39 protein-coding genes, 1 tRNA gene, 1 other RNA gene and 1 pseudogene are annotated in these 49,994 nt (G+C 73.1%); 12 read left to right on the forward strand and 30 right to left on the reverse strand.

Annotation, left to right across the window (positions count from 1 at the left end; translation table 11 throughout):
• The first annotated feature begins 265 nt into the window (after window positions 1–265).
• A complete protein-coding gene (locus MNZ39_RS10015; protein WP_242337944.1) occupies window positions 266–1,846 on the forward strand; it encodes a hypothetical protein in 1,581 nt (526 codons plus the stop codon).
• Window positions 1,847–1,941: 95 nt separating this feature from the next.
• Window positions 1,942–2,571, forward strand: coding sequence for an ABATE domain-containing protein (locus MNZ39_RS10020; RefSeq protein ID WP_242337946.1), 630 nt, complete (start codon window positions 1,942–1,944; stop codon window positions 2,569–2,571).
• A 7-nt stretch (window positions 2,572–2,578) separates the two neighbouring features.
• On the opposite strand, the gene MNZ39_RS10025 is transcribed toward MNZ39_RS10020, so the two are convergent.
• Complete coding sequence (locus tag MNZ39_RS10025) at window positions 2,579–3,679, reverse strand: toll/interleukin-1 receptor domain-containing protein (protein WP_242337948.1); 1,101 nt, start codon at window positions 3,677–3,679, stop codon at window positions 2,579–2,581.
• Window positions 3,680–3,914: 235 nt separating this feature from the next.
• Here MNZ39_RS10025 and MNZ39_RS24915 point away from each other — a divergent pair, with 235 nt between their 5' ends.
• Window positions 3,915–4,082 carry a helix-turn-helix domain-containing protein gene (locus MNZ39_RS24915; protein ID WP_200860884.1) on the forward strand — a complete coding sequence of 56 codons (168 nt, stop codon included), beginning with the start codon at window positions 3,915–3,917 and terminating at the stop codon, window positions 4,080–4,082.
• A 46-nt stretch (window positions 4,083–4,128) separates the two neighbouring features.
• Here MNZ39_RS24915 and MNZ39_RS10035 read toward each other — a convergent pair whose 3' ends face one another.
• The 3 genes from MNZ39_RS10035 to MNZ39_RS10045 form a co-directional block, all read right to left on the reverse strand.
• Window positions 4,129–4,713, reverse strand: coding sequence for a hypothetical protein (locus MNZ39_RS10035; RefSeq protein WP_242337950.1), 585 nt, complete (start codon window positions 4,711–4,713; stop codon window positions 4,129–4,131).
• Between the two features lie 88 nt (window positions 4,714–4,801).
• Complete coding sequence (locus MNZ39_RS10040; RefSeq protein WP_242337952.1) at window positions 4,802–5,701, reverse strand: nucleotidyl transferase AbiEii/AbiGii toxin family protein; 900 nt, start codon at window positions 5,699–5,701, stop codon at window positions 4,802–4,804.
• A complete protein-coding gene (locus MNZ39_RS10045; RefSeq protein WP_242337954.1) occupies window positions 5,698–6,276 on the reverse strand; it encodes a type IV toxin-antitoxin system AbiEi family antitoxin domain-containing protein in 579 nt (192 codons plus the stop codon). The genes MNZ39_RS10040 and MNZ39_RS10045 overlap by 4 nt, the downstream gene beginning before the upstream one ends.
• 185 nt (window positions 6,277–6,461) lie before the next feature.
• Between MNZ39_RS10045 and MNZ39_RS10050 the strand changes: the two genes are divergently transcribed.
• Genes MNZ39_RS10050 through MNZ39_RS10065 form a run of 4 tightly spaced genes read left to right on the forward strand, consistent with a single transcriptional unit; the run spans window position 6,462 to window position 14,801 of the window.
• Window positions 6,462–8,000, forward strand: coding sequence for a DUF2397 family protein (locus MNZ39_RS10050; protein ID WP_242337956.1), 1,539 nt, complete (start codon window positions 6,462–6,464; stop codon window positions 7,998–8,000).
• On the forward strand, window positions 7,997–9,304 hold the full coding sequence (locus MNZ39_RS10055; RefSeq protein WP_242337958.1) for a DUF2398 family protein: 1,308 nt from the start codon (window positions 7,997–7,999) through the stop codon (window positions 9,302–9,304). Before MNZ39_RS10050 ends, MNZ39_RS10055 begins: the two co-directional genes overlap by 4 nt.
• Before the next feature lie 14 nt (window positions 9,305–9,318).
• Window positions 9,319–13,464 carry an SbcC/MukB-like Walker B domain-containing protein gene (locus MNZ39_RS10060; protein WP_242337960.1) on the forward strand — a complete coding sequence of 1,382 codons (4,146 nt, stop codon included), beginning with the start codon at window positions 9,319–9,321 and terminating at the stop codon, window positions 13,462–13,464.
• Window positions 13,461–14,801, forward strand: coding sequence for a DUF2399 domain-containing protein (locus MNZ39_RS10065; protein WP_242337963.1), 1,341 nt, complete (start codon window positions 13,461–13,463; stop codon window positions 14,799–14,801). Before MNZ39_RS10060 ends, MNZ39_RS10065 begins: the two co-directional genes overlap by 4 nt.
• Before the next feature lie 593 nt (window positions 14,802–15,394).
• Here MNZ39_RS10065 and MNZ39_RS10070 read toward each other — a convergent pair.
• From MNZ39_RS10070 to MNZ39_RS10080, 3 genes are all read right to left on the reverse strand, one after another.
• Window positions 15,395–15,814: a hypothetical protein gene (locus MNZ39_RS10070; protein WP_242337965.1), complete on the reverse strand. Its 420-nt coding sequence runs from the start codon at window positions 15,812–15,814 to the stop codon at window positions 15,395–15,397.
• Window positions 15,815–15,968: 154 nt separating this feature from the next.
• A tRNA-Pro gene (locus MNZ39_RS10075) sits at window positions 15,969–16,042 on the reverse strand.
• Window positions 16,043–16,260: 218 nt separating this feature from the next.
• The gene (locus MNZ39_RS10080) at window positions 16,261–16,755 is read right to left on the reverse strand and encodes a flavin reductase family protein (protein ID WP_242337967.1); all 495 of its coding nucleotides are present in this window, start codon (window positions 16,753–16,755) and stop codon (window positions 16,261–16,263) included.
• 474 nt (window positions 16,756–17,229) lie between these two features.
• On the opposite strand from MNZ39_RS10080, the gene MNZ39_RS10085 reads away from it, so the two are divergent.
• On the forward strand, window positions 17,230–17,826 hold the full coding sequence (locus MNZ39_RS10085; protein WP_242337969.1) for a sensor histidine kinase KdpD: 597 nt from the start codon (window positions 17,230–17,232) through the stop codon (window positions 17,824–17,826).
• 128 nt (window positions 17,827–17,954) lie between these two features.
• Here MNZ39_RS10085 and MNZ39_RS10090 read toward each other — a convergent pair whose 3' ends face one another.
• The 5 genes from MNZ39_RS10090 to MNZ39_RS10110 all read right to left on the reverse strand — a co-directional run bounded on the left by MNZ39_RS10090 (window position 17,955) and on the right by MNZ39_RS10110 (window position 21,629).
• Window positions 17,955–18,512 (reverse strand): hydrolase, encoded by a 558-nt coding sequence (locus tag MNZ39_RS10090; protein ID WP_242337971.1) that lies wholly within the window; start codon window positions 18,510–18,512, stop codon window positions 17,955–17,957.
• Between the two features lie 178 nt (window positions 18,513–18,690).
• On the reverse strand, window positions 18,691–20,340 hold the full coding sequence (locus tag MNZ39_RS10095) for a thiamine pyrophosphate-binding protein (protein WP_242337972.1): 1,650 nt from the start codon (window positions 20,338–20,340) through the stop codon (window positions 18,691–18,693).
• A gap of 93 nt (window positions 20,341–20,433) precedes the next feature.
• Window positions 20,434–20,769, reverse strand: a complete 336-nt coding sequence (locus tag MNZ39_RS10100; protein WP_308197060.1) for a YfhL family 4Fe-4S dicluster ferredoxin — start codon at window positions 20,767–20,769, stop codon at window positions 20,434–20,436.
• A 150-nt stretch (window positions 20,770–20,919) separates the two neighbouring features.
• Window positions 20,920–21,108, reverse strand: a complete 189-nt coding sequence (locus MNZ39_RS10105) for a YfhL family 4Fe-4S dicluster ferredoxin (protein ID WP_242337976.1) — start codon at window positions 21,106–21,108, stop codon at window positions 20,920–20,922.
• A gap of 140 nt (window positions 21,109–21,248) precedes the next feature.
• Window positions 21,249–21,629 (reverse strand): hypothetical protein, encoded by a 381-nt coding sequence (locus MNZ39_RS10110; protein WP_242337977.1) that lies wholly within the window; start codon window positions 21,627–21,629, stop codon window positions 21,249–21,251.
• Between the two features lie 68 nt (window positions 21,630–21,697).
• On the opposite strand from MNZ39_RS10110, the pseudogene MNZ39_RS10115 reads away from it, so the two are divergent.
• Window positions 21,698–22,300 (forward strand): annotated as a pseudogene (locus MNZ39_RS10115) (SAM-dependent methyltransferase); the annotation flags it as partial.
• A 359-nt stretch (window positions 22,301–22,659) separates the two neighbouring features.
• Here the strand turns inward: MNZ39_RS10115 and tyrS are convergent.
• The 4 genes from tyrS to ssrS form a co-directional block, all read right to left on the reverse strand.
• A complete protein-coding gene (tyrS, locus tag MNZ39_RS10120) occupies window positions 22,660–23,910 on the reverse strand; it encodes a tyrosine--tRNA ligase (protein WP_242337981.1) in 1,251 nt (416 codons plus the stop codon).
• A gap of 3 nt (window positions 23,911–23,913) precedes the next feature.
• Complete coding sequence (locus tag MNZ39_RS10125; protein ID WP_242338020.1) at window positions 23,914–24,708, reverse strand: TIGR00282 family metallophosphoesterase; 795 nt, start codon at window positions 24,706–24,708, stop codon at window positions 23,914–23,916.
• Window positions 24,709–24,743: 35 nt separating this feature from the next.
• On the reverse strand, window positions 24,744–25,364 hold the full coding sequence (locus MNZ39_RS10130; RefSeq protein WP_242337983.1) for a 5-formyltetrahydrofolate cyclo-ligase: 621 nt from the start codon (window positions 25,362–25,364) through the stop codon (window positions 24,744–24,746).
• 5 nt (window positions 25,365–25,369) lie between these two features.
• Window positions 25,370–25,563, reverse strand: a non-coding RNA gene (ssrS, locus tag MNZ39_RS10135) — 6S RNA.
• Window positions 25,564–25,756: 193 nt separating this feature from the next.
• On the opposite strand from ssrS, the gene MNZ39_RS10140 reads away from it, so the two are divergent.
• Complete coding sequence (locus MNZ39_RS10140) at window positions 25,757–26,668, forward strand: serine/threonine-protein kinase (protein WP_242337985.1); 912 nt, start codon at window positions 25,757–25,759, stop codon at window positions 26,666–26,668.
• 72 nt (window positions 26,669–26,740) lie between these two features.
• Here MNZ39_RS10140 and MNZ39_RS10145 read toward each other — a convergent pair whose 3' ends face one another.
• From MNZ39_RS10145 to glgX, 9 genes are all read right to left on the reverse strand, one after another.
• Window positions 26,741–27,883 carry a cysteine desulfurase family protein gene (locus MNZ39_RS10145; RefSeq protein WP_242337987.1) on the reverse strand — a complete coding sequence of 381 codons (1,143 nt, stop codon included), beginning with the start codon at window positions 27,881–27,883 and terminating at the stop codon, window positions 26,741–26,743.
• Complete coding sequence (locus MNZ39_RS10150) at window positions 27,880–29,007, reverse strand: bifunctional oligoribonuclease/PAP phosphatase NrnA (protein ID WP_242337989.1); 1,128 nt, start codon at window positions 29,005–29,007, stop codon at window positions 27,880–27,882. Before MNZ39_RS10150 ends, MNZ39_RS10145 begins: the two co-directional genes overlap by 4 nt.
• The gene (locus MNZ39_RS10155) at window positions 29,004–29,834 is read right to left on the reverse strand and encodes a deoxyribonuclease IV (protein ID WP_242337991.1); all 831 of its coding nucleotides are present in this window, start codon (window positions 29,832–29,834) and stop codon (window positions 29,004–29,006) included. The genes MNZ39_RS10150 and MNZ39_RS10155 overlap by 4 nt, the downstream gene beginning before the upstream one ends.
• Before the next feature lie 232 nt (window positions 29,835–30,066).
• Complete coding sequence (locus MNZ39_RS10160) at window positions 30,067–30,828, reverse strand: Fic family protein (protein ID WP_242337994.1); 762 nt, start codon at window positions 30,826–30,828, stop codon at window positions 30,067–30,069.
• 419 nt (window positions 30,829–31,247) lie between these two features.
• The gene (locus MNZ39_RS10165; protein ID WP_242337996.1) at window positions 31,248–32,162 is read right to left on the reverse strand and encodes a branched-chain amino acid transaminase; all 915 of its coding nucleotides are present in this window, start codon (window positions 32,160–32,162) and stop codon (window positions 31,248–31,250) included.
• Between the two features lie 98 nt (window positions 32,163–32,260).
• Window positions 32,261–33,688, reverse strand: a complete 1,428-nt coding sequence (locus tag MNZ39_RS10170; RefSeq protein WP_242337998.1) for a patatin-like phospholipase family protein — start codon at window positions 33,686–33,688, stop codon at window positions 32,261–32,263.
• 68 nt (window positions 33,689–33,756) lie between these two features.
• Window positions 33,757–36,813, reverse strand: a complete 3,057-nt coding sequence (gene glnE, locus MNZ39_RS10175) for a bifunctional [glutamate--ammonia ligase]-adenylyl-L-tyrosine phosphorylase/[glutamate--ammonia-ligase] adenylyltransferase (RefSeq protein ID WP_242338000.1) — start codon at window positions 36,811–36,813, stop codon at window positions 33,757–33,759.
• Complete coding sequence (locus tag MNZ39_RS10180) at window positions 36,810–38,234, reverse strand: sigma-54 dependent transcriptional regulator (RefSeq protein WP_242338002.1); 1,425 nt, start codon at window positions 38,232–38,234, stop codon at window positions 36,810–36,812. The genes glnE and MNZ39_RS10180 overlap by 4 nt, the downstream gene beginning before the upstream one ends.
• A gap of 78 nt (window positions 38,235–38,312) precedes the next feature.
• The gene (glgX, locus tag MNZ39_RS10185) at window positions 38,313–40,448 is read right to left on the reverse strand and encodes a glycogen debranching protein GlgX (protein WP_242338004.1); all 2,136 of its coding nucleotides are present in this window, start codon (window positions 40,446–40,448) and stop codon (window positions 38,313–38,315) included.
• Window positions 40,449–40,691: 243 nt separating this feature from the next.
• Between glgX and MNZ39_RS10190 the strand changes: the two genes are divergently transcribed.
• Together MNZ39_RS10190 and MNZ39_RS10195 are read left to right on the forward strand one after the other, a co-directional pair.
• Complete coding sequence (locus MNZ39_RS10190) at window positions 40,692–41,807, forward strand: glycosyltransferase family 4 protein (protein WP_242338006.1); 1,116 nt, start codon at window positions 40,692–40,694, stop codon at window positions 41,805–41,807.
• A 339-nt stretch (window positions 41,808–42,146) separates the two neighbouring features.
• Entirely contained in the window at window positions 42,147–43,046 is a 900-nt protein-coding gene (locus tag MNZ39_RS10195) for an RNA polymerase factor sigma-32 (protein WP_242338008.1), read from the forward strand.
• 70 nt (window positions 43,047–43,116) lie between these two features.
• Here MNZ39_RS10195 and MNZ39_RS10200 read toward each other — a convergent pair whose 3' ends face one another.
• The 5 genes from MNZ39_RS10200 to MNZ39_RS10220 all read right to left on the reverse strand — a co-directional run bounded on the left by MNZ39_RS10200 (window position 43,117) and on the right by MNZ39_RS10220 (window position 49,686).
• Complete coding sequence (locus tag MNZ39_RS10200; protein WP_242338010.1) at window positions 43,117–43,881, reverse strand: SDR family oxidoreductase; 765 nt, start codon at window positions 43,879–43,881, stop codon at window positions 43,117–43,119.
• Window positions 43,882–44,029: 148 nt separating this feature from the next.
• On the reverse strand, window positions 44,030–45,556 hold the full coding sequence (locus MNZ39_RS10205) for a PAS domain-containing sensor histidine kinase (protein ID WP_242338012.1): 1,527 nt from the start codon (window positions 45,554–45,556) through the stop codon (window positions 44,030–44,032).
• On the reverse strand, window positions 45,553–46,206 hold the full coding sequence (locus MNZ39_RS10210; RefSeq protein WP_242338014.1) for a hypothetical protein: 654 nt from the start codon (window positions 46,204–46,206) through the stop codon (window positions 45,553–45,555). Before MNZ39_RS10210 ends, MNZ39_RS10205 begins: the two co-directional genes overlap by 4 nt.
• Before the next feature lie 29 nt (window positions 46,207–46,235).
• Window positions 46,236–47,660 (reverse strand): BamA/TamA family outer membrane protein, encoded by a 1,425-nt coding sequence (locus MNZ39_RS10215; RefSeq protein WP_242338016.1) that lies wholly within the window; start codon window positions 47,658–47,660, stop codon window positions 46,236–46,238.
• An 85-nt stretch (window positions 47,661–47,745) separates the two neighbouring features.
• A complete protein-coding gene (locus tag MNZ39_RS10220) occupies window positions 47,746–49,686 on the reverse strand; it encodes a serine/threonine-protein kinase (protein WP_242338018.1) in 1,941 nt (646 codons plus the stop codon).
• Window positions 49,687–49,994: the final 308 nt, after the last annotated feature.

Raw genomic sequence — 49,994 nt, forward strand, 5'->3', positions numbered from 1 at the left:
TGGACCGACCGTCGCTATCTGGACCTGTCGATGCTGAAGTCGAAGGACGTCGCCGCCGCCAAGGCGGCGTGATTCAGCCGAGGAGCTTCACGCGGAGTTCCATTCACACAGAAGACGGGACTTGACCCGCGGCAATGGGGCTGTGGTTCTGCGCGGTTGCGTGCTCGCGGTGCGCGCCGTGGTGCGTCTCGCGACTCTACAAAGGTGAGCAGGTGGGGCGCGACCACGATGCCGGGGCGCGCGATCCTGCGGTATAGACCTTCGAGTGAATCTCAACACCGCGTTGCTCAAGGTGCAGCTTCGCGCTGAGCGGGGCGAGCCCTCCGTCCTCGTCAAGACGTTCGTGGACGTCGGGCACCTGTTCGCGCTCCTGTCCACCGGCGATCATCAGGTCCTCTACGGGAGGCGCGGTACGGGGAAGACGCACGCGCTCAAGTTCCTGGCCGAGCGGGTTCGCGTCCGCGGGCAGATCGCCGTCTACGTCGACATGCGGACCATCGGCTCGTCCGGCGGCCTGTACGGCGACACGGCGACGCCGCTCGCAGAGCGCGCAACGCGGCTCCTCATGGACACGTTCGGCGCGATCCACGACGCGCTCGTGGACATCGCGCTCAGCGACTCGGTGTACACCGATCTGCTCCCTCGCCTGGACGCGCTCGCGGACGTCGCGACCGACGTGCGCGTCACGGGCGGCTCCGTCGAACGGGAACTCGCCGAGAGCGCCACGCTCTCGGAGAAGGCGGCGACGTCCATGTCGCTCGGGTACCCGGTCGCGTTCAAGGGGGAGGACACGGCGGCGACCGAGGAGACGCGCAAGAGGGAGGTGCGCCGGGTCGAGAAGGGCCAGGAGACGCACCGCGTCCACTTCGGAGCGGCGTCGAAGCAGCTCGCGAGCCTGGTCGCAGCGCTCCCGGCCGGCCGCCTTTGGCTGATCTTGGACGAATGGAGCGTCGTTCCGCTGGACCTGCAACCGTTCCTGGCCGACTTCCTCAAGCGCTGCGTGCTCCCCGTCTCGGGGGCGACCCTGAAGATCGGCGCCATCGAGCACCGCTCCCGGTTTCGGGCGCCGAGCGCCGTGCCCGGCGACTACATCGGCCTGGAACTCGGGGCCGACACCTCCGCCAACTTGGATCTCGACGACTTCATGGTGGCGAACAGCGACCCGGACCGCGCGAAGGCGTTTTTCCGGGACCTCCTCTTCCGGCACGTCGAGGCGGTCTTCGCCGCGGAGGGGGAGACGCACCCCGCGCTCTTCAACGCGGAGACGCTCGTCGCCGCCGCGTTCACGCAGCACAACGCCTTCGACGACTGGGTGCGCGCCGCCGAGGGCGTCCCGCGCGACGCGGTGAACATCCTCTCGCAGGCGGCGCAGAAGGCGGCCGCCGAGGAGCGCCTCTCGGTGCAGCACATCCGGCACGCTGCTCTACAGTGGTACCAGCGCGACAAGTTCCCCGCCGCCACGGCGAACACGGAGGCGGCCGAGTTGCTGAACTGGATCGTGGATCAGGTGATCGGGGGGCGCCGCGCGCGCGCGTTCCTGCTCAAGCAGGGCGAGAGCCACCCGCTCATCGACATCCTGTACGACTCGCGCGTCCTCCATGTCGTCCGGCGCGGCGTGAGCGGCGGCGACGTTGCCGGGGTGCGCTTCAACGTCTACGCGCTGGACTTCGGCTGCTACGTGCACCTGTTCAACACGAAGAAGGCGCCCTCCGGCCTGTTCGCCACCGAGGACGAGGCCGGGAAGGAGGTGTACGCGGAGGTTCCGCAGGACGACTACCGCTCGATCCGACGCGCCATCCTCGACCTCAGTCGGTTCGAGAGGCACCTCCAAACCCGTGGGGCGTAGGTGCGCGCGTCTCTCGAAGACTATGCCTAAGGACCGCAGCGGCCGGCGCGCCCCACCTGCCAAGAGCTAGGCGCGACCTCCCGAGCGTTAACGCCATGCCGCAGGCCCGTATCGAGAAGCGCCTGGCCGCCTTTCGCGAGCTGCTCTCGTTCCTCGACTCCGCCTCCCTGCCCGCGCCCAGCGGCGCGTTGCACCACCTCGCTAACGACACCTTCCGCCGGCTGAGGAGCCAGATTCGCGCCGTCCTCGCCGTCGCCACGGCGGACGGGATCGACGGCGATGACGTCGCGGTGATCGCGCGCCCGTTGCTGGAAGCCGGGATCACCGTCGGGTGGGTCGGCAAGGACGAGATGAAGGTGGCCCAGTTCCGCCAGCACATGCGGGACCAGGCACTCGTGTTCATGCGGGAGTTCGTGGACGCCCTGAACGGTGGCCCGCTCACCACCTCCCCGAAATACCCTCGGTTCCCCACGTTGCGGAGGCGCGCGAAGGAGGCCGGGCACTTCTACGCGAACGCCTACGCGATGGGCTATCCGAGCATGAGCGCCGCGACGCACGGCCTCGCGGGCGAGTTGATGAGGTCCATGGAGCCAGGGCTCATCGCAACCAGTAACGCGCTGGAGCACGCGGCGGTCGGCGCCGCGCTCATCCTGATCTGGGTCGGCGCGGTGTTCGGGAGGGAGAACCTCAGGAACGTGGCCGCGCGTCTCGTTAACGAACAGTGAATCACGACTATTTATGGGTCACGACCGCATCTGCCTCGTCGTGCCAGGCGTCCGGGGAGTCGACGTCTCGGCCCAGCTCCTGGGCGATCTCGCGGACGAGCTGGAGCACTTTCGCGCGGTCATCGGTCCTCAGAGCGTTAACGTTGCGGTTCCAAGGTCCAGGTAGGCGGTCGTAGCCTTCGCCAGGGCCCAAGACCGGGATCGTCCTCCCCCCGGCCATCCACCGCGCGCCCAGCTCGAACAGTACGTAGCTCGACTCGGTGGACAACGACGTGACGAGCCCGATGAAGACCGGGGCGCCCTTGACCTCCGCGCGGATACGGTCGTGCGTCTGCGCGCCACCCTCCAGCGTGCAGCCTGCGACGCTCGTACACAGGATATCCGCCTTGTTCAGCGGCGGCTTGACAGCCATGGTCAGGAGCCGGACCAGCTTCGACGCTAGGCCCGCATCCTTCGAGCTGTGACTGATAAAGACGAGGCGGGCCGTTGGCGTAGTCGCGGCAGCGCGGGCGCACGGTTCCGATCCGGCAACCGAGTCGGTTGCAGGCGTTGCGGACGGCGCCGGACTAGCTGGCGCGGACCGGGGGACCACCGTGCTCGCGCCCTTGTTGAACTGACGCACGGTGTCCAGCGCAACCTCTATCTGTTCGGCGCGCTGGAGAGGTGGCAGGCCCCGCGGCTCGTCGTAGATCCGGATGTTCTGGGACAAGCGCTCCATCTTCTTGGCGGTGTCCCGAATCCTGCCTGAGACGGAGAGCGATCTCTTCGAGAAGGGAACCCCCGCTACCACCTTGGCGCTTTTGATCGTGCGATGGAGGTCCTCGGCGACGTCGACGGCGACGCGGTCGTCAGTGAAGCTGGCACGGAGCATATCGGTGACGCGAACTGCCCACTGCTCGACGGCCTCGATCGCGTGCTCCAAGGGCAAGCCGTTCGGGGAATCTTGAATCGTGGTCGTGAGCTGTTCGGCCTCGCTGGCGAGGCTACGCAGGCGGGCAGCGACGAGGGACCGATGGGTTTTCAGCAGCAGCGGGCTTGGCAACGTGTCGCCTCCCGAAACGCACCCACGAAACGCACCACGGAGCCCGGAAAGGAAAGAGCCCGTCACCTCAAATCCTCTGGGGTGACGGGCTCTTAGGCTGTCGGGGCGACTGGATTTGAACCAGCGACCACTTGCACCCCAAGCGACCATGGGCCGAGAGGACAGGGTGGCACCGGGTGGCAGCGCCTCGCAACCACTCGATATCCTTCATGGCCGCGCCGGGCCCGGATCCCACGGCGTGGCACCGATCGCACCCCGTGGCACGGTAAACGGTGCGCCGGCGGTGCGCGACGCTCAGTCCGTGTCGGCTCTCCTCACCGTCGCCGAGGTCGCCCGGCGCCTCTCCGTCTGCCGCGCGACCGTGTACCGGCTGTGCCGGGAGGGACGGCTCCGGCACGTCCGCGTCTCGAATGCCATCCGGGTGCCCGAGCCGTCGCTTGCGGAGTACCTGCGCCGCGGCGGGGAGTGAACCGCGGGGCTCGCTGACGAGGGGGGAGCGGAGCCGGGCCCGGGGTCTACTCGTCGTACTCCGGGAGTTCCGGGCGCCGGTGCTCGAGGTTCGTGAAGTAGATCGGCTCGGTCCCGACCTTCTGGAACTGCAAGTAGCGCAGCGCCCGCTCGAGGCGGACGTCGGGCATTTCCTGGACGCCACGGAAGTAGACGGCACCGAAGCACCCGGAGGAGTGGTGCCGGATGACGTGCTCCATGAGCTCGACCGCCATCGCGTACGTGTCCTGGGCCGGCGCGACCTCGATCGCGTCGATGTAGAGCAGCGAGCTGCCGAAGCCGGGCTCGCCGAGCGTCGGTCGGAGCTCCTCCTTGAGCATTCCAGCGTCGTCGAGCAGCACGAAGCCGAGGTGGCCGAGGTCCGCATCCACGTCGTCGGCGAAGACGAGCGGGTTCTCACCGCCGTTGACCAGGACGTCGTACCGCAGCAGTTGCCACCGCACGTGGGCGACCGCCTCGGCCGTGTCGGGACGCTCCTCTGGCCACTCGTCTTCCCCCACCAGGAACACGTGCGCATCGAAGAACTGTCGGAACTGGTCCGCCAGGTCCTCGGTCCGGAGCGGCCGTGGATGAAGCGTGGGCCAGACCATCATGTGGTGCGGATCGAACGCGACTCGACGGCGGGTCGTCTTGCGCGGGCCTTCGGAGTGGTCGACATCGCTTCGCGCTCCGCACTCGTCTCTAGGTGAAGTCCCATGTCCACGAGCCGGGATCCCAGCTTCCGTGTGCGTCGGAGCCGAGCACCGGGTCGAGGAACCCCCGGGCCGCCGCTACGACGTCGTCGAGCGTGGTCCAGGGGAGCGCATCTTCCTCGGCGATCGCCGCGTACGGCTCTTTCCAGTCCGTCGGCGGATCGGGGAGGCGCGACGGCGCAGGGTGCGTGGCGCGGAACCCGAAGGTCTGCTCCAGCGCAGCTCGGACCCGCCGCGCGTCCCGCGGACCGATCTGCCCGAGCAGCGCTAGGTCCGGCAGGTCCTTCACGCGCGTGCTCGGTGTCGCCCGTGGAAGCGTGTAGGCGTGGAGCTTCTCCGCGACGTGCGTCTCGACTGGATACACCCGCAGCTCGGGGGCGGCGATGCCGGCGAACGCCAGCAGGTCGCCGCCGGTGATCAACTCCGGCTCGCCGAGAATGGGATCGCCGAACGCGACGTCGACGCCGAAGGGCTGACCGTAGAGCATGCCGGCGAGACGGCACTCCGCCCGGAACCGCTGGCCTTCGTACTGGACGCCGGGGCCGGCGATGTCGGGGTGGCGGGCGTCCACCCTGACCTCGAAGGACATGAAGTCGCCGAGGTCGAGCCTGCCCGCCTCCTGGAGGCGCGCGAGCAAGCCATCGGGCGATCCGACCAGGCGGAGGTCGATATCGCGGGTGGTCCGCGCCCGCTCGAGGCGCAGCTCGAGAACGAGGCCGCCCTTGAGGATGGCCGCGTCGCCGAGGACGCGCACCAAGCGCGCGAGGTACCTATCGAACACGAGCAGTTGCCGCCGCCGCGCGATGCCGCCCGGCTCGGCGACGTTCCGTAGCCTCTGGTCGAGGGCCGCCTTGAACGCCGCCGGCGTCGCGTACGCGCGGGGCTTCATCCTGGCACCTCACGCAGCCCGGCGGCCTGCGAGACCTCCGCGAGCCGATCCGGCGAGACGAGCCCCCGGGACGCCGCCTGCTGGAAGGCCTGGGCGAGCAGCTCCGGGGAGAGGTGTGCCATCGCACAGTCGAGGAGGGTTCGGCCCGGCTCGGTCACGGGGACGGCGCCGAACCACGCTCGTTCTTCGGCGCGAACCGTAGCGGGGTGAAGCACCACTCCACGGGGAATCTTGAGGCGTCTCCCCCGCCAGTCCGCCGGAACCGTGAGATGGAGGCGCTTCGGGAGGACGTCGGAGAGCCCGTGCAGCGAGAGCGCCGTCTCGTGCGAGAAGACCCCGGCCTGCTTCGACCAGAGCCAGACCTCGGCCAGCTCCTCGTGATCGCCGGCCGGATAGTGAACGAGCCGGTAGATCCCGCGGCGGACTCGCCTGACGCGGCCGAACTCGACGTACCGTTTGAGGAGCTGGTGGTAGTAGCCCGCCTCGGCGGCCTGTTCGGTCGTGAAGAGGCCGTCCTGACCCGAAGCTGTCGCGAACAGCTTGTCCCAGCTCGGCTTTTGGGCTGAACGCGCCACCGCGCGAATCTAAACGTTACGTTGCCTTTTCTGCAAGCGCGCGGCTGTGCGCGGGTGCCGATCCGCTGCGGGGGGGACTCGCAGTCGAGCCTCAGCCACTCCGTGTCCGTCCCGTTTGCTACGGTGAAAACGGGGGGTGTTCTGCGCCGCTTGCGAGGATGGCGGCGTGGTGCTCCCTCGCACGCATGGCGATCCGGGACGACACGACAACCGAGTCGCTCGTCGCGTCGGTCACCGACGCGCGGACGGCGCTGGTCTACCTCGTCGTCCGCGAGTCCGATCAGTACGTCGCGATCATGGATGCGCTCGAGTCGTCGATCACCGACCTCACCCCGCGCGAGGTCGGCTCCCGGGTTCGGGCGGCGACGGGCCTCGCGATCGAGGACGCGCTAGTGGAAGCTCGCCTCGACAAGCTCCGGGACTGGGGAGCGGTGTCGGCCCGGACCGACGCCTCCCGGATCCTGAGGCACGCGGACCTGCTCGCCCGGAACTGGCGCTACACGGCGACGCCCGTCGGACGCCAGGTCCAGCGGTTCTACCGGAAGGTCCTCGCCGGTACGCCGACCGTTCGCGAGATCCCGCTCTCGAGCCTCGCGCGCGTCGTCGAGACAGCCGAGGCGCTCGTCGCATCCACCCAGCTCGGCTCGGACACGGCGGGGCTCGTCGGGCAGCTCTTCGTCAACCACGACGACCTCGACTCGGCGCTCGTCGGCGCCGAGGACAACCTTGCCGCCCTCGTCGACCGGTTCGACCTGGACGAGGAGTCGACGGCCGAGCTCAAGTCGCTCCTGGTCGGGTACGCAACGCACGTGGCCGTCGAGCTGGGACGCGGCTCGGCGCGCGCGCACCGCGCGCTCGTCGCGCTGCGCGGCGGGTTCACCGAGCTCGCCGCTGCGGCGGTCCGTGCTTCGGATGCGCGTGCGCTGATCGAGCGCGGTGCGATCGGAGCGTCGCGCGGTGGCACCGTCGAGGACTGGAACGCGCTCCTCGCGTGGTTCGATCCCGACTCCGGACGCTCGGAGCGTTTCGCCCTGAGGCTCGTGCGCGCCCTGCCGGGCATGCACGTCAACCTGCGCCGGCTCCACACGTCGTCGGGAACCGCGACGAACCGCAGCCGCGCGCTCGCTCTGGCGCGTGCCTGTGCGCACCCGACGCTGGGCACGGCAGTTCTCCTCGCCGCGCTCGGCGACCACCCGTGGCGAAAGCTGTATGCCGAGTCGCCGGACGCCGATCTCCCTCGCGTGCGCTCGTGGCGCGACAGCGCGCGGGTCGACGTGCCAGAGCTCCTCCGGCTCACCGGGCGCGCCGGGGCTCGCGGGCGCGCGCCCGCCGCTCGCGACGACGCTGCCGCGCGGAGCGCGGTGGCCCAGGCACGCGCGAAACGAATGGCCGAGCACGCCGCGGCCATCGAGGAAGTGCTGATCGCGGGGGCGGGAGCGTCGCTCTCCGAGCGGGCGGCTCGGGTCGCGCTGGCGGCGCTCACCGCCGCCGCGAGGGCGAGGAGCGAGGGCGGGCGCCGGGTCGCGGTCCACGACGGGCTCGGATGCACGCTCTTCCATACCGGCGCCGGCCTGGGGTGTGTCGTCGCACCGACGTGGCGCGTCCTCACGCCGGGACGCGTTCCGGTGTTTCATCGTCCGGCCGAGACCGCCCGCGCGCCCGAGGTGGCCGTGCACCACGAAGACGACCAGCCCCGGATCGTGCTCGCGGGCGGTGCGACATGAGCGAAGCAGATCGCATCGAGGCGGCGGCGGGAGCGAACGTCGGACCTGATGACGAGCCGCGCTCGAGCGAGCACTCCCGGCGCCGGCGGTGGGCGCCGGAGGCCAGCACCGAGACGGCCGCGGTGCTTCGGCTGCTCGCCGTGCGGCCCTGGCTCGTGTCGGGACGCGACGACGAAGGGATCGCGGCCGTCCGACGGAACCTCCCGGCCGTCCGCGACGCGCTTTCGCGGCTCGGGTGGGTTCTCGTCGTCGAGCGCGACCTCGTGCGCTTGCGCAAGTCGCCGCCGGCGCGCCTCGGAGCGTGGGCGGCGGATGGTCCGACGCCGCTCCAGGCGTCCTGGTTCTTCCTGCTCGTCGCCGGTGCCGAGTCCGTCGCGCCGCGCGTCGGACTCGCGCAGCTCGTGGCCGCCGCGCGCGCCGCAGCGGCCGAAGCCGGCCTTCCAGTGACGCACGACATCGCGGAGCGTCGAGCGATCGTGCGCGCCCTGCGCATGCTCGACGAACGCGCCGTCGTCGTGCAGGTGGACGGTGAGCTCGACGGCTTCATCGAGGACGAGGACGCGCCCGTGCTGCTCGCCGTCCATCACGCGCGGCTCGCGCACGTCATCGCGAACTTCGGCCCCGGAGGTCCCGCGGAGGACCCCGCCGCGTGGCTCGAGCGAGTTGAGCGCGAGCCGGACCCCGCCCGCAGGATGCGCAGGCGGCTCGTCGACGACGCCGTCGTGCACGTCGTCGATCTTGACCCCGCCGAGTCGGACTGGCTGTCACGGCGCGTGCGCGGCGACGACGGCGCGCCGCTCGCGATGGCATTCGGCCTCAGGGTGGAACGGCGGGCCGAGGGCGCGGCGTTCGTGGTTCCCGAGGAGGCATTCCGGTACCTCCACGAGCTCGGGCCCGTGGCGTTCCCCGCCCCCGGAACCGTGCCTCACGCGGCCCTCCTGCTCTCCCAGGTCGCCTCGCTGAAGGGGGCGCTCGGCTCGACGACGGAAGGGCCGGGACCGGGCTGGAGAGGGCTCCGCGAGGACGACGTCGTCGAGGAGCTCCGGCGGCTCGCGGGGTCGCGCGCCGACGGTCGCGGTGGCTGGCGGCGCGAGCTGGCGGACGCTCCGCGGCGGCTCGCGGAAGCGGTGCAGGGTCTCCTCTCGGCCCTCGACCTCGTCCGCCTGAGCGCGAACGGCGGAGCCGGCACGTGGTGGTGGTTCTCGCCGGCGACCGCGCGGTGGTCCGCGCCACCGGACCCGAAGGCGCGCAAGCGCGCGGAGGCGCTCGCGTTCGACTTTGATACCGATGGGAGCTCGGAATGAACGCTGCGCCGCAGATGCCGGACGTTACCGCGTCGAAGCGGCAGGCGGGCGCGCCGGACAGGTTCGGACGCCGATGGCGTCTCGTCGGCGCTGGCCTGAGCAACGTCTGGCGGTTCGGAGATCTCGAGCTGCCCGCCGCGAGCGGGCGGCTCCTGCTCCGCGGTCCGAACGGCACCGGGAAGACGACCGCGCTCGAGGCGCTCTGGCCGTACCTGCTCGACCTGAACGCGACGCGGCTCGCGGCAGGCAAGGCGCGGCCGACGAGCCTCTCGTCGCTCATGCGAGAGGGGGCGGCCGGCAAGCGCCGCTTCGGGTACGCATGGCTGACGCTCTGCGGTCCCGGGGACGAGGGGGTCTGGTCGTACGGCGTGAGGCTCCAGTTCTCCGAAGGCGGATCGCCGCCCGTCCGCGTCGTCCCGTTCGCGGTCCCGGGCCGCCCGCTTCACGACCTCGCTCTCTACGTCGAGGGGAGGACGCCGCTCACGGCGGACCAGTTCGAGCACGAGGTCATCCGCTGCCGCGGGCAGGTCTTCGCGGACGAGGACGCGTACGTGGCGCACCTCGCCGCCCGGCTGTTCGCCGCGGCAGACACCGAGCCCGTGATCACCCTCGCGACACGGCTACGGCAGGTACGCAACCCGACGTTGCTCGGGGAGGTGTCACCGCAGGCCGCGGCGGACGCCCTCCGCGAGTCGCTGCCCGGCGTGGCGGACGAAGTCGTCGCCGCGACCGCCGAAGCGCTGGCCGAGTCGGAGTCGACACGGCAGGCGTTCGCGAAGGACCGGGAGGCGTCGGAGCTGCTCGGCGAGTTCTGTGCGGCGTGGTGCGCGCACGCGGCGGAGGTCGTCACGGGCGCGCACTCCGCGGCGCTCGAGGCCGCGAAGAAGGTGCGCGCGTGTCAGGGGCAGCTCAAGACGCGCGGCACCGAACAGGAGAAGGCGCACGCCGAGCTCGAGACGGCCGCGTCGGCCGTCCGGCGCCTCGAAGGTGCCGTGGCGGACGCAGAGGCTGAGGTCCGAGCGCTCGAGGCCCACCAGGCGTACCAGGATGCGGGGCGGCTCGCCGACCTCAGGACCACGCTCGACGTCCGCGCTCGGGCGAGCGACGCCGCGGCGAGAGCGATGCAGGGAGCGGCGCGGGCCGCCGTGTCGCGAGGCGAGTCGCTCCGCCGCGAGCTCGACAACCTCATCGAGGACGTGAACGAGTGCGTCGCCGACGCGGTCGAGGGGGGGAGCACGCGCCGGCCGCCGATTCTGTCCTGGACCGACGCTCCGCGGCCGGTGCTTCGCGCGGGTGCGGTGACGGCGGACGCGGGTCCCGAGCTCGTGATCCACGGTACTCCGGATCTCCTGAGAACCACAGCCGCCTCCTGGAACGAGACCGCCGACGCCCGCGCGCGAGAGTCGGACGCGGCGGCGCTCGCGCTCGCCGACCGCAGGACGGCGCAAGTGGCCGAGGCGGCGGCCGTGGAAGCGGAGCGCGCCGCGCATGAGGCGGCGGCGACCGCGGACGCGGCCGTCGCAAGGGCGGAACGCGCCGACGCAGCGGCGCGCGAGGAGAGCGCGGCGCTCCTGACCGCGGTCGCGGCGTGGACGCAGGCGAACTCGCGCCTCGCGATGCCGGATGGCATCGCTGGCGGCGGGGAGCGGCCGGAGGAGGCGCAGGACGAGGGATGGTCGCCGTCGGACGTCGACGAGCTCGCGACCGCGGAGCCGGGACAGGTGCTCGCGACCTGCGAAGGATGGCAGAGGGAGGCGCAGCAACGCGCCGAGGCAATGGCTGCCGAGCTCCGCAGCCGTTCGCAGGCGGAGGCCGGCGCGGCGCGCGACCTTCGCCGCGACGCGGCGGCGCTCCGCGCCGAGGCGCGCGAGCTTCGGCAGGGTCGGCTGCTGCCGCTTCCGAGGCCGGAGTGGGCGGGCGCCGGTGATGACGAGGTCGCCCTCGGCTCGGCGCTCGAGTGGCAGCCCACGTTCGGCGACGAGCGGGAGCGAGCGCTCCTCGAGGAGGTCTTCGCTTCCGCGGGGCTCCTCGGCGCGACGCTGAGTCCCGGCGGCGCCTCCTCGCCGGCGTGGCGGGTCGACGCCCTTGGGCGCGAGGTCGCCCCGAGCCTCGCGGACGTCGTCGCCGTGGATCCGGAGCACCCCCTCTCCGGCGCTGCGGCCGCCGTCCTCGCGCGCATCGCGCTCGCGCCCACTGCCGACGTGCCCTCGTGCGACGACGCGGGCTTGACCGTCGGAAGGGACGGCACCTTCCGCGCGGGTGTCCTCCATGGGCGTGTTCCAGGGGCGGCCGATCCGGCGAAGCTGGCTTCATCCAGACATGTCGGCGCGCGCGGGCGGAGGGCGGCCGCGCTCCGGAAGGCGGAGGAGCTTGACGCGCAGGCGGTCGAGATCGAGCGACACGCCGCCGAGCGGGAGGGGCGCTCGGCTCAGCTCCGAGCGGAGGCGGACGGGATCTCAATCGCCTCCCGGAGGTTTCCGCCGACCGCCCAGCTCCGCGCTGCCGAGTCGAGGCGGGCGGCGCTCGTGAGCGCCGCGCGCGAGGCGCAGGACCACGCGAGCGAGGCTCGGACCCGCGGCGACGAAGCCCATGCGAATGCGCGCCAAGAGCTCGCGGCGTGGGTCGAGCGGACTCGCGCCGTCGGGCTCCCGGCCGAGCTGCCCCGCCTCGAGCGGATGCGCGATGGAGGAGCCGCGTCGGCAAGTCGCCTGCGACTCGGCGCGACGCGCCTCGCGAAGCTGGCGGACCGGCTCGCCGGCGTCATCGTTCGGCGGCCCGTCGGGGAGGTGGAGGACCTCCAGCGATTCGAGGCCGTCGCGTGCGAGGCGTTTAGAGAGGCCGCAGACACGAGAAAGGCCGTCGAGGTTCTCGAGCAGACCGCGGGCGCCGCGATCGCGGACGTTCTCGCGCGGCACGAGGCCGCGCAGAAGCGGCTCGCACCGCTGCGGCTCGAGCTCGACCCGGCGCGCAAGACTCAGCTCGAGGCCGTGCAGCGAGAGACCGCGGCGTGGCACGCGCTCGACGAAGCGGGGCGCAAGCTGCGCGACGCGGAGCCCGGGGCGGCGGAGGCGCTCGGCGCCCTGCGTGCGCTGCTCGAGGTTCCCGGCGTCGCGGACGCGGTCCTCGATGGCGAGCCGCCCGGGAACGACGAGTCGCTTCTCCGACAGGTGGAGTCCAAGCTTCGGGACCGCCGGACGATCACGAAGAAGACGCTCCGCGAGCGCGCCGACACGGTTCGAGCTGGGCTCGCGGGGACGTGGTCGCTCGATCCGGGCGAGGACCACGGCGAGCTGCTCACGTGGGTCCTCACGCATCGCGACGAATCGTACACTCCGACGCAGGCGGCCGTGCACGCCGCGACCCTGCGCCGCCGCGCCGAGCAGGCCCTCCAGGCGTCGGAGGAGAGGGCGCTCCGGGAGTTCGTCCTTGGTCGCCTTCCGGGAGCGATCGGCACGGCCTGGACACGGCTCCACGACTGGGTGTCCGAGGTGAACCGGAAGATGCGCTCCGCGTCGGCGTCGTCGGGCGTCGGCGTGCAGGTTCGGGTGCCGCGGCGCGGCGGCGACGATCTCTCGGCCGCGTCGAAAACCGTGCTCGAGCTCGCCTGTGAGGTGTCCGACGCGGAGCGCACGCCCGACCAGCAGCGGTGCCTCGGGGAGGCGCTGCAGGCGCTCCTCGCGGCGGCGCCGGGCGAGTCGATGCAGCAGCGCGTCGCCTCGGCCGTGGACGTCCGGGAGTGGGTGGACCTCGAGTACGAGATCACCCGGCCCGGCGGCAAGTCGCAGCGCTGGAACTCGAAGACCGGTCTGTCCGGAGGTGAGCGCCGCCTCGTCGTGCTCGCCCCCATGCTGGCGGCCATCGCGGCGGCGTACGATCGGTTCGGACCGCAGGCGCTGCGCATCGTCCCGCTCGACGAGGTTCCGGCGGAAGTCGACGAGCGCGGACGCGAAGGCCTGGCGCGGTACATCGCCGCGCTCGACCTCGATCTCGTCTGTACGAGCTACCTGTGGGACGGGTGTCCCGGGGCGTGGGACGGGATCGATGCGCACGACCTGGAAGCGGGACCGGACGGCACGGTCGTCGCCTTCCCGATGCTCGTGCGCGGACTCGCCGCGATCCCGGACCCGGGACAGACGTCCGCGCCGGAGCGGCGGTCATGAAGGGCTGCGAGCTGTGCGGCGGCGCGTGCGTCGGTGCCGACCTCGGGCCGCTGCTGGACCCGCGCCTCGCGTGGCTCTGGGAGCAGGTCGCGGCGGCGGCGGATCGCCGTGGCGACCCGGCGCTCGCGTCTGGGATCCTGGACGTCCGCGCGCCGACTGAGCCGGACCCGCGCGCCGCCGCCGGCGGCCTCCTTGGAGGACGCGGGCTCAAGGCCGGTCAGTCGCGGCGAGTGGACCTGTCGGATCTCGCTGACAGGCTGCGCGTGCGCGGCCCGCTCCTCACCCCCGGTGCCGTCGCCGCGCACGCGATGGGGCGCGCGCTCGCCACGCGGGCGAGGGCGGAAGCGGACCGGACCGACGGCGAGCGACGCCTCCACGAGGCGTTCGTGGAGACGCTGTCGGCGAAGTCGCCGCGCGTCGCGGGTGGCCTTGACCGCGAGGTCGTCTGGGCGGCGCTGCGGCGCAACGGCTGGGTCGCGCGGCTCCTCTCCGCGGGAGACGCGTCCTCGCTGCTCCAGCGCGTGAACGGCGTGTTGGCGGCCCTCCCTCCGGACACGGCTTGCGTCGATCGCCGCAGGCTCGCGTCCGACGTGACCGGAGATCCTCACGGGCTCGACGGTGGGACCCCGTTGGCTGGCCTGACGCTTGCGATCCTGGCGGCGAACGGAACCATACGGCCACGGCAGCGCCCGCGCTCGGCGTGGGCCGAGGTCGGCGTCGAGTGCGACGACGTAACGGGTGGTCTTGTCGCCGTTGGGATGATCCCGGTGGGCTGGAACGTACCCGCTGGTGCGGCGATCACACTCTCGCCGCGTGTTCTGAGTCGATGCGAGTGGCCGCGAGCGGGGGAGGGCGAGCGATGGGTCTTCGTTACCGAGAACCCGTCCGTCTCTGCGGCGGCTGCGGATCTGGCGGACGACTGTGACGTCCGGCTTCTCTGTACGGACGGTACTCCGTCGCGACGTGAGATCGATGCCATCGCTCGACTCGCGGCTGCCGGGTGGCGCGTCGCCGTGCGAGCGGACTTCGACGAGGCAGGCCTCGGACACGTCGCGGCGGTGCTCGCGGCGATTCCCGCGGCGACGCCATGGAGGATGGCGGCCGGGGACTATCTCTCAAGCGTTCCGGCGGACGTCGCCGCTGGTACCAGGCTCGATGTTGATCGCTTGCCCGAGGCGCCGTGGGACGCACGCCTCACCGAGACGATGCGCGCGACAGGCGCGGCAGCGTACGAGGAGGCGCTCCTTCCATTATTGATGCAAGACCTCCGCGTCGGAGCGCCACCGGCGATGGACGGCGCCGAAGCTCCGGCGATAACGGCGGCGCCGACTCCGTAGTCAAGGCGTCAGCTGTAGCCGACACGTGGACGGCGCCTCGGGTTCCGACGACGCCGCGCGATATTGCGATGGACGCCTTCTGCTGCTTACGAAGTTCATTGCCGCTGCGGATACCTGCGACTTTGAGGCGGATCGCTGGGCGGAAGTGTTGGGTGAGCCAAGCCGCGTCGCGACGCGACGAACACGAGGAATGCGCCGATCAGAATCACACCGGCGCCCGATGACCGGATGCTGTTCAGGCTCATTCGTGAGGATGCGACCCGGTACGACCAAGCCGCGACTGCATTTCTCGGCTGCCCCATCAGCCGGAGCCCGGTCAGCTGGATCCAGGGGGCGAACCAAGCGATGCAGACGCCGGCGGCGATCAGGATCGCACCACTCGTCAGGACCGCGAACGAAATGCCTGCCCCCCATGCTCCCTCCGACGGGCGTCTCATCACGCCGCGCACGGCTGGTTCAGAAAAGCGCGCTTCCTGGTGAGCGTCAACACGACGTCGCACGGGGCGAGCGCTGCGCAAGAAGTTCAGCCCGAAACGCGAGGCGATACGGGAGCGTGTCGTCGTAGGCTTGGGCGTCGGTTCCGAGCGCGTCCGCTACTGCCTGTCGTCGTATCGCTGCCATCCCGCGGGGAGCTGCGACGCCCGCGCGATGAACAGGGGGATTCGCTCCTTGCGGCACACCGCCTTGATGTCGTCGATGAGCTTCTTCTCCTGCTCGGAGTAGGCGTCCGGGTGCGTCGTCACGATCCAGACGCCGTTCGCCTGGACGCTCGTGTCCTGCTTTCGGGTGAAAGCGAGAAGCTCGGACGGCGATTGAAGCACCGGCTGGGCGGGCTCCGGCTTGAGGTACTCAGCGTAATCGACGACCAGACCCCACTTTCTGCCGCCCAGGTCGGCGACGCGCCGGGGCAGCATGTGAACCGAGATGCCCCGGGCGCGCTCGGGAGCGTCAGCCCAGGCTGGGGACGTTGCCGCTGCGATGAGGAACAGGAGGGCGGTTGTCAGCGCGCGCATCTTTCGAAGATACACGAACGAAGCCCACACGATTCGTGAAACGGGAGCCGAGCGCCGAGGACGCGCCGCGGAAAAACGCACCACGAAGCGCACAGGACGCCCGAAAAAAACAGAGCCCGCCACCGGAAACCGACCGGTGACGGGCTCTTGGAAGTCGGGGCGACTGGATTTGAACCAGCGACCACTTGCACCCCAAGCAAGTGCGCTACCAGGCTGCGCTACGCCCCGGGAACTGCGGGGAGCGGATACGTAGCACCGCGACCCGAGGCGGTCAACGGGGGAACGGTGCCGTTCGGCGGGCCGGCCGCTCCGCCCCGGAGCCCGGACGACGAGGCGGGGCGCCGGGGCGGCCGGGGAGTCCGCGTCCGCGGGGAATCAGGCCTTCCGAGCACCCGCGCCGAGCGCTGCGCGGCCGTTGGCGGGGGCCCGACCGCCGGCTGCGCGGCTCAGGGGCGCGCCTTCCCGTACTGCACGCCGTCCGTGGTGAGGAGCGCCGGGCCCTCGGCGAGCACGCGCGCGTCCACGACGCGGCCGATGCAGAGCAGGTGATCGCCCACCTCCAGCGTCCGCACCAGCTCGCAGTCGAGCCAGGCGAGCGCGTCGTCGAAGAGCGCCGCTCCGGTGACGCCCTCGTGCGTGCGCACCGCGTCGAGCTTGTCCTCGCCCGTGAAGCTCTGCCGCGCGAAGTGGCCGGCCATGCGCCGCTGGTCGGCCTTGAGGATGTTGAGCGCGAAGTTCTTCGTCGAAACGAGGAAGTCGATCGAGTAGTGCTGCCGGTCCAACGCGATGAGGACGTGCGGCGGGTCGAACGACACGGGGCACGCCCACGACACGCTGAGCGCGTTCTCCGCGCCTCCGCGGCCGACGGTGACGACGCTCACCGGCAACGGGAAGCGCTTCAGGACCTCCTCGAAAGGCATCGTCTCGGCGCGCGTGGGCATGGGGGTCTCTCCGGCGCGAATCCTGCTCCGGGATCGAGGACGGCGCCTTCCTCCCCTCGGGGCGGGCCCCGAGCGCGGGGCGGGGACGGAGAGTGGCGACAGGGGAGCGGGAGCGTCGCGCCCGGGCGCAGGCATTGACGGCGAGCACGGACCGTGAACCTGGCCGGCGGAGAAAGCCGGCGACGGGTCGCGCCGCGAAGCGGTCCGCCGCCGAGCGATCCACCCCGCGGCGCGCTCGACGGGGGGCGTGAGACGCGCCTGCTGGCCGCACGATGGGCAGACTTTCCACTCGCGGTCGATCTCCGCACGCGTCCCCGCGCCCTCGTATCGGCGACGGAGCACGAGCGATCGCTCGGCTCCTCGGCCGCCGAGAGCAAGACGAGGCGAGGAAGGGGGCAGGAATTTCCGGACATCCGGCGCCCGTTCCATACACACCAGTCGGCAATTCACGCCCAACGGCGCAGCGAGGAAAACGTGTCGATCGAGACGAACCACATGGATCAGCTGCCTTCCAGGGAGGCTCCCCGGGAGCCGATCGAGCGTCCTGCCGCCCGGACACCGGGCGAGGAAGGGGAGTTCCCGCTCGAGTGGACGCCCACCAGCCTGGCCGAGCTCTGCCCCGCCGCGCTGGCGGAGGTCCGGGCCCTGGCCGACGACGTCGACTACTCCCCGGATCCGGATCGGGAGGGGTCGGGCGAATGGGACGCGAGGCGCGTCGCCTACGCGATCACGATCCTCCTCGAGGACGCCATCAAGCGCTCCGCCGGCGCCGGGCCGGTGTCTCTGCGCTGGCGGGAGTACGAGGACGAGGTGGTCTTCCGCGTCCAGTTCCCGCGGCCGCTCGCGCGCGGCGACCGCTTCGTCACCTACTTCGAGGAAGGCGTCCGCCCCGACGGGGCCGACGACACCGTCGGTACGCTCCGCCTCGTCGTCGCGCGGAAGATCGTGCTGCAGCATCGCGGGCGGCTCGCGCGCGTGCGCACCCGCGCCGGTACCTGCTACGTCGCGACGCTGCCGCGCTCCCCAGCGCGCGCGGTGCGCGCCGAGGAAGACGCCCTCGAGCTCGAGTAGGCGGTCGGAACCGCTCCGCCTGCCGCGCCCCGGCAGGCAGGAGCCCAGGGACTCCCGCCGCCGACGCCGACTCCGTCCCGCTCGCCCGCCGAACGGCTCGGCGCGAGCGGGCAGGTCGTCGGCCTCCGCTACTTCACGAGCGGCGCCACCTTCCGGAACTCGGGGGTCGCGGCCTCGTGCAGGAGGTCGAAGATGGCGGTCTCCGCGGTGGTCACGATGGCGCCGACCTCGCGGCAGAGCTCGAGGCCCACGCGGCGGTGCTCCTCGGTCCGGCTCGACACCGCGTCCGCGCAGACGTGGACCTCGTAGCCCATCGCCACGAGATCGCGCGTCGTCTGGAACACGCAGACGTGCGTCTCCATCCCCACGACGATGACCTGCCGCCGCCCGGTCTGCTCGAGCGCGGCGGCGAAGCCGGGGTCGGCGCCGCAGGAGAAGCGGGTCTTCTCGAGGGGCGGGGAGGGGAGGAGCTCGCGGAGCTCCGGGATCGTCCGGCCGAGCCCCTTCGGATACTGCTCGGTCGCGAGGATCGGCAGCCCGAGCTCCTTCGCCGCGCCGATCGTGGCGCGCGCGTACTTCACGAGCCGCTCGAGCGTCTCCTCCGGCATCGCCGGCGTGAGCCGCTCCTGCACGTCCACCACCAGCACCGCCGCCGTGGTGCGATCCAGCTTCACCTTGCGTCCCATCGCGTCACCTCCAGTTCGAACGGGGGTCGCGCCCCCGCCCCGCCGACGGCTGGCCGCCGTCGTCGGGGGCCCACCCTGCTCGCCGGGTCCCGTGCGCCGACGCGATCGGCTTCGCCGATTCCGCGTCGGCGCCCCGGCGGCTCGCCACGCTCGCCTCTTCGCGATCCTGATCGGTCGCTCAGATCGCGTACCCCGCCGCCCCGCTCGCCGCCGCCGCCTCCGGGTCGATCGCCACGTCCACGCAGTAGACCGTCCCCGACGCGAACGCGCGCTCGAGGGCGGGCTCGAGGTCGGCCGGGTCCTCGACGTGCTCGCCCTTGCCGCCGAACGCCTCGACGACTCGATCGTAGCGGGTGGGCGCGAGCTTCGTCGCGACCGCGTGGTCGTCGCCGTAGAGGCCGCGCTGCGGGACGAGGATCTGCCCCCACGCGGCGTCGTTCCCGACGACCACCACCATCGGCAGCCCGAACCTCACCGCGGTCTCGAAGTCGAAGCCGTTCAGGCCGAACGCGCCGTCGCCCTGGACGACGCACACCGGCCGCTCGGGCGCGAGCAGCTTCGCGGCGATCGCGAACGGCGCGCCGACGCCGAGGCAGCCGAGCGGGCCCGGGTCGAGCCAGCGCCCGGGCTTGCGAACCTTCAGCACCTTGGCCGCGACCGCCACCACGTTGCCGCCGTCGCCCACGAACGTCACGTCGCCCGCGCGCGAGGCCACCCGGTCGAGCGCCTTCGCCAGGCGAAAGTGGTGGATGGGCCGCTGGTCGCTCTCCTCGAACGCGCGCTGCTTCTCCGCGCGGGCCGTCTCCTTCTCGCGCAGGAACGCTCGCCACTCCGCCGCCGCCGGCGTGAGCTTCCCCGCCTCGAGCGCCTCGAGCACGCTCCGCGCGTCGCCGACGATCCCCACCTCCACCGGCCGGTTCCGGCCGATCTCCCCGCCCTCGACGTCCACCTGCACGACGCGCGCGCCGGGCGCGAAGGTGGGCTCGGTGCCGTAGCCGAGGCGGAAGTCGAGCGGCGTGCCCACCACGACGACCACGTCCGCCTGCGCGAGCGCCTCCTTGCGAGAGAGCTGGAACGCCGACGGGTGGTCCGGCGGGAGGCAGCCGCGGCCCATGCCGTTCAGGTAGACCGGGATCCCGCTCCGCGTGGCGAGCCGCGCGAGCGCGTCCACGCCGTCGTCCCACCAGACCGACGACCCGCCGAGCAGCACCGGCCGCTCGGCGCGGGCGAGGAGCGCCAGCGCGGCGTCGAGCTTGCGCGGATCGCCGGGCATGCGCGCGTCGGTGCGGTACAGGGTCTGCGCCTCGGCGAGCGCCTCGTCGGCGCCGTTCGAGAGCACGTCCCAGGGGAGCTCCAGGAACACGGGGCCCGGCCGGCCGGCGCGCGCCACGCGGAACGCCTTCGCGAGGAAGCTCGGCACGAGGTCCGCGGAGGGGACGCGGTCCGCCCACTTGGTGATGCCGGCGAAGAGCTGGACCTGCGGCATCTCCTGCAGCGAGCCGCGCCCCTGGTTGAACGTCGGCGCGGCGCCGCCGAGGAGCACGAGCGGCACGTTCGCCGCCCAGGCGTTCGCGACGCCGGTGACCGCGTCGGTGACGCCCGGGCCGGCGGTGACGATGGCCACGCCCACGCCGCGCGTGAGCCGCGCCCAGGCGTCGGCGGCGTGCGCGGCGGCCTGCTCGTGGCGGGTGTCCACGAGCCGGATGCCCTCGTCCACGCAGCCCGCGTAGATGGGCGCGACGTGCAGGCCCGAGAGCGTGAAGGCGGTCGAGACGCCCTCCTTGCGCAGCATGCGGGCGACGAGCCGACCACCGGTGAGCGTCTCCATCGGGCCTCCTCCGGGGGATTCCCCCGGGACGACGACGCCCCGCACGCAGCGAGGCGAGCGGGGCGTGCGGGACTCCGGGCCGACCAGGCCGGGCTACTTGCGGAAGCGCGACAGCGCCGAGGTGAGCTCGGCGAGCGGCGGGAACTGCTTGTCCGGGTGGACGGTCGCGAGGCGCGCGTAGAGCTGCTCCTCGGTCTCGGCCTTCTCCTCGTCCGGAATGCAGCAGTCCACCGGGCAGACCGCCGCGCAGGCCTCCTCGCCGTGGAAGCCGACGCACTCGGTGCAGAGGCTCGGATCGATGACGTAGATGTCGTCGCCCTGGGTGATCGCGCCGTTCGGGCACTCGGGCTCGCACGCGCCGCAGTTGATGCACTCGTCCGTGATCTTCGTCGCCATGCTCTGCTCCTGGTGCGGCGCGCGGGCCGCGATTCGCCGGGAAGCTCGCCGCCCGGCGCGCGCCAGGATACTCCAAGCGCCCCGAGCGTCCTGGCGCCCCGCCCGGGCCGTCCAGCCAAAAGCGAAGCGCCGGCGCGTCCCCAGGGGACGGGCCGGCGCGGGGTCACCGCCGTCTAGCTCCGCTTACGCGGCGACGCAGCAGTCGACCGGGCAGACCGCGGCACACGCCGGGGCGTCGTTCTGGCCCTTGCACTCCGTGCACTTCGCAGCCTCGATGATGTAGAGGTCATCGCCCTGCGTGATGGCGGTGTTCGGGCACTCGGGCTCGCACGCGCCGCAGTTGATGCACTCTTCCGTGATCTTCAGGGCCATCTCTTCGATCCTCTCGTTTCGCCGTTGGCAGGGCGGTGGGTTGCAGAGGCTTTATGCCCGCGCGCCTTCGTCGAGTCAAGCGTGGGCCCGCGAATTTCCTGGGGAAAATCCAGACCTTTCCAATCGACATTTGCCGTCGGTCAGGACCGATTCGGTCCCCGTTCCGCGTTCGCGCGGACGTGCCGGCGGTCCTCCTCGACCTCCGCGGCGAGCCCCGAGAGCACGCGCCCGGCGCCCAGGAGGAGCGCGGCGCCGGCGATCGCGAGGGTTCCGAGGAGCCGGTCGCGGCGGGCCGCGGCGAGCGCCAGGGCGAGGTCGCGGCGGCGGTCGAAGGCGAGCCGCTGGCGCTCGGCGTGCTCCCCCCGCAGCGTCTGGACGAAGGAGGCGCCCTCTGCCTGCCCGGCGACGCGCGCGGACTGGAGCTCCGCCTCGAGGCCGCGCACGCGGAGGGAGGAGCGGACGGTGGCGGCGAGCCCGGTGAGGGCGACGGCGCAGAGCAGGGCGGTCTTGGTCCGGGACATGTCGGCTTGACTGCTCTGCGAGAGCGCGCAGGATACCCGCCGCCGCCCCGGGGCGGCAAATCGAGCACATGGCCAAGCCCTACGATCCGAAGGATTTTTACTACCGCAAGGCGAAGAAGGAAGGGCTGCGCGCGCGCTCCGCCTTCAAGATCGACGAGATCCTCCGGCGCCACCGCCTCCTGAGGAAGGGCCAGGCGGTCCTCGACCTCGGCGCGGCGCCCGGCGGGTTCCTCCAGATCCTGGCCGACGAGGTGGGCGAGACCGGCGTCGCGGTGGGCGTGGATCTCGAGCCCATCCGCCGACTCGGCAAGGTCTGGGTGAAGACCGCCATCGTGGACCTGCTCTCGCCCGGCGCGCTCGACGCGATCCGCTCCCTCCACGCCGGCCCCTTCCAGCTCGTCACGAGCGACATGGCGCCGAAGACCATCGGCGTGAAGATCACCGACGAGGCCCGGTCGCTCGAGCTCGTGCGGATGGCGCTCTCGGTCGCGGAGCGGACGCTCGCGCCCGGCGGCGCGTTCGTCGCGAAGGTCTTCATGGGCGGCGAGTTCCCCGCGCTCAAGAAGGAGCTGCAGGCGCGGTTCGACGAGGTGCACGTCATCCGCCCCGAGGCGGTGCGCGAGTCGAGCTACGAGGTGTACGTGCTCGGCAAGGGGCTCCGGCGCTCCGCAGGAGCGAGGACCGTCGAGACCGCGTCCGCGACCCCGACCCCGACCCCGACCCCGACCGCGGCCCCGACCCCGACCCCGACCCCGACCCCGACCCCGACCCCGACCCCGACCCCGACCCCGACCCCGACCCCGACCCCGACCCCGACCGCGGCCCCGACCTCTACACCGCCCCGGACCCCGCGCGCCGCCGCGAAGCCGAAGCCGTCCGTTAAGCAGCGCCCGAAGGCGACCCCCAAGCCGCGCCCGAAGCGACCCGCGGCGCCCGCCGCGAAGTCCCGCGCGAAGAAGACGAAGGCCCGCGCGCGTTGAGCCGTGCGCGATCGCTCGCGCGCTGAACGCCGCCGCCCCCGCCCGCTCGTCTAGGCGAGCTTCAGCCGGACGAAGCGGCGCTTGCCGACCTTCACGAGCCACTCGCCCGCGCCGAGCGTGGCCTTGTCGTCCGACACGCGCTCGCCGTTCACCGACACGCCGCCCTGGGCGATGAGCCGGCGCGCCTCGCTCCCGGAGGCGACCACCTTCGCGTCCGCGAGCAGCCGCGCGAGCGGGAGGCTCGGCTGGCCGTCGAGCGCCACCGCTCGCTCCTCCACCTCGTCCGGCACCTCGCGCCGCGCGTGCACCTGCGCGAAGTGCGCCTCCGCCCGCCGCGCCGCCTCCGCGTCGTGGAAGCGGGTGACGATCTCCTTCGCGAGCGCGATCTTGGCGTCCTTCGGGTGCCCGGCCCGGAGCGCCGCGATCTCGGTGCTCGTGCGGTCGGAGAGGAGCTCGTAGTAGCGCCACATGAGGTCGTCGGTGACGCTCATGAGCTTGCCGAACTGCTCCTCCGGCGCCTCGGCCACGCCCACGTAGTTGCCGAGCGACTTGGACATCTTGCTGCCGACGATGCGGCCGGAGTCCGCGTCGAGCTTCGCGTCGAGCCCCTCGAGGATCGGGCCGGTGAGCACCACCTGCGGCGCGAGCTTGTAGTCCGGCATGATGGCGCGGCCGACGAGCAGGTTGAAGAGCTGGTCGGACGAGCCGAGCTCGACGTCCGCCGCGAGCGCGACCGAGTCGTACGCCTGCGCGAGCGGGTAGAGGAACTCGTGCACGCTGATGGGGACGTTGCCCGTGTAGCGCTTCTTGAAGTCGTCGCGCTCGAGCATGCGCGCGACGGTGTAGCGCGACGCGAGGCGGATGACGTCGGCGAAGCCCATCTTGCCGAGCCACTCGGAGTTGTAGCGGACCTCGGTCACGGCGGGATCGAGGATCCGGAAGACCTGCTTCTTGTAGGTCTCGGCGTTCTCCGCGAGCTGCTCGGGCGTGAGCGGCGGCCGCGTGCTGTTGCGGCCGGTCGGATCGCCGATGAGCCCGGTGAAGTCGCCGATGAGGAAGATGACCGTGTGGCCGAACTGCTGGAAGCGGCGCATCCGGGAGAGGAGCACCGTGTGGCCGAGGTGCAGGTCGGGTGCGGTCGGGTCGAACCCCGCCTTCACCCGCAGCGGCACGCCGGTGTCGTAGGCCTTCTGGAGCCGCGCGCGGAGGTCCTTCTCGAGGTGCAGGTCCACCGACGCCCGGGTGACCTCCTGGAACTGCTCGTCCGGCGTCGCGCTCCTGAGCTTCGCTTTCGGGTCCATCGCCTAGGTCTCCTCGAGCCTCTCCTGCACGCGCGCGATCGCGCGCGCGCGGCCGGTCTCTTCGTCGATGTCCACGATGGCGCCCTGGAGCCACACCTCGCGCTTCGCGGGCTCGAACGGCACGGGGCGCGCCGTGAGGAAGCGCTCGACCACGAGCTCCTTCTTCACGCCGATGACCGAGTCCCACGGCCCGCACATGCCGACGTCCGTGACGAAGGCGGTGCCGCCGGCGAGGACGCGCGCGTCGGCGGTCTGCACGTGCGTGTGCGTGCCGAGCACCGCCGACACCCTGCCGTCGAGGAAGTGGCCCATCGCGTTCTTCTCGCTCGTCGCCTCGCAGTGCATGTCGACGAGGATCGCCTTCACGCCCTCGGCCCGCAGCGCGGCGATCTGCTCCTCGGCGACCCGGAACGGATCCTCGAGCGAGCGCATGAACACGCGGCCCTCGAGGTTCACGACGCCCAGCCGTCGGCCGTCGGGCGTGCGCGCGACGCCGCGGCCCCGGCCCGGCGTGCCCGGCGGGTAGTTCGCGGGGCGGAGCAGGCGGGCGTCCGGGCGCTCGAGGTACGGCACGATCTCGCGCTTGGACCAGATGTGATTGCCGCTCGTGAGGAGGTCCACCTCGGCGGCGAGGAGCTCCTCGGCGGTGTCGGGCGTGACCCCGATGCCCGACGCCGAGTTCTCCGCGTTCGCGATGACGAGGTCGATCCCCTCCCGCGCGATGAGGCGTGGGACGAGCCGCTGCACGGCCTGGCGGCCGGGCTTTCCGAAGACGTCTCCGAGGAAGAGGACCTTCAAGGTCTTCGAGGTGTCGCAAGCGGGAGGGGCCCGCGTCAACGGGATTCTCGGCGGAACAGGAGCGTGCGCGCCTCGGTGACGAGCGCGTCGAGGCGCGCGTCGTGCGCCTCGAACGGCAGCGCGGGCACGACCTGGAGCTCGAAGCCGAGGCCGATGCGCGCCGCGCGCGGCATCGCCTCGAGGGTGGCGTCGTAGTAGCCGCCACCTCGGCCGAGCCGGTGGCCGTCGGCCGAGAACGCGACGCCGGGCAGCAGGACCGCGTCCACCGCGTCGCGCGGGACCTCGGGCGCGTCGGCGGGCGGCTCCAGCGCACCGAGGGGCCCGCACGCGAGCGCGTCCGGAGCGCAGCGCCCGAAGGCGAGGCGGCGATCGCCGGCCACGACGCGAGGGAAGACGAGCAAGGCGCCGCGGGCGAGCGCGCGGGCGGCGATGACGGCCGTGTCGACCTCGGCGCCCAGCGCGGAGTACACGGCGAGCGTGCGCGCCGAGCGGAAGGCGGGGACCTCGTCGAGGCGCGCTGCGATGGCGCGGGACTTCTCGAGGCGCTCGGCGGCGGGGAGGGCGCGGCGGGCGGCGACGAGAGCCGCGCGGAGGGCGCGCTTCTCCTCGCTCGCCTCGATCTCTCGCGTCCCGCTCAGCGCCGCCTCCGCGGGCAAAAAAAAGAGCCCCCGCGTAGAGCCGTGTGGCCCGGTTGCTTGGACCTGTATTTCACAGGTGGGGCACCCGGTGCACCAGCGTCCGTAGGCTTCTCCCTCGCTGCTTGGGAGCTTGCTCATGGACGAGGGCGGGCGCTCCGCTTTGGCACAAAGTCGGCCCAAACGACGCGGGGCCCAAGCACGAGCTCGGCAGGGGCAGATCTAGATCAAGAAAAAAGAGCTAACACCGCGGAACACGCAGCGTTTTTACAAATCAGATCGTAGGCGGCCGCGGCGGGACTGTCAAGCGGCGACGTCAGCCTCCACGGGTAGAATCCCCCCGTGCGGGCACCCCTTCGTACGCTCGGTAGCGCCACCCCCGGCGCCGCGTCGCTCGCCGGCGGAGGCCGCGCGTGAGCGGCCTGCCGGAGATCGCGGGCTACACGCTCGAGGCGCTCGTCGGCCGGGGCGGCATGGCCGAGGTCTTCCGCGCGATCGCCCTGCGAGGCCCGCACGCCGGACGCACGGTGGCGCTGAAGCGGCTCCTCCCCGAGCTGGCGCGCGATCCGGAGCAGGTCGCGCTCCTCGCCGAGGAGGCCGCGGTCACGCGCCGGCTCCGCCACCCCGCCATCGTGGAGGTCCTCGAGACCGGCGTCGCCGGGGGCTCGCCGTTCATCGCCATGGAGTACGTGGACGGGCGAAACCTCCGCGACGTGCTCGGCCGCTGCGCGGCGCGGCGGATCCTCCTCCCCGTCGACTTCGGCTGCTACGTGGGGCACGTCGTCGCCGGCGCGCTCGCCCACGCGCACGAGGGCCTCGACGAGCAGGGCGCTCCGCTGGGGGTCATCCACTGCGACGTCTCCCCGTCGAACGTGTTCGTCTCGCGCCTCGGCGCGGTGAAGCTCGGGGACTTCGGCGTCGCGCGCGCCGCCGGGACGAGCGGACGCACGTCCGGCGCGATGGGGAAGGTGCACTACCTCGCCCCGGAGCTCATCCGCGGCGAGGCGCCCGCGCCGCGCACCGACGTGTTCGCGCTCGGCGCGGTGATCTTCGAGCTGCTCACGAACGAGCGGGCTTTCCCGGGGCGGGACGTGAACGAGGTCGGCCAGCGGATCCTCGCGGGCCGGCTGCGCGCGCCGTCGGAGGTGCGGCCGGAGCTGCCCTTCGAGCTCGACGCCCTCGTGCTGCGCTGCCTCGCCCCCGATCCCGCCGAGCGCTGGCGGAGCGCGGCCGAGGTCGCCGGCGAGCTCGCCCTCCGCTACGACAAGGCGATCGGGACGGACCTCGCCATCGCCGCGGTGGTGCGGGGGTTGTTCGGCGCCTGACGCGACACCTCGGGCCCGGCCCCTACGGCGCGTCGCTCGCCCGGGCCCGCAGGCAGCTTCGGAGCGAGCGCGTCAGGCCGCCGGGATCGCCGCGCGGACGCGCTCGACGAGCGGAGGGACCGTGCGCAGCGCGGCGTCCACGTCCGCGGCGGTGGTCGTCCAGCCCAGCGAGAAGCGGATCGTGCTCCGCGCCTCCGCCTCCGAGAGCCCGAGCGCGAGGAGCACGCCCGACGGCGTGGTCGAGCCCGAGTGACAGGCCGAGCCGGCGCTCGCGCACAGGCCGTCCACGTCCATCGCCATGAGGAGCGCCTCGGCGTCGCAGCCCTGGAACGTCACCGAGGCGGTGCCCGGCAGCCGCGGCGCGTCCGCCCCGTTCACGCGCGCGCGCGGCACGGCGGTGAGCAGCCCCGCCTCGAGGCGGTCGCGGAGCGTTCCGATCCGGGCGGCCTCCTCCTCGCGCGCCGCGCAGGCGGCCTCGATGGCCGCGCCGAGGCCGGCGATGCCGGGGAGGTTCTCGGTCCCGGGGCGGCGGCCGCGCTCCTGCTCGCCGCCGGAGAGCGGCGCGAGCGGCAGGCCGGGGGTCACCCACAGCGCGCCCGCCCCGCGCGGCCCGCCGAACTTCTGGCCGGTGAGCGCCACGAGATCCGCGCCGAGCGTCCGCACGTCGAGCGGGATCTTGCCGATCGCCTGGACCGCGTCGCAGAAGAAGAGCACCTTCGCCTCGCGCGCCGCGTGGGCGAGGCCCGGGACGGGGAGGAGGACGCCGGTCTCGTTGTTCGCGCGCATCGCGCAGGCGAGGGCCACGTCCGGGCCGAGCGCCGCGCGGAACCGCTCAGGGTCGACGAGCCCGCGGCGGTCCACCGGCACGACCGTGAGCGGCGTGCCGGTCCGCTCCAGCGCGCGGGCGAGCGAGAGCACGCAGGGGTGCTCGACCGCGGTGACGACGAGCCGGCGGCGTCCGGCGGGCGCGCGAGCGAGCACGCCGCGGATGGCGAGGGCGGCGGACTCGGTCGCGCCGCTCGTGAAGACGAGGTCGGCGGGCGCCGCCCCGAGGGCGGCCGCCACCTGGCCGCGGGCGCGGTCGAGGACGTCGCGGGCGGCGCGGCCGGCGGCGTGCACCGAGCTCGGGTTCCCGAACACCTCGAGCGCCGCGCGCACCGCCGCGATCGCCTCGGGGCGCATGGGGGTGATGGCGTTGTGGTCGAGGTAGGTCAAACCAGGTTGCGGACCTTCCGCGCGCTCACCCCGAAAGCGTCGAGGAAGCTCCGGACGACGTCCTCGCGGAGGCGCTTCTTCGCCGCGCCGGAGAGGCCCTTCATCGGCAGCCGCGCGCCGGCCATGGTCCCGTGGCCGCCCGCCGAGCCGCCCTTCGCCTCGATGACCTCGCGGATGAGCCGGCCCGCGTTCATGCGCCGGTCGCCCGTCCGCACCGAGAAGTAGAGCTGGTCCTCGTACTCCGCGAAGGCGAGCGACCAGCGCATGCCCTCGAGGTACATGAACCGCTCGGCGATCTCCGCGACCATGTCGGGCGTGTAGATCTCGCCGAGGTCGCAGATCACGACCTCGTCCTCGTAGACGTGCGCCTTCTCGATCGCCACGTGGTAGAGGCGGAAGTAGTCCTCGGGGAGCCGGGGGTGCTCGATCTCGCCGAGCGCCTCCTTGTCCACCATCGGGAAGAGCCAGAGGTAGGCGTCGACGTCGATGTCGGTGGTCTGCCGGCCGAGGTCGCGCGTGTCCGCCTTGATCCCGTAGAAGAGGGCCGTCGCGACGGGCGCCGGCATCTCGAGCCCGCTCGCGCGGAAGTACTCCGCGAGCACGGTGGAGGTCGCGCCGAGCGGGCCGCCGACGTCGGCGATGGGGGCGAGGTGCGAGTCGGGCCGCTCCGGGTGGTGGTCGATGACGACGTCGGGGAAGTGGCGCGCCGGCAGCGAGTGGTTTCCCTGCTCCGGCTGGGTGTCGACCATGCAGATGAGGTCGTACTCGTCGAACACGACGCGCGAGACCGGCACGACCGGGAGCTTCAGCACGCGGACGAGGGCGCGGTTCTCCGCGCGGCCGACGATGCCCCCGTAGGCGACGATCGCCTCGACCCCGGCGAGCTTGTCGAGGAGGTGGGCGAGCGCGACGCCGGCCGCGATGGAGTCGGGATCCGGGTTGTCGTGCGTGAGGATCAGCGCGCGCTTGTGCGAGCGGGCGTACTCGATGAGGCGGTCGAGCTTCGCCCTCGTGCTCGCCACGTGGCGCGGGTAGAGCGCCATCCGGGCGGAGCGCACGGGCGGCCGCGCACGTGATCGAGTCGGATCTTCGTTCGGTTGGCGCATGGGATGGGGAGACTTCATCGGCGACGGACGAGGCCGCGGAGGACCTCGATGTTCTCCTTCCAGCGAGACTCGGTCTCCACGAACCCGGGCAGCTCCGCGAACCGGGCGTCGTTGACGAGGAGGCGGAACGGAGCGAGCCCCATCGCCCCCTCCCCGATGTGCTCGTGCCGATCGACCCGGCACCCGAGCGGCTTCTTCGAGTCGTTCAGGTGGAACGCTCGCACGTGCGCGAGGCCGACCACCCGGTCGAGCTCCTCGAACGTCTGCGCGTAGCCGGCCTCGGTCGTGAGGTCGTAGCCCGCCGCGAAGAGGTGGCAGGTGTCCACGCAGACGCCGACGCGCCTGCGCGGTGCGGCGGGGATCGCTGCGCGGATTGCGGCGAGGTGCTCGAACCGCCAGCCCAGGCTGGTCCCCTGGCCGGCGGTGGTCTCGACGAGCAGGCGCGTCTTCCCCGGGACCGCGTCGAGCGCGCGCTCGATGGCCTCCGCGACGAGCTTCAACCCCTCGGTCTCCACGCCGTGGCTGCCGGGGTGGAAGATGAGGTGCGGGATCCCGAGCTGGGCGCAGCGGCCGAGCTCGTCGGCCAGGCCGCTCCAGCTCTTGTTCCGGATCTCGGCGTCCTGCGCCGCGCAGTTGATGAGGTACGAGGAGTGGGCGGCGGTGGGGAGCTTCGTCCGCCTGGCCTCGCCCTTGAAACGGGCGACCTCGTCGTCCTCGAGCGGCTTCGCCGCCCAGCCCCGCGCGTTGCGCGTGAAGATCTGCAGGCAGGCCGCGCCGTCCGCTTCGGCGCGGGAGAAGGCGGTCGACACTCCGCCTGCGATGCCTTCGTGGGCTCCGAGGAACATTGGGCGCGCATCTATACAATAGGCGGGCGTGGCCTCGCCATGCTCGCCCCGATCGTCCCGACCGGGACGAAAAGCTCAAACGATGCGCACCCTTGGCCGCACTGCGGGCGCCTGTCCCAGGGCAGGCCCGCCGCGCCGATCTCCTCCGAGCTCCTCCCGAGAGTGAAACGATACACCCGGTCGGGGGACTCCCCGACCGGGCGCAGAACTGCCGGAACGAGGTCCGGAGCGGCTAGCGGGCAGCCTTCTTGGCCCGCACGTTCGCCGCGAAGAACTTCTCGGCCTGCTCGAGCGCGTTGTCGAGCGCCTCCACGGTGAGGTCCCGCAGCACCGTCTCCGCGAAGCGCAGCGAGTCGTAGTACCGCTGCCGATCGGTGGAGTGGACGATGAGCAGGAGCGGGTAGCCGGCGTGCAGGAACAGGAGGTTCGCGAGCAGCCGGGCGATGCGGCCGGACTGGTCGGTGTACGGGAACACCTGCATGAAGCCGTGCTGCAGCCGCGCGACCTGCTGGATCGGGTGCAGGTGACGGAACTCCGCCGTCTCCGTCGCCTCGAGGACCTTCTCGAGACCGGCCGGGATCTTGGCCGGCTGCGCGATCTCGTGGAAGTACGCCCGGTGAAGGGGCATGTCCTTCCGGAAGTCGGGCGGCGTCTTCTCCGGCCCGCCGCACAGCGTCTCGTAGAGCCGCTTCACGAGCGCGACGGTGAGCTTGGGCCGCTTGGCCTTCGCCTCCTCGCGGACGAGGTCGAGGGCGGTCTTGTGGTTCCGCAGCGCCGAGAGGGCGGTGACGAACGTCGCGTCCGCGAGCGGCTGGTTGGCGAGCGCGGCCGCGAGCTCCTGGGGCGTGTAGACGACGCCCTCGAGCGCGTTCTCGTGGTACAGCCACGACAGCTCGTACTTCTGGAGGAAATCCGCGCCGACCTCGGGTGCGCTCTGCATCCGGTCGCCGAGATCCTCCATGCGATCGTCGATGTCGACGTATCGGGTCCGCATTTTTTCGTGCTCCTCGAGCCCCGGCGGTCTTCGCGGGAGCCTTGCCCGGTGACCAGCCTCAAGTGCATGTATTGTGGGGTGATTTTCAGGTCATCCTGACCGGAAGCCGCGCGCAATCTAGCCGAAGGCTTCGCCCATCGTCAACCCAACATCGACCTCGGCGGTTGGAACGGGCTCTCGGCCGGTTTTGTTCCGCGCGCTCGCACGGCCGCCCGGACCACGTCGGGCCGAGCAGAGAGAACGTTCATATTTCGACTGGTTACGTGGAGGAGCCGGGCGTCCCGATGTGATGACCCTCTTGGGGCAGCCTGCGCCTCCCGCGGGCGCGCTGGTCCCAGAAAGGGAGACGCCGCCGGCGGGAGCGCGGCGGCGTCGGAGCGGGCTCGTCTTGCGACGATGGCGCCCTGCGAGGCGGAGGGTCAGTACGCCGTGAGCCACTCCCGGTAGCGCGGCTCCTCGCCCCGCACGGCCCGGAAGAAGGTCTCCTGGACCTTCTTCACGACCGGCCCCGGCTCGCCCCTGCCGATGCGGCGGCCGTCCACCTCGCGCACCGGGGTCACCTCGGCGGCCGTGCCGGTCATGAAGAGCTCGTCGGCGAGGTACATGGTGTCGCGCGTGAACTTCTCCTCGCGCACCGGGATCCCGAGGTCGCGCGCGATGCGGAGGATCGAGTCGCGGGTGATGCCGGCGAGGACCGGCGACGAGAGCGGCGGCGTCTGCAGCACGCCGTTCTTCACGATGAAGATGTTCTCGCCCGCGCCCTCGGCCACGTACCCCTCGGTGTCGAGCAGGATCGCCTCGTCGAAGCCGCTCAGGGCCGCCTCGCGGGTGGCGAGGAACGAGTTCACGTACTGGCCCGAGATCTTGGCGCGGACCAGGTTCACGTTGACGTGCATGCGCGTGAAGGAGGAGACCTTGGCGCGGATGCCGCGCTTCAGGCCCTCCTCGGAGAGGTAGGCGCCCCAGGGCCAGGCGGCGACCATGACCTGGACCGGGTTCACCGCGCCGACGCCCATGGCCCCCGCGCCGAAGAACGCGAGCGGCCGGAGGTAGCCGGCGTCGAGCTTGTTCGCCTTGAGCGTCTCGATGCAGGCCTGCTCGACCTGCTCGACCGAGTAGGGGATCTCCATCAGCACGATGTGCGCGGAGTCGAAGAGCCGCTGCACGTGCTCGTGCAGCCGGAACACGGCCGGGCGACCGTCCGCGCCGCGATACGCGCGGATGCCCTCGAAGACACCCATGCCGTAGTGCAGGGCGTGGGTGAGGGCGTGGACCTTCGCGTCCTCGAAGGCGACGAGCTTTCCGTCGAGCCAGATCTTGTCCGCCTTGATCATGCCGGCCTTCCCGCTTTCTGTGGTGGTGGGGGTCGAACATGCCCGACGGCGGGGGGCGTTTCAAGGGCCGGGGCGGGCGCGCGCGGCGGGGGCCGCCCTCAGGCGGCGAGCGGGGGGAAGGGCCGGCACATGCGCGCGATGAACGGCATGTCCGGGTGGAGCCCGGCCTTGCCCGCCTGGATGGCCCGCTGGAGCGCGCGCTCGGAGGGCACGACCTCCACCGGCGAGAGCACCTGCGCGAACGAGCGGTGGTGGTGCACGAAGGGCCGGTTGCGCGCGACGTTCTGGGCGGCGAGCTGCTCGAGGCCGAACCAGAGCGGCTGGGTGAGCTTCGGCCCGAAGCCCTCGAGCGCCAGGACGAACGCGTTCCGCGCGCCGATGGCGCCGCGCTGCACGGTGGCCCACGCCTCGCGCGCGGGGAGGTTGTCCACGAGCCCGCCGTCGACCAGCCGGAACAGGTCGTGGCGCTCGAAGAGCTCGGCGAGGAGCCGGTGCATGCGCTCGTCGTCGCGCAGCACGTCGTAGTGGATGACGCCCGGGAGCGCGGAGGAGAAGCCGACCGCGTCGATGGCGTCGAACGAGCGGGTCCCGTCGTCGCCGCCCAGGTAGAGGCGGGCGAAGCGGTCGCGCTGCACGATGAGCTCTCCGACCGCCTCGAAGACCTCCGCCATCATCCGCTTCACGACGTGGGGGCGGGCCTCGCGGCCGTGCAGGTCGAGGAGGTGCTCGTAGTAGCTCGGGTCGCGCGGGAGGGCGCCGTTGCGGATGCCGGTGACGGCGACCACGAGCGGGACGGCGAGCTGGCCGAGCGTGAGCGGGTGGCCGTCGGGGCCGCGGAGGAACTCGCCGATGGCGGCGCGCAGGTAGAGCCGCATCGCCGCGGGCAGGCCGTAGCGCGAGCCGGTCTGGAGGAAGCGGAAGATCGAGCGGAACGAGAGCGAGCGCATCGCCTCGTCCACGTCCGTCGGGTGCCAGCGGAGGCGGCGCGCGCGGAAGAGGAGGAGCACCGCGCCCATGCTCGTGCCGGCGAGGAGCCGCGGCACGAGGCCGTACTGCTCGAGGAGGGCGAAGGCGCCGAGATAGGACCAGGCGACGCCGCCCCCGCCGCCCGCCACGAGCACGAGCGCCTTCTCGCAGACCTCGCGGTCGATGGCCTCGGGCGGCAGCCGCCCGGCGAAGGCCGCCGCGGCGCGGCCGCGCCAGGCGCGCGCGTGGAGCGAGAGGCCGGGGACGACGCGGGCGACCGCGGCGCGGTCGATGCCGCCCTTGCCGAGCAGGGCGGGCAGCGCGAGCGCCCGGACGTCCTCGCGGAACGGCGCGAGGAGGCCGGAGAGGTCCACGTCCCCGCCGTCGGGAGCGCGGACGAGCGTGGTGCGGGCCAGGTTGAGCGCGTAGCGGAGCGCGGCCTCGTCCGGCTCGGAGAGCCAGGGCGAGCTCGACACCACGTCGCGGACGAGCGCGGCCTCCGCCTCGCAGAAGGGCCGGAGGTCCTGGTGCAGCGCGTCGAGGGCGTCGTCGGAGGGCAAGGCGGCGGGGATTGTAGACGAGTCCCCTCCGGCGACGAAAACCGCCGGGACGGCCTACCCAGGCCCCGTCAGCGCACCACGGCGTCGAACGCCTGGCGGACCGCGCCGGTGGTGCGCGCGTAGTCCGCGAGGAACCGGTCGCCGGGCGCGGGGCCGTAGTACCCGAGACGGCGCGCGAGCTGGTGGAGCGGCGGGCCGCTCTCGGGGAGGTGGTCGATCGCGAAGTCGTGGACGATCCGGAGCCGGAGCTCGACCCTCCGGAGGAACTCGTAGCCGCGCGCGAGCGCCTCGAACTCCGCCTCGCGCAACAGCCCCGCGGCCCGGAGCCGCTCGAGGGCGACCGGCGTGGAGCCGGTGCGGATCTCGGGGTGCGCGTTGCCGTGGGCGAGCTGGAGGAACTGCGCGGCGAACTCCACGTCCACGAGGCCGCCGTGCCCGGTCTTCGGGTTCTTGCCTCGCGAGGCTTCCTTGGCGAGCTCGCTCTCCATCCGCTCCCGCATGCGGCGGATCTCGGCGGCGAGCTGGGCGCGATCCTCGCGGGGCCCGTACACGGCCGGCACGATCACCTGGGCCTCGATCTCGGCGAACGGCGCGGGATCGCCCGCCACGTGCCGCGCGCGGAGGAGCGCCTGCCGCTCCCAGAGCTGGCTGCGCACCCCGCCGGCGGCGCCGTCGCGCGCGCCGCCGCCCGGGAGCGCCTCGCCCATGTGGTAGCGCGTGAACCCCTCCGTGCCGATGACGAGCGCGCCCTGGTTGCCGGACGGGCGGAGCCGCGTGTCGATGGCGAAGAGGCGCCCCTCGCGGAGAGGCATCTGCAGGAAGGACATGAAGCGCTGCGCGAGCCGGGCGTAGGCGGTGTGGTTCTCGCCGCCGCCGCCGCGGTAGAGGAACACGAGGTCGAGGTCGGAGTGGTAGCCGAGCTCGCGCCCGCCGAGCTTGCCCATGCCGACGACGCAGAGCCGCGAGGGCGGCAGCATCCCCTTCGCGCGCGCCTCCCCCTCGGCGAGCTCCAGGCAGCGCTCGAGGCAGACCTCGGCGAGGTCCGAGAGCTGGCGCGCGATGGAGGGCAGGTCGATCGTGCCCGCGATGTCGTGGATCGCGATGCGCAGGACCTCCTCGTTCTTGAAGCGCCGGAGCTCGCCGAGCTGGCGCTCCAGGAGGTCGTCCGCCTCGAGGTCGGACGGGAGCGCGGCGAGCCGCTCCTCGAGGTCGGAGCGGAAGCGGGCCGCGTCCTTCTCGAGCAGGACCTGATCCTGCCGGAGCAGCAGGTCGATGAGCTCCGGGTGGCGCAGGAAGCGCTTCGACAGGAAGTCGGAGGTGCCGAAGAGCGCGAGCAGGAGCCGCGAGACGCGCCGGTGCTGGGCGAGCATGCGGAAGTACGGCTCGGGGTTCGAGAGCGCGGCGGCGAAGTCGGCGAGGTGGGAGAGCGCCTGGTCGGGATCGGGCGTGCCGAGCGCGTCGGAGAGGAGCGCGACCGCGGCGGCGGGATCGCCGTGGGGCGAGAAGGGCGTGCGCCGCCGGGCCATGGCGTCGATCGCGGCGAGGACGCGATCGGGGTCCACGAGGCCGCGCCGCGACGCGATCTCGGCCCGGCGCGCCGCCTCGACGTCGGGATCGGCGAGGAGCGCCAGCTCCGGGTCGAGCGGCGCCTCCTCGGCCGCCGCCCCGAGGAGCCCGGCGAAGAGCTTCGCCACCCGCTCGCGGTGCGCCGCGAGGGCGGCCTCGAACGCCTCCTCCGTCGCGTAGCCCATCCCGCGCGCGAGGCCGAGCCGCTCGCCCGCGGCCGGGAGCCGGTGCGTCTGGGCGCCCTCCACCATCTGGACGCGGTGCTCGGCGCGGCGCAGGAACAGGTACGCGTCCGCGAGCACGTCGCCGTCCTTCGCGGGCACGACGCCGGCGAAGAGGAGGCGATCGAGGGCGGGGAGGACCGCGCGCTCGCGCAGCGCCTTCCCGTCCGTCCGGCCGCCGTGGAGCAGCTGGAGCGCGGAGACGAAGAACTCGGCCTCGCGGATGCCGCCCTTGCCGAGCTTCAGGTCGTCCTTCCCCTCCGCGCCGGCGCGCGCGTCGATGCGCGCCTTCATCGCCTGGATCTCGGCGAGCACGTCGAGATCCAGGCTGCGCCGCCACACGAACGGCTCGAGCTGGCGCAAGAGCTCGTCCCCCACCGCGAGATCGCCCGCCGCCGGGCGCGCCTTCACGAGCGCGTTGCGCTCCCAGGTGCGGCCGAACGACTGGTAGTAGAGCTCCGCGGCGCGGACGCTGTTGACGATGGGGCCGTTCTGCCCGTCGGGCCTGAGGTTCAGGTCCACCCGGAAGACGAACCCGTCCTCGGTGGGCTTCGCGATCGCCTCGGTCACGAGCTCGGCGAGCTTCGCGAAGTAGGCGAAGTGCGTCAGCGGCCGCTCGCCGATCGTCTGTCCGTCCCGGTCGTAGACGTAGACGAGGTCCACGTCGGAGGAGAAGTTGAGCTCGCGCGCGCCGAGCTTCCCCATGGCGATCGCGCAGAAGCCCGCGCCCGGCTCGCGGTCCTCGAGCCCCGCGGGCGCCCCGTGCCGCGCGCGCAGGCGCCGGTCGTGGAACCGGATCGCCGCGTCCAGGCAGGCGGTCGCGAGCGAGGCGAGCTCCGCGGTGACCTCCTTGACCCGGGCGCGCCGGAGATCGCGCAGGGCGATGCGGACGATCTCGCGCGCGCGCAGCGCGCGGAGCAGGCGCAGGAGGCCCGCGACGTCGTCCGGATCGAGCCTCCGCACGGCGCGGGCGAGGAGCCGGCGCAGATCGGCCTCGGAGCGCTCGCGGCCGAGGAACGGCGAGCGCGCGGCGCGGCGGAGGAGGCGCGGGTCCCGCGCGAGGAGCGCCGGGACCATGCGCGACGAGCCTGCGAGGAGGACGAGGGCCTCGAGCAGATCCCGCTCCGCGGGCAGCTCGCCCGCGCCGTCCACGTAGCGCTCGACGCCGGCGAGGGCGAGGTCGGGATCGGCGGCGAGCCGGCACAGCGCGAGCACCTCGTCGAGCCGGTCCGGCGCGCGGCGCCCGAGGCGCGCGAGGCGCTCCTCCGACTCGGGCGCGCGGGGGGCCGCGGAGGGGAGGCCGGGGATGGCGTGGGCCGGGCGCATGGGGCGGGTCACCCCTCGTCGCCGTCCGGGTCGGGCACGGGCGCGCCCCGCCCCGCGCGCGAGAGCCCGTGCTGCTTGATCTTCTTGTGCAGGTTCGTGCGCTCGACGCCGAGCGCCTGCGCGGCCTGCGTGATGTTCCAGTCGTGCTCCTCGAGCTTCTTCAGGATGTAGTCGCGCTCGACGAGGTCGCGGAGCTCGCGGAGCGGGACCTCGCCGTAGCGCGACAGGTCCGACGCGCCGGCGGCGGGCGCGGCGGCCTGGCGCGGCCCGACCGCCTCGGGCACGTCCGCGGCGGTGATCCGGTCGCCGCTCATGATCACCATCCGCTCGCAGACGTTGCGGAGCTCGCGCACGTTGCCGGGCCAGCGGTAGGCGCGCAGGCGGTCGTACACCTCGGGGTCGATCGCCTTGGGGCGCGTGCCGTTCTCGCGCGCGGCGAGCTGGAAGAACCGCTCGGCGAGGAGCGGCACGTCCTCGAGCCGGTCGCGCAGCGGCGGCGAGACGAGCGGCACCACGTTCAGGCGGAAGAACAGGTCCTCGCGGAACGTCCCCTCGCGCACCTCCGCCTCGAGATCCTTGTTCGTCGCGGCGATGACGCGGACGTCCACGGTGAGGGCGCGCTCGCTGCCGACCCGCACGATCTCGCCTGTCTGGAGCGCGCGCAGCACCTTCGCCTGCGCCGAGAGGCTCATGTCGCCGATCTCGTCGAGGAACAGGGTCCCGCCGTGGGCGACCTCGAACTGGCCGCGCCGCCGCGCCGCCGCTCCGGAGAAGCTGCCCTTCTCGTGGCCGAAGAGCTCGCTCTCGATGAGCTCGGAGGGGATGGCCGCGCAGTTGACCTTGACGAACGGCCCCTGCGCCCGCTTCGACTGCCGGTGGATCTCCGCGGCGACCAGCTCCTTGCCCGTGCCGGACTCGCCGAGGACGAGCACCCGGCCGCTCGTCGGGGCGACCTTGGCGATGTCCTCGCGCAGCCTCCGCATGGCCGGGCTCTCGCCGAGCATCTCGTCCTGGAACTTCCGCTCCCGGGAGGCGAGGACCTGGACCTTCTCCTCCAGCGAGCGCCGGGCGAGCGCGTTCTTCACCGAGACGAGCACGCGGTCGCGGTCGACCGGCTTCGAGAAGAAGTCGGTCGCGCCGCGCTTCACCGCGTCGACCACGTCGCTCGTGTCGGCGTGGCCGCTGATGACCACCACCGGCAGGTCCCGCCACAGCTCGCGCGCGCGGGAGAGCAGGGCGAGCCCGTCCATGCCGGGCAGGCGGATGTCGAAGATGCCGAGATCGACCGGCTCCCCCTCGAGGATCTTGAGCGCGTCCTCCGCGCTCTCGGCCTCCGAGACCGCGTAGCCCTCCGCCTCGAGGACCATGCGCAGCGTGCGGCGGATGTTGCGCTCGTCGTCCACCACGAGCACGGTCGGCTTCGTCGCGTCCATGGGGCGGGGATTATAAGGCCGGGCCGGGGCGGCCGCGCGAATCGGCCGCCGCCGGGAGCGCCTTCCCCGCGCGCCGCGTCAGCGATCGGCCGGGCGGGAGAGGATCACGAGGGAGCGCGCCTCGACCGGCACGGCGCCACGCGCCTTCACGTGCTCGTGCTTCTCCTCGGACGCGCCGGCGGTGTCCACGAGCACCTGCCACTCCTGCCCCCAGTCCACGTCGGGCAGGACGTAGGTGACGGGCTCGTGCCAGGCGTTGAGGAGGACGAGCAGGGAGTCGCCCATGATCCGCTCGCCCCGCTCGTCCGGCGTCGCGATCTGGTCGCCGCCGAGGAGGAAGGCGACCGACCTCGCGAACGGCTTCTGCCAGTCCTCCTCCGTCATCTCCGAGCCGTCGGGGCGGAACCAGGCGAGGTCCTTGAGCGACGAGTCCCACGGGTGGCCGCCGCGGAAGAACCGGCGCCGCTGCAGCACCGGCTGCTCCATCCGCAGCTTGACCATCCTGCGCACGAAGGCGAGGAAGGCGCGGCGGCGCTCGTCGAGGTTCCAGTCGAGCCAGGAGAGCTCGTCGTCGTGGCAGTACGCGTTGTTGTTGCCCCCCTGCGTCTTCCCCAGCTCGTCGCCGGCGGCGATCATGGGGACGCCCTGCGACACGAGCAGGGTCGCCATGAGGTTCCGCATCTGCCGGTCGCGCAGGGCGAGGATGGCGGGGTCGTCCGTCTCGCCCTCCGCCCCGCAGTTCCAGGAGTGGTTGTCGTCGGCGCCGTCCCGGTTCTCCTCGAGGTTCGCCTCGTTGTGCTTGTGGTCGAAGCTGACGAGGTCGCGCAGCGTGAAGCCGTCGTGGGCGGTGACGAAGTTCACGCTCGCGTAGATCTTCCGGCCGGCCCCCTCGTAGAGGTCGGCGGAGCCGGTCAGGCGGTAGCCCATCTCGCTCGCGAGCTCCTCGTCCCCCTTCCAGAAGCGGCGCACGACGTCGCGGTACTTGCCGTTCCACTCCGACCAGCGCACCGGGAACGCGCCCACCTTGTAGCCGTCCGGGCCGAGGTCCCACGGCTCGGAGATGAGCTTCACCCGCTCGAGCACCGGATCCTGGTGGACGGCGACGAGGAAGCGCGACGCCTCGTCGAAGAGCTCGGGATCGCGGGCGAGCGTGACGGCGAGGTCGAAGCGGAAGCCGTCGACGTGCATCTCCTCGACCCAGTAGCGGAGCGAGTCCATCACGAGCTTCAGCGTCTGCGGGTTCGTCGTGTCGAGCGAGTTCCCGCAGCCGGTCGCGTCCCAGTAGTGGCGGGGCGACTCGTCGACGAGCCGGTAGTAGCTGCGGTTGTCGAGCCCCTTCAGCGAGAGCGTCGGGCCGAGGTGGTTCCCCTCGCAGGTGTGGTTGTAGACGACGTCGAGGATCACCTCGATCCCCGCGGCGTGCAGCGCCTTCACCATCTCGCGGAACTCGGTCACCTGCTCGCCGCGGCTGCCGCGGGCGTACCGCTGCTCCGGCGCGAAGAAGCCGAGGGTGGAGTAGCCCCAGTAGTTCGTGAGGCCCTTCGCGTGCAGGAAGGGGTCGTCGAGGTACTCGTGGACCGGCAACAGCTCGACCGCGGTCACGCCGAGCCGCTGCAGGTGGGCGACGGCGGGCGGCGAGCCGAACCCGGCGTAGGTGCCTCGCAGCTCGGGCGGGACCTCGGGGTGACGCGCCGTGAAGCCCTTCACGTGCACCTCGTAGATGAGGCTCCGGTGCAGCGGGGTGCGCGGCGGACGATCGTCGCCCCAGTCGAAGCCCCCGCCCACGACGACGGAGCGCGGGACCGCCGCTGCGCTGTCGCGGTCGTCCATGGCGAGGTCCTGCTCGGGCGCGTCGGGCCGGTAGGCGAAGATCGGACCCGCCAGATCGACCTCGCCCGAGATCGCGCGGGCGTAGGGATCCACGAGCAGCTTCGCGCCGTCGTAGCGGAGGCCCACCTCGGGCTCGTACGGGCCGTGGGCGCGGTAGCCGTACAGCGCCCCCGCCTTCACGCCGGGCAGGTAGCCGTGCCAGACGTGCCCCGTCCGCTCGGTGAGCCGCACGCGGCGCAGCTCGCGCGCGGGATCGGCGGGATCGAAGAGGCAGAGGTCCACCGCGTCCGCCTCGCGCGCGTACACCGCGAAGTTCGTGCCCTCGTCGTCGCAGGTCGCGCCGAGGGGGTGGGGCCGACCCGGCCAGAGCATCTCGTCCGCCATGGGGGGGCCCGCTCCATGTCCGGGCCTCCCTCAAGCTGCTCCCGCACCGGACGGACGGCCATCGGGCAACTGCCCGACCGGCGGGGGCGCGCGCCGGCGCGGGACCGCGACCGGCGGATGGCGTAGTACTCGAACCCGAGTCGCGCATCTCGCCGGGGCGCTCGCGGAGGGCGGCCGCTACGATCCGGAGATGGAACGCATCGTCGAAGTGCAGGTCGTGCTCGACCGGATCTCAGGGCGCCGATGAAGGTCCTCCTCGTCGCGGACGCCCTCGGGGGCGTGTTCACCTACGCGGTCGAGCTCTCGCGCGCGCTCGCCGCCCGGGGCGTCGCCGTGGTGCTCGCCACCGAAGGGCGCCTGCTCACGCCCGACCAGCGACGGGCGCTCGCGGGCATCCCGGGCCTCGTGCACGAGGAGCGCGCCTTTCGGCTCGAGTGGATGGAGGACCCCTGGGAGGACGTCGGCGCCGCGGGCCGCTGGCTCCTCGAGCTCGAGGCGCGCGAGCGCCCCGACGTCGTCCACTCCAACGCGTTCGCGCACGGGGCGCTCCCGTTCCGCGCGCCGAAGCTCGTCATGGGGCACTCCTGCGTGCTGTCGTGGTTCGAGGCGGTCCGGCACGAGGTCGCGCCTCCGGAGTGGAACCACTACCGCGACGTCGTGGCCGCCGGGCTGCGCGGCGCCGACGCGGTCGCGGCGCCGAGCGCGGCGATGGCCGAGGCGCTCGTCCGCCACTACGGCCCGATCCCGCGCCCGACCGTCATCCCCGGCGGCCGCGACCCCGCGCGCTTCCGCCCGCGAGCGAAGGCGGAGCTGGTCCTCGGCGCCGGACGGCTGTGGGACGAGGCGAAGAACGCGGCGGCGCTGGTGCGCATCGCGCCGCGGCTCCGGCTCCCCTGGCGCGTCGCGATCGCCGGCGAGACCGAGGAGCCCGCGCGCGCGACCCGGGCGCCCCGCGTGCCGGAGGCCGGTGGCGGCGCGAAGCTCCTCGGCCACCTGCCGGAGGAGGAGCTCGCCCGATGGATGGGAGAGGCGGCCATCTTCGCGCACCCGGCGCGGTACGAGCCGTTCGGGCTCTCGGTCCTCGAGGCGGCGCTCGCGGGCTGCGCGCTCGTCCTCGGAGACATTCCCAGCCTCCGCGAGAGCTGGGCGGGCGCGGCCGCGTTCGTCACGCCGGGCGAGGACGACGCCCTCGCCGCGGCCATCGGCGCGCTCGCGGCCGATCCCGGACGGCGCGCGCTCCTCGCCGGCCGCGCGCGGGCTCGCGCGCGCCGGTTCAGCCCGAAGCGGATGGCGGACCGGACGCTCGAGCTGTACCGCACGCTCACCGGCCGCGCTGCTGCCCTCGGAACCCCTCCATGAGGTTCGTCCTCTGCGCGAGACCGGTCGCTCGCCCGCTCGCCGGGCGCTCCGGCGCCCGGACGCTGGCCGTCGTTTCTGCAGGCTCTGGCTCCCTGGAGCACGAGCGCACGAGCGAGCGCCGCCATGACCGGCGAGGCCTCGCGCCCGCGGATGGCCGCTCCTGTCGCGCTTACCGATCTCGAACCGGGCGACTGCGTTCGTTCTTACAGTCTGCGTCCGCTCCGGCGGCGCGGCACCCCCCGGTTTTGCGCCAGAAACAGGGGACCTCCCCCCGCGGCACGCCCATTGCTCGATGGCTCTGACGCGACATCACCACGAGGCCACCAGGAGGCAGGAACGATGAATCGAACGACCGGCGCGAGCAGCACCCTCGACCAGTACCTCCGCGAGATCAACAAGGTCGCGCTCCTCACCGTGGAAGAGGAGCGTCGCCTGGCCCGCGAGTACCGGGACGAGGGGAAGACGCGCGCCGCCCACCGGCTCGTGGAGGCGAACCTCCGCTTCGTCGTCAAGGTGGCCTTCGAGTACCGCTCCTACGGGCTGCGGATGGCCGACCTCATCCAGGAGGGCAACATCGGCCTCATGAAGGCGGTGCAGAAGTTCGATCCGGACAAGGAGATCCGGCTCATCTCGTACGCGGTCTGGTGGATCCGGGCGTACATCCAGAACCACATCCTGAAGTCCTGGTCGCTCGTGAAGATCGGGACCACGCAGGCGCAGCGGAAGCTCTTCTTCTCGCTCGCCCGCACCCGCCACGAGATCGAGCGCGTGACTCCGGGCGCCGGGCTCGAGTCCGAGGGCATCGACGTGAACCTCGTCGCGAAGAAGCTCCGCGTCCGGGCGAGCGACGTCATCGAGATGCAGCAGCGGATGGAGGGGCGCGATCTCTCGCTCGACGCCCCGGTCGCCGACGGGACGAGCACGCACCTCGAGTTCACCCCGGCCGACGCGGATCCTCAGGACGAGGAGCTCGCCCGCGTCGAGGAGGACGCGATCGTCAACCGGCGCGTGAGCGAGGCGATGGGCCGCCTCGACCCGCGCGAGCGCCACATCGTCGAGGCCCGCATCATGGGCGACGGCAAGGAGACGCTGCGGGATCTCGGCCAGCACTTCGGCTTCTCGCGCGAGCGCGCGCGCCAGCTCGAGATCCGCGCGCTGGAGAAGCTCCGCCGCGAGCTGCAGCCGCTCGCCGACGAGATCGGCTACCCGGCGACGATGGGGGCCGAGGCGACGGAGTAGCGCGGCGATCGAGGCCTCGACGGCGCCGCCGCCCCCCACGGGCCGGCGGCGCCGCGCGTCTCGGCGAGGCTCACTTGCGGCTCACCGCGAACGGCGCGAACGCCTGCTGCACGGGCATGAGCTCGAGCGCGTTCACGTTCACGTGGGCGGGACGCGTCACGCACCAGACGATCGCGTCCGCCACGTCCTCGCCCGAGAGCGGGGTCACGCCCTCGTAGACCTTCTTCGCGCGCTCGGCGTCGCCGCCGAACCGCACGAGCGAGAACTCCGTCTCCGCCATCCCGGGCTCGATCGACGTCACCCGGATGGCCGTGCCGAGGAGGTCGGCGCGCAGGTTGAGCGAGAACTGCCGCACGAACGCCTTCGTCGCGCCGTAGACGTTGCCGCCCGGGTACGGGTAGCTCCCCGCGACGGACCCGAGGTTCACGACGTGCCCGCGGTTCCGCTCGACCATCCCGGGCAGCACCGCGCGCGTCACCGTCACGAGGCCGGTGCAGTTCGTCGCGATCATCGTCTCCCACTCGTCGAGCGACGCGCGCTGGGCGGGCTCGAGCCCGAGCGCCAGCCCCGCGTTGTTGACGAGCACGTCGATCGCCGCGAACCCCGGGGGGAGGCCGGAGATCGCCGCCTCGACCGCGCCCCGGTCGCGCACGTCGAGCACGAGCGGGTGGACCCGGCCGCCGCCCCTGGCGGCGAGCGCCTCGAGCCGGTCCTCGCGCCGCCCCGTCGCGACCACCCGCGCGCCCGCGCGGAGGAGCGCCTCCGCGCACGCCGCTCCGAACCCCGCCGTCGCGCCCGTGACGAGCGCGACCTTGCCGTCGAGATCGTATGCCATGGCGGCGGATGCTACAGCGTTGCGCGCTCGAGCTGAACCCGCCGTCGCAGCGGGGACCCGGGCCGGGGCGGGCTCCGCGCCGCCCGCGGGGGGGCCGACGCGAGTCTCCGCCCGCGATCCCGGCCCGGGCCGCCGCGCCCGCGGGCCGTCAGGCGGCCCGCTGCGCCTCGGGCGCGAGCGGCAGGGCGATGGTGAAGGACGCGCCGCCGCCCGGGCGATCGCCGACCTGGATCTCGCCGCCGTGCTGGAGGACGATCTTCTTCACGATCGCGAGGCCGAGGCCGGTCCCGCCGACCCCCTTCGTCGTGAAGTACGGGTCGAAGATCCGGTCCCAGAGGTCCCGGTCGATGCCGGGCCCCTCGTCCGCGACGGTGAGCACGGCGCGCTCGCGCGTGCGCGCGATGCCGAGGTGGATCCGGGCGCGCGCCGGGCGCGCCGCGTCGATGGCGTTCTGGCAGAGGTTCGTGAGCACCCGGCGCATGAGCTGGCGGTCGAGCGCGACCGGGCAGGGGCCGCTCGCCTTCACGACGGACAGCTCGGCGGCCGCCCCGAGCTGCTTGCTCGTGCGGAGGAACTCCTTCACGAACGCGCCGAGCTCCGACGGCTCGGACCGCACCTCCGGGAGCTTTGCGAACGCCGAGAACTCGTCCACGAGCCGCTGCAGCGTGCCGATCTCCTCGCGCACGATCTCGCCCGCCTCGCCGAGCAGCTTGCCGAAGTCGGGGTCCCGGACCCGGGTCGCCTTCCAGCGGGCCTCGAGCTGCTGGAACGCGAGCTTCATCGGCGTCAGCGGGTTCTTGATCTCGTGGGCGAGCCGGCGCGCGACGTCCTGCCAGCCCGAGATCTTCTCGAGGTAGACGATCCGGTCGCGGCTCTCCCGCACCTCGCGGACCATGGCGTTGAACGCGCGGGCGAGGCCGGCGACCTCGTCGTTCGCCCGCCCGGGATCGACCTGGACCGAGAGGTCGCCCGAGGCGAGCTGGCGGACCGCCCCGACGAGCCGCGTGACCCGCCGGGTGGTGCGGCGCGCGAGCAGGATGCCGATCGCGGCCGCCCCCGCCGCCCACGCGACGAGGAGGAGCGCGAAGGCGCGCACGTAGCTCCGCCGGATCTCCGAGCGGAGCGCGTCCACGCCCTGGACGAGCTCGCCCACCTCGCGCGCCTCGCCCAGCTCGGCGAAGTAGCGCGCCTCGATGGCGAACGTGCAGTCGAGGCGGCCGCCGCCGGGGAGCGCCACCCGCGCCGGCGCCTCCCGCCACTCGCCCTCGGGGTTCTCCGCCTGCGTCTCGGCCTCGGCGACGACCGCGCCGTCCGCGGCGTGGAGCGACACGCGCCGGAGCCGCGGCGTCTTCGCGAGCGCCGACTCGAGATACGCGTGCGTCCGCCCGCGGTCCCTGGGGAGCCCGCGCGCGAGCGCGCGCGCCTGCTCGGCGTAGAGCTGCTTGCGGGCCTGGAAGAGGTCGCCGTACAGCGCGGGCACCGCCTCGAGCCGCTCCACCACGCGGGGGTCGAGGCCGAGCGCGAGGTTCTCCTCGGCGAGCTTCCCGGCGAGGAGGAGCGCGCCGAGGAGCGGCAGCGTCGCCGAGACCACGAGGGCGACCGCGATCTTCGCCTCGAACCGGGAGACGCGGAGCGCGCCGGCCGCGCGGCGGACGAGGGAGGGCGCGCCGCTCACCGCCCCGCCCCCGACGCCGCGGCGCCCGGCGCGAACGAGCGCGAGCGGAAGAGGTGCACGTCGCTGCCGGGATCGGGCTCGCGCAGGAGGAAGCTCGCGACGGCGCCGAGCACGCTGCGCGTCCCGCCCGAGGTGCGGGTGCCGGCGGCGGGGTTCGCGATGTACTCGCGCGTGCGCTGGAGCTGCTCGCGCGAGACGGGGTTCACCTCGACGCGCGCCTCGAGGTGGTAGGGCGCCCCGGGCAGCGCCTGCACCGGACCCAGGTCGACGCCGCGCGCCTCGGAGAGGAACCGGCGCAGCGCCGCGAAGTCCGGCAGCACGTAGTGCACGCCCTGGGGCGCGCGCGGGTCCTTCACCGTCACCGCGTACGTCTCCTCCCAGACGTCGAAGAGGATCTCCACGACCCGCCCGTAGAGCGCGGCCGGCGCGCGGGACCCGTCGGGCACGACCGAGACGTAGATCGCGACGACGTTCGTGAGCCCGTTGCCGAAGTCGCGCTCGGTCGCGGCCGGGAACGCGGCGGAGAGATCGAGGCTCGCCTCGACGCGGCCGGCGCGCGGAGCGACCCGGGCGGCGAGCGGCTCGGGCGGGCCGGCGGCCACGGCGCCCAGCGCGGCCGCGGCGCCGAGGGCGGCGAGGAGGTGGCGCACGGCGCGGCCGGTCCTGCGGGGAGCGCGCGTCACAGCAGGTTGTCCACCGCGTAGCCGAGCGACGCGTTGAAGACGCCGACGGGCGTGTCGAGGCGGAGCGCGAGCTCGGCCGAGACGGGGGTGCGGGAGAAGCGGGTCCGCGCGCCGCCGAGCACCTGGGAGGAGTAGACGCCGCGCGCGCCGAGCGCGAGGTAGCCGCGCCGGAAGAACGCCTGCCGCTGCCAGAGCGGCACGGCGTACTCGAGGCCGCCCATGGCGACGAACGCGTCGTAGCGCGAGTCGGTCGAGAAGTTGAGCTCGAGCGAGCGCGCCAGGGCGGGACCCACGGCGAAGTAGGCGAGGTCCGCCGGGTAGAAGCGCTCGAAGAACGGCGCGCCGCCCTGCGCGGCGCCCAGCGTCGCCTGGAGGCGGAGGGGGAGGTCGAGGAGCCCGAACGCCGTCTCGAGCTGCAGGAGGTAGCGGCTGTACTCGTAGTCGCCGCCGAGCACGCGCGAGCCGAACGTCACCTGGGCGAGGCCGCGGAGGCCCTCGCGCGGCAGGAAGAAGTCGTCGCGCGTGTCGATCTCGTAGGTCCCCGTCAGCGCCGAGAGGCGCGAGCGGCCGGGCCGGAGCGGCGGCAGGTTCTCGGGCGCGGCCGGCGTGCCCCCGGCGGAGAGCTCCCGGAGGGCCTCGTACCGGTAGCTCGCGAGGAGCCGCTCGAAGGCGCCGGGGCGGATGCCGATGGTGCCCTCGAACGAGGCGCGCTGGTAGCGGAGCCGCGGCGCCGCGCCGAAGTCGTCCGAGAAGGCGTCGCAGTCCGGGTCGCCGCAGGCGAGCTCCTCCCCGCGCACGAAGAGGACGGTCGCGCCGAGGACGAGGCCGCGCTCGCCCCGCGCCCCGCGGCGGGCGAGCGGCAGGTCGGGCGCGAAGAAGCTGCCTCGCACCGCGAAGCGGCCGGGATCCTGCGGCCGGCCCGCGGGCGAGCCGCCGTAGACGAACGCGCCCGAGAGGCCGAAGCCCCGGCCGAGGAAGTTCTGCTGCGAGAGGCCGAGGCCGCCGTAGATGGGCTGCGGCCCCGTCGACCCCAGGACGAGATCCGTGACGAGGAGCGTGTTCCGCTCGACCACCTCGACCACGAGCACCACGAGGCCGCGCTCGCTCCCGCGCTCGACCCGCGTCTCGACCTTGGAGAACCAGCCGAGCTGGAGGAGCCGCAGCCGCGACAGGAGCACGCGCTCCTCGTCGAGCAGGTCGCCCTCCGTGACGAGCAGGTGGCGGCGCACCTCCGGCTCGCGCGCGTGGTGCAGCCCGGAGACGACCACCCGCTCGATGGTGTAGCGCCGCGGGAGGGGCGAGAGGTCGGGCTCGGGCGCGTCGACCGCCGGGGCGGCGATCGGCGGGGGCTCCGGCGCGGCCGGGGCAGCGGCGGCCTGCCCGAGGGCGAGCGCCAGCAGGGCGGGGACGAGCGCGGTCATCGGCGGGCGATTGTAGGCGAAGAGCGGCCCGCTGACCTGGACGCTGCGCTCGGATCGTCTATTCAGCCCGCGGCGGGGGCCTTCCTCAGCGAGCGGCGGGGCCATTCGGCCCGCGGCGGAGGGCGAGGCAGGCCTCGAGGGTCTCCACGTCGAGTGGATCCGCCGCGAGCGCGGCCTCGTACGCCGCGAGGGCGGCGGCCGCGTTCCCGAGCTTGCGGGCGACCTCGGCGCGCGCGCGCTGGCGGCTCGCCTCGGCGCCGCGCGCGGGCGCCGCCCGGAGGAGCTCCGCCCGCCGCGACTCGAGCAGGGCGCGGGGGACGCCCGCGGCGAGGCAGCGCGAGACGCCGAGGGCGTTGCCGCGCTCGGCGTCGTGGGCGAGGCGGGCCGCGGGGGTCGCGAGCGCCGCCTGCGCCGCCTCGAGGCGTACGAGGAGCGCGGTCGCCCGGGCCGGGTGATCGGCCGCGAGCGGCCGGAGCCGGAGCGCCTCGAGCGACTCCCGCAGCCCCCGGGCGGCGCGCCGCACGTCGGCGAACTCCGCGTCGAGCGGCACGGCGAGGAACGCGTAGTGGCTCGCGGGGGCGCGGGCCTCGAGGGCGCGCAGGAGCGGCTCCCCCGTGGGACCCGCCGCCGGCGGCGGGGTCGCGCGGCGCTGGGTGTCGGCGAGCGTCGCGAGCGCGGCGCGGTCCGCGGGCGCGAGGTCCACGAACTGCACCGCGAAGCCGGGGTCCATCCGCCAGGCGGCGGCCTCGGCGGCGGACACGTGGCGCACCACCTCGGCGGACAGCCCGAGCGGCGCGCGCAGCGAGGGGTGCGCGAGGGTGAGCCGGAGCCGCGAGAGGAGCGGCGGGAGCGCCGCGTTGCCGCGGAGGAAGGCGCCGCTCCGGGTGAGCTCGCGGACGGGGAGGCGCACCGGGGGGGCGCCTCCGGCGCACACCTCCGCCTCGACGGCGGCCTCCCGGGCGGCGTCCGCACCGCGCGGGACCGGTGCCGCGCCCGCGGCGGGAGCGGGGGAGGGCGTGCGAGCCGGGAGCTCCGCGCGCGCCTCGCGGAGCGCCGCGGCGAACGCGGCCATGTCCGCGAAGCGCGCATCGGGGGCCTTCTCGAGGGCGCGGAGGATGGCCCGCTCGAGCGCCGGGGCGACCGGGGCGAGCTCGGATGGGCGGGGGGGGACCGCCTCGAGGTGCGCGAGGAGGAGCGCCGCGAGGCTCCTCCCCGCGAAGGGGAGACGCCCGGTGGCGAGCTCGAAGGCGATGACGCCCAGCGCATAGACGTCCGTCCGCGCGTCGATCGGACCGTCCTCGCACTGCTCGGGCGCCATGTACTCGGGGGTCCCGACGATCAAACCCGCCTCGGTGCGGCCGGCGACGCGGGCGCCGCGCAGCTTCGCGATGCCGAAGTCGACGAGCTTGACGAAGTTCCGGCGGCCGCGGCGGTTCACGAGGAAGACGTTCTCGGGCTTCAGGTCGCGGTGGACGACGCCCCGCTCGTGCGCGCACTGGAGCGCGTCGCAGAGCTGCAGGAGGACGTCGAGGGCGGTCGCGGGGTCGAGCGGACCTCCGCGGACCCGCTCGGCGAGCGTCTCGCCGTCGAGGAGCTCCATCACGTAGTAGAAGCGACCCGGCGGGAGCACCGAGAGGTCGTAGATGCCGACGATGTTCTCGTGCCCGATGAGGTTCACCGCCCGCGCCTCGTCGTAGAAGCGCGAGACGACCTGCGCGTCCGCCGCCATCGCCTCGTGCAGGAACTTCACCGCGACGCGGCTGCCGATCACGGGATGCTCGGCGAGGTACACGGTGCCCATCCCGCCGCGGCCGAGGAGCCTCGAGATCCTAAAGCTGCCAACCTGCGTCCCCAGGAGCGGATCGACCGCCGCGACCTGCGCCGCGGGCGCCCGCGCCGGGCCGGGCCCACCGCCGAAGGCGAGCGTCGGCAGGGGAGACGAGCAGGACGCATCCGCGGGGTGCGCGCCGCCGCACCTCGCGCACGGCTCGAGTCCCCTCGTGGTCGACGTTGCCCGACGGTGCATGAGGCCCCCACCGTTGCGAGATTCGAGCGTAGCAGAGGCGGACGGCCGGCCCAGCCCCGCGCAGGGGGGACACGCGACGCGAACGCCGCCGCCCGCGCGCTGCCGACCCGGGAAACCCCTTGCGGACCGCGGCCAACCCGGATTTCTCTCGAACACTGCCATGGCCGACTTCAGGAAGATGACCGTCGAGAGCTTGCGCGAGCTCGCCCGGAAGGTGCTGGGTCCGGGCCAGTCCAGGAAGACCAAGGGCGAGCTGGTCGCGGCGCTCGAGGCCGCGGAGAAGAAGACGGGCCGCGCGGTGAAGACCG

This window comes from Anaeromyxobacter sp. SG66 (assembly GCF_022690805.1).
GTDB classification, from domain to species: domain Bacteria; phylum Myxococcota; class Myxococcia; order Myxococcales; family Anaeromyxobacteraceae; genus Anaeromyxobacter; species Anaeromyxobacter soli.

Bases quoted from the DNA above. Each gene is read 5' to 3' on its own strand.
- MNZ39_RS10200 (WP_242338010.1), bottom strand. From the start codon at position 43,881: ATGGCATACGATCTCGACGGCAAGGTCGCGCTCGTCACGGGCGCGACG.
- MNZ39_RS10040 (WP_242337952.1), bottom strand. From the start codon at position 5,701: ATGAAGCCCCGCGCGTACGCGACGCCGGCGGCGTTCAAGGCGGCCCTC.
- MNZ39_RS10050 (WP_242337956.1), top strand. From the start codon at position 6,462: ATGGCGATCCGGGACGACACGACAACCGAGTCGCTCGTCGCGTCGGTC.
- MNZ39_RS10155 (WP_242337991.1), bottom strand. From the start codon at position 29,834: ATGTTCCTCGGAGCCCACGAAGGCATCGCAGGCGGAGTGTCGACCGCC.
- MNZ39_RS10150 (WP_242337989.1), bottom strand. From the start codon at position 29,007: ATGAAGTCTCCCCATCCCATGCGCCAACCGAACGAAGATCCGACTCGA.
- MNZ39_RS10195 (WP_242338008.1), top strand. From the start codon at position 42,147: ATGAATCGAACGACCGGCGCGAGCAGCACCCTCGACCAGTACCTCCGC.
- MNZ39_RS10190 (WP_242338006.1), top strand. From the start codon at position 40,692: ATGAAGGTCCTCCTCGTCGCGGACGCCCTCGGGGGCGTGTTCACCTAC.
- MNZ39_RS10160 (WP_242337994.1), bottom strand. From the start codon at position 30,828: ATGCGGACCCGATACGTCGACATCGACGATCGCATGGAGGATCTCGGC.
- MNZ39_RS10080 (WP_242337967.1), bottom strand. From the start codon at position 16,755: ATGCCCACGCGCGCCGAGACGATGCCTTTCGAGGAGGTCCTGAAGCGC.
- MNZ39_RS10070 (WP_242337965.1), bottom strand. From the start codon at position 15,814: ATGCGCGCGCTGACAACCGCCCTCCTGTTCCTCATCGCAGCGGCAACG.
- MNZ39_RS10060 (WP_242337960.1), top strand. From the start codon at position 9,319: ATGCCGGACGTTACCGCGTCGAAGCGGCAGGCGGGCGCGCCGGACAGG.
- tyrS (WP_242337981.1), bottom strand. From the start codon at position 23,910: ATGGACCCGAAAGCGAAGCTCAGGAGCGCGACGCCGGACGAGCAGTTC.
- MNZ39_RS10110 (WP_242337977.1), bottom strand. From the start codon at position 21,629: ATGTCCCGGACCAAGACCGCCCTGCTCTGCGCCGTCGCCCTCACCGGG.
- MNZ39_RS10165 (WP_242337996.1), bottom strand. From the start codon at position 32,162: ATGATCAAGGCGGACAAGATCTGGCTCGACGGAAAGCTCGTCGCCTTC.
- MNZ39_RS10215 (WP_242338016.1), bottom strand. From the start codon at position 47,660: ATGACCGCGCTCGTCCCCGCCCTGCTGGCGCTCGCCCTCGGGCAGGCC.
- MNZ39_RS10055 (WP_242337958.1), top strand. From the start codon at position 7,997: ATGAGCGAAGCAGATCGCATCGAGGCGGCGGCGGGAGCGAACGTCGGA.
- MNZ39_RS10090 (WP_242337971.1), bottom strand. From the start codon at position 18,512: ATGGGACGCAAGGTGAAGCTGGATCGCACCACGGCGGCGGTGCTGGTG.
- MNZ39_RS10020 (WP_242337946.1), top strand. From the start codon at position 1,942: ATGCCGCAGGCCCGTATCGAGAAGCGCCTGGCCGCCTTTCGCGAGCTG.
- MNZ39_RS10035 (WP_242337950.1), bottom strand. From the start codon at position 4,713: ATGATGGTCTGGCCCACGCTTCATCCACGGCCGCTCCGGACCGAGGAC.
- MNZ39_RS10095 (WP_242337972.1), bottom strand. From the start codon at position 20,340: ATGGAGACGCTCACCGGTGGTCGGCTCGTCGCCCGCATGCTGCGCAAG.
- MNZ39_RS10220 (WP_242338018.1), bottom strand. From the start codon at position 49,686: ATGCACCGTCGGGCAACGTCGACCACGAGGGGACTCGAGCCGTGCGCG.
- MNZ39_RS10065 (WP_242337963.1), top strand. From the start codon at position 13,461: ATGAAGGGCTGCGAGCTGTGCGGCGGCGCGTGCGTCGGTGCCGACCTC.
- glgX (WP_242338004.1), bottom strand. From the start codon at position 40,448: ATGGCGGACGAGATGCTCTGGCCGGGTCGGCCCCACCCCCTCGGCGCG.
- MNZ39_RS10105 (WP_242337976.1), bottom strand. From the start codon at position 21,108: ATGGCCCTGAAGATCACGGAAGAGTGCATCAACTGCGGCGCGTGCGAG.
- MNZ39_RS10180 (WP_242338002.1), bottom strand. From the start codon at position 38,234: ATGGACGCGACGAAGCCGACCGTGCTCGTGGTGGACGACGAGCGCAAC.